Annotated in this window: 33 protein-coding genes; 7 read left to right on the top strand and 26 right to left on the bottom strand. The window is 40.5% G+C overall.

Annotation, left to right across the window (positions count from 1 at the left end):
• A partial coding sequence (locus tag MMU07_RS06190) for a hypothetical protein (protein ID WP_241124974.1) occupies window positions 1–290 on the top strand: 290 nt, incomplete at its 5' end.
• Window positions 291–442: 152 nt separating this feature from the next.
• On the opposite strand, the gene MMU07_RS06185 is transcribed toward MMU07_RS06190, so the two are convergent.
• The 16 genes from MMU07_RS06185 to MMU07_RS06110 all read right to left on the bottom strand — a co-directional run bounded on the left by MMU07_RS06185 (window position 443) and on the right by MMU07_RS06110 (window position 17,993).
• Window positions 443–1,324 carry a bestrophin family protein gene (locus MMU07_RS06185; RefSeq protein WP_241124973.1) on the bottom strand — a complete coding sequence of 294 codons (882 nt, stop codon included), beginning with the start codon at window positions 1,322–1,324 and terminating at the stop codon, window positions 443–445.
• Window positions 1,325–1,730: 406 nt separating this feature from the next.
• On the bottom strand, window positions 1,731–3,530 hold the full coding sequence (locus tag MMU07_RS06180) for an acyl-CoA dehydrogenase family protein (protein WP_241124972.1): 1,800 nt from the start codon (window positions 3,528–3,530) through the stop codon (window positions 1,731–1,733).
• Window positions 3,531–3,580: 50 nt separating this feature from the next.
• On the bottom strand, window positions 3,581–3,934 hold the full coding sequence (locus tag MMU07_RS06175) for a four helix bundle protein (protein WP_241124971.1): 354 nt from the start codon (window positions 3,932–3,934) through the stop codon (window positions 3,581–3,583).
• A gap of 119 nt (window positions 3,935–4,053) precedes the next feature.
• Window positions 4,054–5,229 (bottom strand): acetyl-CoA C-acyltransferase, encoded by a 1,176-nt coding sequence (locus MMU07_RS06170; RefSeq protein ID WP_241124970.1) that lies wholly within the window; start codon window positions 5,227–5,229, stop codon window positions 4,054–4,056.
• 26 nt (window positions 5,230–5,255) lie between these two features.
• Window positions 5,256–5,711: a four helix bundle protein gene (locus tag MMU07_RS06165; protein ID WP_336246175.1), complete on the bottom strand. Its 456-nt coding sequence runs from the start codon at window positions 5,709–5,711 to the stop codon at window positions 5,256–5,258.
• A 54-nt stretch (window positions 5,712–5,765) separates the two neighbouring features.
• Window positions 5,766–8,171: a 3-hydroxyacyl-CoA dehydrogenase/enoyl-CoA hydratase family protein gene (locus MMU07_RS06160; protein WP_241124969.1), complete on the bottom strand. Its 2,406-nt coding sequence runs from the start codon at window positions 8,169–8,171 to the stop codon at window positions 5,766–5,768.
• Window positions 8,172–8,185: 14 nt separating this feature from the next.
• A complete protein-coding gene (locus MMU07_RS06155) occupies window positions 8,186–8,662 on the bottom strand; it encodes a MarR family winged helix-turn-helix transcriptional regulator (protein WP_241124968.1) in 477 nt (158 codons plus the stop codon).
• Between the two features lie 211 nt (window positions 8,663–8,873).
• Window positions 8,874–10,631 (bottom strand): AMP-dependent synthetase/ligase, encoded by a 1,758-nt coding sequence (locus MMU07_RS06150; protein WP_241124967.1) that lies wholly within the window; start codon window positions 10,629–10,631, stop codon window positions 8,874–8,876.
• 474 nt (window positions 10,632–11,105) lie between these two features.
• Window positions 11,106–12,788 carry an Ig-like domain-containing domain gene (locus tag MMU07_RS06145; protein WP_241124966.1) on the bottom strand — a complete coding sequence of 561 codons (1,683 nt, stop codon included), beginning with the start codon at window positions 12,786–12,788 and terminating at the stop codon, window positions 11,106–11,108.
• The gene (locus tag MMU07_RS06140) at window positions 12,785–13,684 is read right to left on the bottom strand and encodes a class I SAM-dependent methyltransferase (protein ID WP_241124965.1); all 900 of its coding nucleotides are present in this window, start codon (window positions 13,682–13,684) and stop codon (window positions 12,785–12,787) included. Before MMU07_RS06140 ends, MMU07_RS06145 begins: the two co-directional genes overlap by 4 nt.
• Window positions 13,684–15,549 (bottom strand): tRNA uridine-5-carboxymethylaminomethyl(34) synthesis enzyme MnmG, encoded by a 1,866-nt coding sequence (gene mnmG, locus MMU07_RS06135; RefSeq protein WP_241124964.1) that lies wholly within the window; start codon window positions 15,547–15,549, stop codon window positions 13,684–13,686. The genes MMU07_RS06140 and mnmG overlap by 1 nt, the downstream gene beginning before the upstream one ends.
• An 81-nt stretch (window positions 15,550–15,630) precedes the next feature.
• Complete coding sequence (gene ybeY, locus MMU07_RS06130) at window positions 15,631–16,053, bottom strand: rRNA maturation RNase YbeY (protein ID WP_241124963.1); 423 nt, start codon at window positions 16,051–16,053, stop codon at window positions 15,631–15,633.
• Window position 16,054: 1 nt separating this feature from the next.
• Window positions 16,055–16,453: an ATP-binding protein gene (locus MMU07_RS06125; RefSeq protein ID WP_241124962.1), complete on the bottom strand. Its 399-nt coding sequence runs from the start codon at window positions 16,451–16,453 to the stop codon at window positions 16,055–16,057.
• A 31-nt stretch (window positions 16,454–16,484) separates the two neighbouring features.
• Window positions 16,485–17,249 (bottom strand): exodeoxyribonuclease III, encoded by a 765-nt coding sequence (locus MMU07_RS06120; protein WP_241124961.1) that lies wholly within the window; start codon window positions 17,247–17,249, stop codon window positions 16,485–16,487.
• 32 nt (window positions 17,250–17,281) lie between these two features.
• A complete protein-coding gene (locus tag MMU07_RS06115; protein ID WP_241124960.1) occupies window positions 17,282–17,644 on the bottom strand; it encodes a hypothetical protein in 363 nt (120 codons plus the stop codon).
• On the bottom strand, window positions 17,637–17,993 hold the full coding sequence (locus MMU07_RS06110) for a carboxymuconolactone decarboxylase family protein (protein WP_241124959.1): 357 nt from the start codon (window positions 17,991–17,993) through the stop codon (window positions 17,637–17,639). The genes MMU07_RS06115 and MMU07_RS06110 overlap by 8 nt, the downstream gene beginning before the upstream one ends.
• Before the next feature lie 253 nt (window positions 17,994–18,246).
• Between MMU07_RS06110 and MMU07_RS06105 the strand changes: the two genes are divergently transcribed.
• Complete coding sequence (locus MMU07_RS06105) at window positions 18,247–18,771, top strand: ComF family protein (protein ID WP_336246174.1); 525 nt, start codon at window positions 18,247–18,249, stop codon at window positions 18,769–18,771.
• A 182-nt stretch (window positions 18,772–18,953) separates the two neighbouring features.
• Here the strand turns inward: MMU07_RS06105 and MMU07_RS06100 are convergent, their stop codons facing one another.
• The 5 genes from MMU07_RS06100 to MMU07_RS06080 form a co-directional block, all read right to left on the bottom strand.
• Complete coding sequence (locus MMU07_RS06100) at window positions 18,954–19,751, bottom strand: TPM domain-containing protein (protein ID WP_241124957.1); 798 nt, start codon at window positions 19,749–19,751, stop codon at window positions 18,954–18,956.
• A 7-nt stretch (window positions 19,752–19,758) separates the two neighbouring features.
• Window positions 19,759–20,193 (bottom strand): TPM domain-containing protein, encoded by a 435-nt coding sequence (locus MMU07_RS06095; protein ID WP_241124956.1) that lies wholly within the window; start codon window positions 20,191–20,193, stop codon window positions 19,759–19,761.
• 5 nt (window positions 20,194–20,198) lie between these two features.
• Window positions 20,199–20,789 carry a LemA family protein gene (locus MMU07_RS06090; protein WP_241124955.1) on the bottom strand — a complete coding sequence of 197 codons (591 nt, stop codon included), beginning with the start codon at window positions 20,787–20,789 and terminating at the stop codon, window positions 20,199–20,201.
• A gap of 75 nt (window positions 20,790–20,864) precedes the next feature.
• Entirely contained in the window at window positions 20,865–24,164 is a 3,300-nt protein-coding gene (locus MMU07_RS06085) for a PAS domain S-box protein (RefSeq protein ID WP_241124954.1), read from the bottom strand.
• Window positions 24,165–24,296: 132 nt separating this feature from the next.
• Window positions 24,297–25,547: an aspartyl protease family protein gene (locus MMU07_RS06080; RefSeq protein ID WP_241124953.1), complete on the bottom strand. Its 1,251-nt coding sequence runs from the start codon at window positions 25,545–25,547 to the stop codon at window positions 24,297–24,299.
• 216 nt (window positions 25,548–25,763) lie between these two features.
• On the opposite strand from MMU07_RS06080, the gene MMU07_RS06075 reads away from it, so the two are divergent.
• On the top strand, window positions 25,764–26,234 hold the full coding sequence (locus MMU07_RS06075; protein WP_241124952.1) for a Fur family transcriptional regulator: 471 nt from the start codon (window positions 25,764–25,766) through the stop codon (window positions 26,232–26,234).
• On the opposite strand, the gene MMU07_RS06070 is transcribed toward MMU07_RS06075, so the two are convergent.
• The 4 genes from MMU07_RS06070 to MMU07_RS06055 are packed head-to-tail and all read right to left on the bottom strand — an operon-like array spanning window position 26,231 to window position 29,296.
• Window positions 26,231–26,674, bottom strand: coding sequence for an SRPBCC family protein (locus MMU07_RS06070; RefSeq protein WP_241124951.1), 444 nt, complete (start codon window positions 26,672–26,674; stop codon window positions 26,231–26,233). The genes MMU07_RS06075 and MMU07_RS06070 overlap by 4 nt on opposite strands.
• Before the next feature lie 56 nt (window positions 26,675–26,730).
• Window positions 26,731–27,669 carry a protease modulator HflC gene (gene hflC, locus MMU07_RS06065; RefSeq protein ID WP_241124950.1) on the bottom strand — a complete coding sequence of 313 codons (939 nt, stop codon included), beginning with the start codon at window positions 27,667–27,669 and terminating at the stop codon, window positions 26,731–26,733.
• Complete coding sequence (gene hflK, locus MMU07_RS06060; protein WP_241124949.1) at window positions 27,666–28,643, bottom strand: FtsH protease activity modulator HflK; 978 nt, start codon at window positions 28,641–28,643, stop codon at window positions 27,666–27,668. The genes hflC and hflK overlap by 4 nt, the downstream gene beginning before the upstream one ends.
• A 44-nt stretch (window positions 28,644–28,687) precedes the next feature.
• Window positions 28,688–29,296, bottom strand: coding sequence for a cytochrome c oxidase subunit 3 (locus MMU07_RS06055; protein ID WP_241124948.1), 609 nt, complete (start codon window positions 29,294–29,296; stop codon window positions 28,688–28,690).
• A gap of 140 nt (window positions 29,297–29,436) precedes the next feature.
• Here MMU07_RS06055 and mfd point away from each other — a divergent pair, with 140 nt between their 5' ends.
• From mfd to MMU07_RS06040, 3 genes are all read left to right on the top strand, one after another.
• Window positions 29,437–32,790 (top strand): transcription-repair coupling factor, encoded by a 3,354-nt coding sequence (gene mfd / locus MMU07_RS06050; protein ID WP_241124947.1) that lies wholly within the window; start codon window positions 29,437–29,439, stop codon window positions 32,788–32,790.
• A gap of 180 nt (window positions 32,791–32,970) precedes the next feature.
• Window positions 32,971–34,194, top strand: a complete 1,224-nt coding sequence (gene gldJ / locus MMU07_RS06045; RefSeq protein ID WP_241124946.1) for a gliding motility lipoprotein GldJ — start codon at window positions 32,971–32,973, stop codon at window positions 34,192–34,194.
• A gap of 228 nt (window positions 34,195–34,422) precedes the next feature.
• On the top strand, window positions 34,423–36,837 hold the full coding sequence (locus MMU07_RS06040; protein WP_241124945.1) for an alpha/beta hydrolase family protein: 2,415 nt from the start codon (window positions 34,423–34,425) through the stop codon (window positions 36,835–36,837).
• 1,699 nt (window positions 36,838–38,536) lie between these two features.
• Here MMU07_RS06040 and MMU07_RS06035 read toward each other — a convergent pair.
• On the bottom strand, window positions 38,537–39,541 hold the full coding sequence (locus MMU07_RS06035; protein WP_241124944.1) for an SMP-30/gluconolactonase/LRE family protein: 1,005 nt from the start codon (window positions 39,539–39,541) through the stop codon (window positions 38,537–38,539).
• A gap of 195 nt (window positions 39,542–39,736) precedes the next feature.
• Between MMU07_RS06035 and MMU07_RS06030 the strand changes: the two genes are divergently transcribed.
• The gene (locus MMU07_RS06030) at window positions 39,737–40,747 is read left to right on the top strand and encodes a PDDEXK nuclease domain-containing protein (protein WP_241124943.1); all 1,011 of its coding nucleotides are present in this window, start codon (window positions 39,737–39,739) and stop codon (window positions 40,745–40,747) included.
• Window positions 40,748–40,978 lie beyond the last annotated feature (231 nt).

Genomic DNA, 40,978 nt, shown 5'->3' with positions numbered 1-40,978 from the left:
TGCCTCCTGCAAAGATTTCCATTGACTTTTCTTTTCCTGACCCCGCACCGCGCGTTTTCTTACAATTCAATTCAACGATTCTCTCCACGCCACAATGGCGTGAAGCATTCCAAATTAGAAGGAAAGACGCCACAGTGGCGTCTATTTTCCAATTATCTAAACATATAACTAATATTCTATATATCCAATTTCAGGTTTTAGCTTTTATAGTGACTGATCTGACTTTTCTTTATCCCAAAGTATACCTTCCGTATACCCTCCGCCCACCTCTCCTTACCGATACTCCGTGACTGAGGTATAGATACTCCGTGTCTTAGCTACAGATAATCCGCCTCTAAGCTATTCCATTCCTATATTCGGGATATCATAAAGGGATGCCTTTTGCACAGGATCCTTATTGGTTTTGTCTCGGTTCTCGCCTCTCGGTTCTCGCTTCTTCTGCTTACCCCAAAATCTCCTGCACATTTCCCTTGATGTTTTCTGCAATCTTGGCCATCGGAAGGTCGTTGCTGTCGGTACCAAAGGGATCTTCGATTTCCTCGGCGATGAGCTCGAGACTCGCCAAGACGTAGAATATAAAAGTCGTCACCGGAATGGTAAAGTATCCCATGGACAGTGCCAAGCCAAAGGGTAGCGTCGCCACATAGATAAAGATAAATTTCTTGATAAAAGCACTATAGCTAAATGGAATCGGGGTATTCTTGATCCGCTCACAGGCACCGCAGATGTCGGTGAAGGAACTGATCTCTCCATTGAGGACAATGAGTTGGTCACCGCTGATGATTCTGTTCTTGTATAAGTGATGGACTTTGAAAATCATGCTTTCAGCCACTTTATTGGGAACGTGGGTTTTGTTGCCAAAGTCAGGAAGCTCGGGATGGGGTTTTTCGTCAAGCTGCAGCATGGTACTTTCCTTTTGAAGGTGTCTACGAAGTGCCAAAGCATACAGCGGAATCACTTGCTTAAAAAATGTCCTAGACCCGTGGTCTTCTACCGGCAAAAAAACCTGAAGCTTGATGGCGAGATTACGGCTGTTGTTGACAAGGTTTCCCCAATGTTTTCGCCCTTCCCACCACCTATCATACGCTGTGTTGGTCCTGAAAACGAGCAGCATCGATATCGCAAAACCCAAAAGCGTATGCATGATGGTGATGTTTCGGGCATCGCTGTTTTCAGACAACTTCAGGTAATTGACCTCCAGATACACAATCCCCCATGAATACAAAGCAATAAAAATCAAGGTCGGGATCAGCGGCCTGATGGTATCGGCTTTGGTGATTTTGAAAATGGCAAGAAACCAATCTTTGGAATTGTAGTAAAACATTTTGCGGAGAAAGAATAAATCCTGCGAATATAGAGGAAAAGGTACAGAAAGGATGAAGGTTGAGGGATGAAGGATGAGGTAAAAAGTGAGAGGTGAGAGGTGTGGGAAGTTGGAAGTTTGAAATCGGGGTCATTAGTAGATTAAGTAGCTGACTTTCTGGAAACTGGGGCTTTGTGGCTCTGCTTGAGATTAAAAGTATTTTCCCTTTGCGCTTTAGCGTCTTTGCGAGATATCAATAATCCAGGTTCTGGAGAAGCAGGATAGCAGAAAGCAACAAAGCCCCCATTGCTGAAGGCTTTGTTTTTTTTCTCTGCGTCTTCGCGTGAGATTGAAGTTGTAGATCCTGCTTCCGGAGAAGCAGGAAAACTTTTTCTGTGTCTTAGTGCCTTTTTGGGCCTCTAAATTTTTAAGAAAAAGGATACTTCCCTTTCTCAATCATATAGTCCGCAACCTGCCTTCTCAACTCTTTGGTATTGACGAGGTCGGCTTTGGTATACCGCTTCAATCCCATCAACATCACTTTCTGCTCATCACCTTTGGTAAATGCCGCGATAGCTTCTTTGGCTGCTGTCTGGATTTTTTCCACAGCCTCAAAAAGATATACCTGCGTCATCGCAATCTGCGGATGACAGGCTTCTTCACCTCTCATGCCCACGAGTTTTTCTGTTCTCAGGATGACAGACTCCGCCGCATAGATTTCAATCATCAGGTCTGCAAGGTTCATCATAACTTCCTGCTCGGACTCGATTTTATCTGCCAAAGCCATCGCTGCTTTTCCGCCCACCATCAGAAATACTTTTTTGAGTTTCTTGATGGTTTCTTTTTCTGCTGCAAAAAGCTCTGAGGTATCCACCGTCTCGAAGCTCGGCACAGAAGTCAATTCCGCCGAAACAGCCATCGCCGGTTCGAACAAGTTGATTTCACCTTTCATCGCCCTCTTGAGCAGCATGCCCACCATCAGCATGCGGTTGATTTCGTTGGTTCCTTCGTAAATCCTGGAGATACGGGCGTCCCTATAAGCGCGCTCCATCGGTGCATCTGCGGAATATCCCATGCCGCCATAGACCTGCACACCCTGATCGACCACATAGTCGAGTACTTCCGAACCATGTACTTTCGCTATTGCCGCTTCAATGGCAAATTCCTCCAATGCTTTTAATTTAGCCTGTGCATCCGGCATACCTTCGGCAGCAAGTGCATCCATCCTGTCTTCAATATCCTGACCGGCACGGTAGCAAAGTGATTCGCAGGCATAAGTCCTAACGGCCATTTCTGCCAATTTTTGCTTGATCGCACCAAAGGAATTGATCGAAACTCCAAACTGCTTGCGCTCACCGGCATACTTCACTGCCAAAGAGGCCACCGACCTACAGCCACCCAAAACGCCTGCACCGAGTTTGATCCTTCCGATATTGAGGATGTTCACTGCGATTTTGAAACCGTTCTGTCTGTCGGAAAGCATATTTTCCACAGGAACTTTGCAGTCGTTGAAGAATACCTGACGGGTGGAAGAACCTTTGATACCCATCTTCTTCTCTTCTTCGTTCATGGTAATCCCGCCAAATCCTTTTTCCACAATAAATGCGGTTAGGTTCTTGTCGTTTTCGATTTTGGCAAAGACGATGAATAGGTCTGCAAATCCCGCATTGGAGATCCACATTTTTTGTCCGTTGATGAGGTAGTGTTTGCCATCTTCGGTCAAAGTAGCTTTGGTCTTGCCGCTGTTGGCATCCGAACCGGCGTCCGGCTCGGTGAGACAATAGCAAGCCGCCCATTCACCGGTGGCCAACTTGGGTAGGTATTTGGATTTTTGAGCCTCGTCGCCATAATACAAAATCGGAAGTGTACCGATGCCTGTATGTGCGCCGTAAGTGGTGGAAAAAGATCCCGCTCCGCCGATGATGTCAGCGATGAGCATAGAGGAGTTGAAACTCATCCCCATGCCGCCGAATTCCTCAGGAACAGCGATTCCCAAGAGACCGAGGTCTCCGGCTTTTTTGAAGATGGAGGGAACGAGTTCAGGATGCTTCATGCTGTCGATTTCCTCACTGCGTGGATGGATTTCGGTATCGATAAAATCCTGACAGGCCTGCGCCATCATTTTTTGTTCTTCAGTAAATTCTTCAAAAATGAAGATGTCCTTTGCTTCGGTTTCCTTAACAAGGAATTCGCCGCCGTTGATTGAATTTTTGGTTATTGTTGCCATTGTTTTATAAGATTTTAGACTTGAGATATGAGACTTGAGATAGATTAGTTTTAAGAAGAGAATTTGTTGATAAGAGCATAAGTCATCTTTTGGATTTCGTCGATTTCTAGGATAATTTGGTCTACTTCTGAGCTTATTAAAAACTCCAGTTCGTTGGAAATGATTACTTGGGTTTCCAATTCACATAATGAACCATATGAAATACTCAAAAATTGGGAAAATTCTTTGTTGGATTTTCTTCCAGCTCCTTCAGCGATATTAGAAGGAATTGAAACCGCAGACCTTCTCATTTGAGAAACAAGGCCAAATTTCTCCTCGGACGGAAAAGAACCTGTTATCTTATAAATCGAGGTGGCCAATTTGATAGACCTTTTCCAAATCGCCAATTCTTTGTAATTATTCATATAGTTATTTTTTGGGATTTTAAATATTTCTGCATTTGTTAAATACACTTTCTTTAATGAAACCAATACCTACCCAGATTCTAAGTCTCTTGTCTCATATCTCATGTCTCACATCTATTTTATTTAAGAAGCTCGAAAACTCCTGCAACTCCCTGACCGCCTCCGACGCAGGCAGTAACTAGACCGTACTTTTTGTTTTGTCTGCGGAGTTCGTGGAAGAGTTGGATGGAAAGTTTGGCTCCGGTACAACCGAGCGGATGGCCGAGTGCGACGGCACCACCGTTGACATTGACTTTGCTGATGTCCATATCAAGGGACTTAATTACCGCCAAACCCTGTGCAGCAAAAGCCTCATTCAATTCGATCAGGTCAATTTTATCCAAGGATAATCCGGCTTGTTTCAGCGCTTTGGGTACAGCTTCTTTTGGACCGATGCCCATGATGCGAGGATCTACGCCAGCTACGGAATAGGACATCATCCTGGCGATCGGTTCTAGGTTAAGTTCTTTGACCATTCGCTCTGACATGACGACCACGAATGCAGCCCCGTCAGAGGTTTGGGAGGAATTTCCCGCTGTTACCTGTCCTTTCATTTTGAAGGCCGGCTTGAGGTTAGCAAGGACTTCAGGAGTCGTACCTGCCCTTGGACCTTCGTCCGTATCCACAATTGTCTTTCTGGTTTTCCTTTTTCCTTTTTCATCGAGATAAGTTTCTTCTACTTCGATAGGAACGATCTGCTCTTTGAATTTTCCTGCTGAGATGGCTGCCAAAGCTTTGGTATGGGAATTTGCAGAAAACTCATCCGCCTGCTCACGGGTGATTTCGTAATCCTTGGCGAGTTCTTCAGCGGTCAAACCCATGCTGAGGTAATATTCCGGAGTCTGGGAGGCAATTTTCCAGTTGAGGACTGTTTTGTAACCCATCATCGGGAGCATGGACATGGACTCTGTCCCTCCTGCGATGATGCAATCGGCCATTCCTGCTTTGATTTTGCCTACTGCAAGGGCGATGGCTTCCAATCCCGAACCGCAGTATCTGTTGATGATAAAACCCGGGTTGTCGATACCGAGTGCCAAAAGGGAAATCATCCTTCCCATCTGCATGCCCTGTTCGGCTTCCGGGATGGCATTGCCCACAATCAGGTCATCGACCATTTTGTTTTCCAATCCGGGCGTGTTGGCCACAAGGTGCTTGATCACATCTGAGGCCAGGTCATCTGGTCGGTAGAATCTGAAGCCGCCTTTTTTGGCTTTTCCTACCGCCGATCTATATCCGTTTACTATATATGCTTCCATGTTTCTTTCTAGATTGAGGTTTATTATTAATTTGATGTTTGTTCAGGTATTTGAGTTAAGATGCGAGAACCGAGATGCGAGAGATTAGACTCCAGGCAAATGATGATTGGAGGTCTATAATAAGGATTAGATTCTACCGTTGATTTGAAACCAATTATCATTTTTTGAATCTCATCGATATCGGAATCTAAATCTTTGAAAGCATCATTATTTAAAATCCCAACTCTGTTGGCAATAATCGCTTGCATCTCCAGTTCGAAACTTTCACCAAGGCTGATATCTAAGGAATTTGAAAAGGACTTAGAAGTGTTTTTTGCTGTACCCTCGACAATATTTGAAGGGACAGAAACACTCGATCTTCTCATTTGCGAAGTGATTCCGAACCTTTCTTCAGAGGGAAATGATTGGCTTATTTCATAAACCTTAACAGCCAAATCCACTGATTTTTGCCAAACTTTCAGATTTTTAAAATTGTGCTTCAACTTTATCTTTTCTTAAATTAGGTTTTTGTTTTCTCGCTTCTCGTCTCTCGCTTCTCAATTTCTCAGTGGTTTACCTTTAAACAAGATGCTGTGTATCCTTTCCAGGGTTTTTTTCTCCCCTGTCAAGCTCAAGAATGCTTCGCGCTCAAGATCGAGTAAATACTGTTCGCTGACTTCGGTCGCGGATGACAGGTCGCCTCCTGACATGACCCAACCCAATTTCCTTGCGATTTTGGCATCGTGTTGGGAAATGTAATTGCCATAGACCATACCGGTGATGCCTGCTTCGAAAAGTGCCAAGGAGGTTTTTCCTAGGACTTTGATGTTGGTCTGCTGCACAGGTTGGATGTATCCCGCATCATACAAGGCCAAGACTTTTGCTTTGGCATCGGCAAGCTGACGTTTTCGGTTGATGGTGATGGCATCCTTGACCTGCAGGTATCCCAATCCTCTTGCCTCAGCAGCCGAAGTGGATACTTTGGCAGTGGCTATATTCATGAAATATTCCTGAAGCCTATTTAGCTCCACATCACCTGCTTTGGATTCATTGGAAAAGCGCAAAGTCATTTCTTTCGTACCACCTCCGGCAGGAATCAATCCCACCCCAAATTCCACCAAACCCATATACAATTCTGCATGAGCTTGTATCGCATCTGCATGAAGCGAAAGTTCACAACCTCCTCCAAGGGCCATATTATGGGGTGCTACCACTACCGGAACGGAAGAATAACGCGCTCGCATCATGGTGTTTTGGAATCCGGCAATCATGAGGTTGATTTCGTCAAACTCCTGATCTCCGGCAAACATGAACAACATGGCAAGGTTGGCTCCGGCGGAGAAGTTTCCTCCTTCATTACCGATGACAAGACCTTTATAGGATTTTTCTGCCATATTGATCGCGGTATTGATTCCTTCGATCACTTCTTGACCGATAGAGTTCATCTTGGTTTGGAATTCCAAACCGATGACATCATCACCCAAATCGTACACGGTAGTTCCGGCATTGCCCCAAAGTTTTTTGTTGGCTGCCTTGAGGGTATCTAGAATGATAAAATCTTCCACCCCAGGTATTGGCAAATAAGATTTAGAAGGAATATCATAATATCTACGCTGTCCGCCTTCGACTTTATAGAAAGATGTATGTCCTGCATCTAGCATTTCATGAACCCATGCAGCGGCTTTTTCTCCCGCAGCCTCCATCTTCTCTACCGTATCTTTGACGCCAAGGATGTCCCATGTTTCAAAGGGACCCAGTTCCCAACCAAAACCTGCCGAAACAGCTTGGTCAATTCTGTATAATTCGTCGGAGATTTCCGGGATCCTGTGGGAGCAATATTTGAAAAGGTCATAAAAGGACGCCCTGTAGAATTCACCCGCACGGTCATCGAAGTTCACCAAGAATTTGATTCTCTTCTTTAGGTCATCAATTTCTTTGGAAGCTTCCAAGGCTTTGAATTTTGGTTTTTCAGTGTCTTTGTATTCAAAAGTCTTCAGATCAAGTTCTTTCAGTTCTTTGGTACCGTCCTTGTGGCGGATCATTTTGAAATATCCCTGACCGGTTTTGTCCCCCAACCATTTGTTGTCATAGAGTACCTTGACAATATTTGGAAGAAGAAATTTGTCTCTTGATTCATCGTGGGTCAATGTCTTGTAAAGGTTATTGGAGACATTGACAGTGGTATCCAAACCGACGACATCCATGGTTCGGAAAGTAGCCGACTTTGCCCTACCGATAATAGGACCGGTAAGTTTGTCTACCTCAGATACGCTCAGACCCATTTTTTCTATGGCATGCATCCCGGAAATGATCGCATAAACCCCGATCCTATTAGCAATGAATGCGGGAGTGTCTTTACACAAAACAGTTTCTTTTCCTAAAAACCTATCCCCAAAATCCATGAGGAAGTCGATGACTTCGGGATTTGTCTTTGGGCCAGGAATAATTTCGAGTAACCTGAGGTATCTTGGCGGATTGAAAAAGTGAGTTCCTGCAAAGTTGACCTGAAAGTCTTCTGACCTGCCTTCGCTCATCATGTGCATAGGTATGCCCGAAGTATTGGAAGTGATCAAAGTCCCAGGTTTCCTATATTTCTCTACTTTCTCAAAAAGTGATTGCTTGATATCCAACCTTTCGACGACGACTTCCATAACCCAATCATAATCTTTGATTTTTGGCAAATCATCATCAAAATTTCCTGTAGTAATCCTCGCTATCGAAGTAGCATCATAAAGTGACGCCGGCTTTGCCTTTAAGGTATTGTCAAGCGCAGTATTCACAATCCGGTTCCTGACTATTTTATCGATGACGGTCAGGCCCTTTTTCTTTTCGTCGTCATTGGGTTCGTTGGGGACAATATCAAGGAGCAAAACCTGCACGCCGATATTGGCAAAATGGCAGGCAATCCTTGAGCCCATCACTCCCGAACCTAAAATGGCTACTTTTTTAATGGTTCTTTTCATAAAATATGTTGGTTTTAAATTTCATACAACTGATTGTTGTACTCATTGGGGTTTATAGTTTCTGTTTGTAAATTATCTATCACATGGTTGATCTTTTGGAAAACAGTAAAAAAGGTCTCCAATTCCTCGCTACTGACCACTTCTCTTACCTGCTCGTTGAATTCCATGATCGTCTGCACAGAGATTTCCTTTTTCCTTTTTCCTTCCGGGGTGAGAAAAATCCTCACAGATCTCTTGTCAATGGGATCAGGTTTTTTGTAAATCAGCCCTTTCTCTTCCATACTCTTCAGCATGCGGGTAAGGCTACGGGCCTCCAGCCCCATTAGGGGGGCGATTTTGGTAGCAGGTGTTCCTTCCTTTGAGTTGATATTGATCAATACAAATCCGATGGCTGTGGTAAAATCTTCCTGTGCTGCTTTTTGATTGTACATCCTGGAAATCGCATGCCAGGCACTCTTGATATGATAGTCAACTGTCTCTTCGCGCTTCATAGGTGTATTTTAGTACGCCTAATGTAACAAATATATTGTATGCATGCATACTAAATTGAAAAAAAGTTATGCATGCATAAGAAATTAAGTTTAGGCTTTGGGTAAATAAAAAAAACTATATTCTGAAGATTTACAGAATATAGTTTTAAATGCAAGTTTAAAAGATAAAAATACGATTAATCCAAAATAAGATTCTTATTTGATTGTAATCTTAGGAATACAATGATTCGATTTCCTGTGCAAATTTTTGATGGATAACTTTCCTCTTTAGTTTCATTGTTGGAGTTAGCTCACCTGATTCCACTGTCCACTGCTTGCTGAGAATCTTGAACTTCTTGATTTGTTCCCATTTACCAAAATACTTATTGAGATTGTCGATTTCCTTTTGAAATTTCTCAATTATCTCCGGTTTTTGAAGCATTTCCTGATCTGTAGTATAAGGAATATCCTTATGTCTACACCAATCTTGAAGTCCCAAAATACTTGGCACAATAAGGGCAGATGGATAATTTTTATTTTCCCCTACCACCAGAATCTGTTCTATCAAGGAAGACTCTTTGAACTTATTTTCCATCGGCTGTGGGGCAATATATTTTCCTCCTGAAGTTTTAAACATTTCCTTTTTACGGTCAGTAATTTTGAGATAATTACCAGGGTGGAGCTCGCCTATGTCACCCGTATGAAACCATCCATCTTTGTCCAAAACTTCATCTGTAAGGTCAGGTTGCTTATAGTAACCCTGCATAACATTGGGACCTTTAACCAATATTTCGCCATCAGGAGCTATTTTTACTTCTACATCCTTTACAATTTTGCCAACCATACCGATGCGTATATCCCTCAGATTACTGATGGAAGCAGAAACTACAGGAGAAGTCTCCGTCAGTCCATATCCTTCACATACTGGTATTCCTGCACTCCAAAATACCCTGGCTAATCTAGGCTGTAAAGCTGATGCGCCGGAATTGATCTGCATGATATTTCCGCCTAAAGCCTCTCTCCATTTACTGAAAATTATTTTATTGGCAAGTTTCAACTGCATATTGTAAAATGATCCCTGATCTTTATTGGGTTCAAATTTCAATCCAAGATTCAAAGCCCAAAAGAAGAGTGATTTTTTCACACCTGTCAATTCATAGCCTTTGGATACAATTTTGTCGTAGACTTTTTCTAATAATCGTGGGACAGTGTTAAAAATTTGTGGCTGAATTTCTTTAAGATTTTCTCCGATGGTCTCCATACTTTCGGCATAATAGATAGAAACCCCCATATAGATAAAGCAAAATGAACCTGCTCTTTCGTAAATATGGCAAAGCGGAAGAAAGCTAAGTGCTTTGGCTTCTCCTTTAGGTATGATTAATCTATCTTCAATCGCATAAATATTCGAAATTACGTTTGAATGGGTCAACATTACACCCTTTGGTCTACCGGTTGTTCCTGAAGTGTAGATAATGGTAAATAGGTCTTCATATTTAACGGCGTCTTTGATGGATTCCAACTCTGCTAGGTCTCCATCTTCACCTAAAGCCATAAAATATTCCCAATAATCACAACCTTGTATTTTATCGAAAGAGATTATCTGTGCTTCCATATCCGCGGATCCTTCAACAGCTTTTTGGTAGATTTCTTCATCTCCCACAAAGATCTTTTTTACTTCAGCGTGATGAAAAATGTAATGGTAATCGTCAGCCGAAATAGTTGGATACATAGGCACTGAAATAGCTCCAATCTGTTGTAAGGCGAGGTCTATAAAATTCCATTCAGGCCTATTGTTGGAAATAATCGCTACTTTATCATTTTTTTTAATGCCTGTTTTAAGAAATGCCAAGCTGATGCTATCAACTATTTTCTTTAAATCCCTGCTGGAATAGGTTTTCCAATCACCGCTGATTTTTTGGGCTAAGGCAATTGGTTTGTCGTAAGTTGTAATTTGATAATTGATTAAGTCGAAGAGTCTGTTGATTTGCATGATTATATTGGGTTAGGAAGGTTGTTGAAATTAGATAAAACCTTTCAGTAATCCAAAAAACGTACATTCAGTAATTTTCCACAGCTCTATATATTTAATATATTATTTATTTAAATAAAACTACTGTTGTTATTAAGGTGTGGATCTGTTGATAAATTTCTTCATTAAAGTAATCAACATTTTATATTATAATTTGTGTATTGTTCTCCACTTTTAATCCACAGTTTATTTTTATTTAAATCTTTGTATATCAGTGATATTGTTTCATCTTCTTGATTATTGTTTAAAAATAATCTTTGATAGTTGTGGGTTACTGTATGTGTTTTTATTTGTGAATAACTGTGGATGTATGGGTACTTATTCTGTGCTGTTTTTAAGTTATTCGGGAATTTGATTTTAATTATGGATAAGTCTTATCTTATGCTCAAGTATTGAGTACTTATTAACATCATTTCTTCTTGTTATCTACAATTTTTATGGTTTTTTTTCCTCTTTTTTAGGTATTCCTATCGCCTGATTTGGTTGAATAGTTAGATCCAAAGACCAACCTCCTCTGATTATAGTATCTCTTGGTTCTGGATTTTCGGAGTTTTCAAGATAGTAGATAGGTTCTGCCTGTCTGTTTTCTAACATATTTGATGTATCCCATCTTCGGTTTTCGTTGATGTCTAAGATTGCTCTTATATTATATGTGGCTGCTTCAAGATTTTTGAATATTGCTATGTTTGTATTGGTAAGATATTGTTCTTCTATAATTTCTTCTTTCTTGTCCATTATTTGGATAATAATAGGAAATAGATCTGTGTTAACAGTTACCTTGATCTCTTCCGCTAGTGTTTCTATATCCAGTTTTCTAAAAGCGTTTTCTATTTTTTTTTCATTGTATTCACCTTCTATATCCATAAAGGTAGAATCCATAGCATATAAAGTATATGTTTCCTGTTTTAAAGAGTCTGGTATATTTATCCTAATGTTTATTAATGTTCTATCCGAACTATCTTTAAATGACAGCATTTCGGGCTTTACATAAAGGTAGCTTGCACTGTCATATTTAATAAATAGAGAATAATAGTTAATCTTTTGGATTGGTTTGTTAAATTGTATACTTGCTTCTATATTTTTCAAAAAGTTTCTTTTTGATTTTATAGTTGGTTCTAATTTTTCATTCTTTCTATCACTGTTTTCAAATTTGGCATATATGGTTGTGTCTATTTTAAATCCTACCGAATCTGTAAATGATATTTTTACAGCTGTGCTGTCATTGATCAATGTTGTGTGGTATAATCTTATTGTTTTCTCGCTTTGCCTGTAGAATAGGTTTTTGTTTAACTCTTGGTGTTCTATATTTATCTCAATAGGATATTTACTGAGTACCAGGTCGTAGCTTTTGCCTGTTGCTGCTGCTCTATTGATTTTGAAATCTGATAGATCTGACTTTGTTAGATAGAACTTTGCTTCTTCTATATTTTTTGTAATGTTGATTGTATCTGTAATAAAGCTGTATGATTCTAGTTTTTCCTCAGCTTTCAGAGAGTTATTTTGATCGTGCCATGCGTAGGCTTTATATTTTCCCTCCTTGATATTGGTCAACGTGAAATTGCCTATTGAATCTGTTTGTCCGATATAATATGGGGCTGCCGTCAACACATTTGTAGTATCTTCAAGCGTATATAATCCTATTAGTACATCTGTTATATTTTTTTGTTTTTGTGGAAATATAAAAGATACGTTTCCGGAAAAAGTTAAACTGTCAATAGTTGGGCCTGTTGAAAAGACTAATTTTAAGTTTTCAGGAACATTGTTTTCAGTGATGTCTTTGATGGATTTTTGAAAGTTGAATACATAAGTAGTACTATCCTCAAGTTCCTGATTTAGGTTTATTATGACTCTATTTTTATTTGTGATTACCTCCATTTCATCTTTGTTGATTCTTGGTGTAATGATAATTTGTTTGTTTGGGGTTTCTGCTTTGACATATTCATCAAATTCAAGTTCGATAATATCTGGCTTAATGTTAACTGTCTCATTAGCGGGCGTTATCGTTAAAAGTTTAGGAGGGTCTTCATCTCTTGGTCCTCCCATAGGTGTTCCTTGCTTTGCACAAGATGATATCGTCAAAAAAATGATATATATAACTAAGTGTTTTAAATATTTCATATTTTCTTTAAAATGAACAATAAGCTAGAATAATTATTGTTGTTATGTTTTGCCCAACTATTTGATTTATAACCATTTATAATTGAATTTATCATTTTTGGTATAAATCCTTTATTTGGATTAATGTATTTTTCTGATAATAGTGATACGTAATAACTGTCAAATTTTAAAGGTTCGACTGCAATGATCTTAAGACCAATTTGATTTGCAAAAGTCTGCATTGTGGATTGGTTGAAATGGTACAAGTGTCGCGGTAGATCGTATGCTGCCCAAAATGAACCATATTTCTTGGCGTCATATGAGTTGATATTGGGTACTGCAATGAAGACAGTGCCATTTTCTTTTAATAGTGTTGTGATTTTTTTACCTGTTCTCTTTAAGGTATGAACATGTTCGATGACATGATATAGGCTGATGGCATCAAATTTTTCATCTTCTTTAAGTTGATCAAGATGACTTTTGACTTTTAGGTTTTTGTCCTTTGTAATGTTCCTTGCGGTTTTGTTTGGTTCTATTCCTAATGTTTTCCAACCTGATTTTTTTGCTGCCGAAAGGAAGTATCCTGTACCACATCCTATATCCAAAAGTGATCCTTTTTCATGTGTATACTGATTGAGCCATGATACTTTTTTCTTAATAGTTATATTTCTAACAAATTTGTATAACAAATTTATGAAATTCGTTGCTTTGTTTTGGTGTGAAATATAGTCCTCTGATAGGTAGTATTTGCTAATGTTGTCCTTGTCTGGTCTTGGATTAGTAAACACCAAATCACAAGAAGTGCATTTACAGAGGATGAATTTTTCTTGGCTAACAGAAAAATCCTTGATTTCTGTATGATTAAGAAAAATCCCACTTTTACATAGCGGGCATTTGTTTAACCTTTCTTGTGACATTATCTTCCCAAGTAAACTGTTAGAATAGATAAGTCTGCAGGTGTGACCCCACTTATTCTAGATGCTTGTCCCAATGTTTCTGGTCTTACCTTGTTAAGCTTTTGTTTTCCTTCAGCTGATAGTGCTGTGATCGTTAAATAATCAAATTGAACAGGTATTTTATAATTTTCCATATTGTTCAATTTTTCTACCATTTGCTGTTCTTTGTCTATATAGCTGTCGTACTTAATTTGGATTTCTGCTTGTTCCAGTACTTCTTTTTTATATTTGGATAGATAATGGTTAAGATCTTGATCAAGATTCATCAGTTCTGCCAATCCCAATTGTGGTCTCTTTAGTAGTTTTTCTACTGTTATTTTTTCTTTTATGATAGCAGTGTCAAATTCTTCCAGTCCTTCATTTACGCTGTCAGGAGCTAATTTTTTTTGCTTTAGGTCATTGATGAGTTTTGCGGTATCGGTTTTTTTGTCTAGCATTTTTTCATATCTATGGTTATCTGCCAAACCTATTTCATGTCCCATCTGTGTCAGCCTCAAGTCTGCATTATCTTGGCGGAGGAGTAGCCTGAATTCTGCTCTTGAAGTAAACATCCTGTATGGTTCTTCGGTCCCTTTATTGATCAAGTCATCTATAAGTACCCCAATGTATGCGTCAGATCTTCTGAGTACAAATGGGTCTTTTTTTTGCACTTTTCTTGTTGCATTGATCCCGGCCATAAGTCCTTGGGATGCCGCTTCTTCGTACCCAGTGGTTCCGTTTATTTGTCCTGCAAAGAAAAGGTTCTCTATTATATGTGTCTCTAAGCTTAATCTTAATTGAGTTGGAGGAAAGTAATCGTATTCTATGGCGTATCCTGGTCTAAACATCTTTGCGTTTTCGAAGCCGGCTATTTTTCTCATGGCTTTATATTGTACATCCTCTGGTAGAGACGTCGAAAAACCATTGATATACATTTCTACTGTTTTCCAACCTTCAGGTTCAACAAAAATCTGATGTCTATCTCTTTCAGCAAATCTGTTTATTTTATCCTCTATGGATGGGCAATATCTAGGGCCAAGACCTTGTATTCTACCATTGAACATTGGAGATCTATCAAAGCCAGTTTCTAGAGTTTCGTGAACATCCTTATTGGTGTGAGTAATCCAACATGTTCTTTGTTTTGTCAATGTATTTGTTTCATCAGAGAAAGAGAATTTTTCTGGGTTTTCATCTCCGTATTGGACTTCCATTTTGCTGTAATCCAAGGACCTGCCATCCACTCTTGGTGGCGTTCCTGTTTTCATTCTTCCTGCTTCAAATCCGAGTTGGACGAGTTGTTCGGTGATTCCTTTTGCTGCCGCTTCACCTGTTCTACCTCCGCCAAACTGTTTTTCGCCTATGTGTATTATGCCATTTAAGAATGTGCCGTTTGTAAGAACGACTGATTTCGACCTTATTTCTATGCCAATTCCTGTTCTTACACCAATTGCCCTATTGTCCTTAATTAATAACCCACTGATCATTTCCTGCCAAAAATCCACATTTGGGGTTTGCTCAAGAGCCATTCTCCATTCTTCAGCGAATAGCATTCTGTCATTTTGAGATCTTGGTGACCACATAGCCGGACCTTTTGACCTATTCAGCATCCGGAATTGGATCATTGATTTGTCTGATATTATTCCTGACATTCCGCCGAGAGCATCTATCTCCCTTACAATTTGTCCTTTTGCTACTCCACCCATGGCTGGGTTGCATGACATTTGCGCTATTGTGTTCATGTTCATTGTACACAAAAGGACTTTAGCACCCATCTTTGCTGCTGCATGTGCTGCTTCACAGCCTGCATGTCCTGCGCCTACTACAATGACATCATATATTGGAAACATAATTTTCTTTTTTTGTTCTGTTTCACTTGGAACATTCTGAACAGAGAATTTATCCTAATATTTTGTTTCACGTGGAACATTTCATTTATTCAATAAGGAGATGGCTTGATCCTCCATTTTTCTCATGTTGATTTTATCCTCTTCTTTTTTGTCTTTATATCCCATGAGGTGTAATAAGCCATGACTCAATACTCTTGAAAGCTCTTTTTCAAAAGGAACATTTTCTTTGAGTGCGTTTTCTCTGATTCGCTCGATACTTACAAAGATATCTCCATCAATCATTTTGTTTTTCTCTGAGTTGTCAAAAGTAATTATATCTGTATAAGTCTTATGTCCAAGGTATTCTACGTTGATTCTATAAAGATATTCGTCCGAACAAAAAATGTAATTTAATTCCCCTATTTTGAACTTATCTAAGTTTGCTACTTCTTTCAACCATTTTTTGACTTTGATTTTTTCCTGTAAAGGAAATTTAATGTCTTCCTCAAAAAAAAGAATTGCCATATTACATATAAAAAGTTAAAATGGTTTTTCGGCCGTTTTCTTCAAACTTGATACTGTCGGCGAGATGTTTCATAATAAATATACCTCTTCCACCGGTTTTTTCGAGGTTTTCAGGTGCTGTGGGGTCTACTAAATGCTCGAAATCAAAACCTTTGCCCTCATCAAATACAACGAACTCAACTTGATTTTCATCAAGATGTAACTCAAGGTTTACTTTTTTATTACCATCCATTCCATTTCCGTGAATGATGGCGTTTGTAACGCATTCGGTCACTGAGATCATAATGTTCCCATAAATGTCCTCATTGATCGGATACTTCTCCCTTGCATTATCTATAAAGCTTTCTACAATCTTTATATTCTCTATTAGAGAGGGAATTGAAATTTTGATGGAATTCATGGAAATAATATTGATATAAATGTTAATTTTATTATTTTTCTATTTCGATCATTATTGGGCAATGGTCTGAATGAAATGCTTCCGGAAGGATGATAGATCGCCTCACTCTTTCTTTCATAGGTTCTGTTGCCATATGATAATCTATCCGCCATCCAAGATTTTTGGACCTTGAACCGGCCCTATAACTCCACCATGTGTAATGATGTGGGTTTTGGTTAAACATCCTGAAGGTATCTACAAATCCCGATTCCGTGAACTTATCCATCCATGCCCTCTCATCCGGTAGAAAACCTGATGAATTCTTATTTGATATGGGATTGTGTATGTCTATCGGTTTGTGACAAATATTGTAATCTCCACTCAAAATTAAATTTGGGTGTACCTTAATCAAGTCCTGTGAATACCCAAAAATGTCATCCAAGAACTTATACTTGAAATCTTGCCTCACATCACCGGTAGTTCCTGACGGAAAATACGCAGAAACGAAAGAAAACCCATCGAAGTCTGCCCTAATTATCCTTCCTTCATCATCATAGAAAGGCATAGCAACTCCGTATTCTACATGATGCGGTTTTATTTTGCTCAAAATGGCAACGCCGCTATATCCTTTTTTTGCAGCAGGATACCAGTAAATACCATATCCCAAGTCCTCGAATATGGCCCTGTCAATCTGATTCTCTTCCGCTTTGATCTCTTGTAAACCAATAATATCCGGATCTGTCGCTTTCAACCAATCAGCAAAGCCTTTGGTAAGTGCTGCACGGATACCGTTTACGTTATAGGATACGATTTTCATGTTGCTTTGATTGTTCTATTTTGGGTTAATTTTTATTTGATTTCAATTTGAAATTCAGTTTCAAAATATTCCAAAACTTGTATTTTCAATAATTTCTCCTGCTCTAACACGTCAAAATGAGGAAGTTTGTTCACAAGTTTCCAATGTGGCCATCCATCTTGATCAATATAATCCAATTCGTAAAAACCCGCTTGGCTTAATACCCTGCAAATCCCTATATGCATTAAGTCCTGCTTTTGTTCCTTTGAAAAATTTCTGTTTCCCTGTCCAAGTTCCTGAACGCCTATCAAAAATAGAACCCCATTTAGGTCATTGGGTTTCTTTCCAATAAGCTCTTCCATGCCTTTTAGCAGTTTGCTCCAGCGTTTTTCAAGATCAAGGTCTTTTTTAAACATCTGTTTTTCCTTCTTGTTCCAACAATTCCCAATATTCAACCGCCCTTCTCAAATGGGGAATAACAATCGAACCTCCAATAATGGTTGCAATCGAAAAAACCTCAAATATCTGCTCTTTATTAAGTCCTGCCTCATGTGATTTTCCCAAATGGTACTTGATACAATCATCACAACGCAATACCATCGAACATGCCAGCCCGATCATTTCCTTTGTTTTGACATCCAAGGCGCCTTCCGCATAGGTATTGGTATCAAGGTTGAAAAAACGCTTGATTACCTTATTTTCCGAAGCCATGATTTTTTCATTCATTTCGCTCCTGTAGGCATTGAATTCTTCTATTAAATTCATTAAATTTTAAGGTGGTTTTAGTCAATTGCAAATATAACAGGTATTTACAGTCATTCAGTTCGATCTCCTCATTTTGAAAATGTATTCTAAGATTTTTGAAGATTTTTTAGCTCTGGTTTTTCCAAAAACCTGTTGTTTATGCAGAAGAAGTCTTTTCGACTTCGAAGATCAACTCTGTAAAATTTGTATAGCAGCCCTTCCTGTTACCAATTACCACCTCCGACCGCAAAATAATGAATTGGTTACCAAAATCATGGGGCTAACAAAACCCAATTTGGCAATGTCATTTTTGAGGTTTTCTAAAAAAGGTGCAAGCCAAAGCCTTTTACACCAACTCAAATACAAAAACAAACCTGAAATCGGGATAGAGTTGGGACGGCTATATGGAAATATTCTCCGACAAAGTGGTTTCTCCCAAAATTGGGATCATATTGTTCCTGTTCCCCTTCACCCTTTGAAGAAGAAAAAAAGAGGCTATAACCAAAGTGAACAATTCGCAAAAGGACTATCTGAAGCTTTAAACATCCCGGTTGCATTATCCTTGATCAGGGTACAATTCACAGAAACCCAAACTAGGAAAAGCAGAATGGAGCGGATCGAAAATGTGGCAGAAGTATTTGACGTAGATTCGCTGGATGAGATCAAAGGAAAAAGACTGCTTCTCGTCGATGATGTAATGACTACAGGAGCCACATTGATCACCTGCGCCAATGTCTTGTTGGAAAAAGGAAGCAAAGCCGTAGACTTGGCTGTCATTGCCGCTGGTAAAAATCAATAAATTGTAAACTATTTAATTTTTTACAATTTAAAATATGGCTCAAATTAATGAATGAGAGCTGTTTTTAAATTTTTATGTCTTTTATTTATTGCATAGAGAAAAAAGAATTGAAGGTGTCTTTGCGGGTAGATTAAGACCCGGATAAGAAGAATTTTTATAAGGCCATTCTGCTTCTTGATAACTTACCAGCTTCCTCCTGCCCCTCCACCTCCAAAAGAACCACCGCCAAAGCCTCCAAAGCCACCGCCACCTCCAAAGCCACCACGACCGGATGAGAAATCCCCAAATTTACCTCTGCCACCACCTTTGAGCATATTGGCTAGCATAATGGTGGTAAAGAGGTCTATTCCTCCTCCTTTGCCTCCCATGTGGTTGTCATTGTCCTTCCTGTTTTTGAGCATTGGAAGAATGACGAAAATAAAAATGAATATTAAAAAGAAAACTATTGCCCCTCCATGTTCTCCTGTTGAGGTTACTTTTTCAGCTTCATATTCTCCTGAAGCCAATTTGAATATCATGTCTGTGGCTTTGTCCAAACCTTTATAGTAAGCCTCCATTTTGAAATTCGGCACAATCAACTGATCGACAATTCTTTTGGCCAATACATCCGGCAATACACCCTCCATCCCATACCCGGTAGCGATGAAAACCTTTCTATCCTCCATGGCTGCTAAGATCAAAACGCCATTGTCAAGTTTTGATTGACCTATTCCCCATTTTTCACCCAACTGAAAAGCATAATCGCTGATATCATATTGGCCTACTGAGCGGATCATGACAATCGTGACCTGGGTAGAGGTACTGTCATTATAGGCTACGAGCTTGTTTTCTAGACTAAAAATCTCACCTGAGGAAAGTGAATTGGTATAATCATTGACCAGTTTTGGCGGATTGGGTACAGAAGGAAAATCTTCTTGGGCCAAAAGAGTTCCGACAAACAAAAGGACAATTAAAACTGAAAGGGAATATCTATTAATCATGATTTTTTTATCCAAAGGAGATTTCATCCGGCAATTCGTTGATATCACCTTTATTGTCATAGGGGAAGTGGGCTTTGAGCTGCTGTCCGCAGGCCTCAATTGCATTTGACAGACCTTCCGTAAAAGCCTGTTTTTTAAAAGATGTTGCCATATCCTCTTTGATCTTTTCCCAGAAATTGTGGGGAACGACCTTATTGATACCTGAATCTCCTAAGATGGCAAATTTGTGGTCTGCCACAGCCAAATAGAAAAGAACGGCATTCCTTTCTTTGGTTTTGTGCATTTTGAGGGTTTCAAAAACCTCTGCAGCCCTGTCCAAAACATCAGAGCCGCAGTGATTTTCGATATGTACCTGTATTTCCCCGGAAGTGGCCAATTCAGCCGCTGCGATCGCAGCAACAATCCTGTTTTTGTCTTCTTGAGAAAAGAGATTTTCTGCCATGATCCTTAAAATTGAACTGTCGGTGCATTTTCTGCCCCTGCAGCTGCTTCAAAATATCCCTTGGTTTCAAATCCATACCACCCGGCAAAAAGGTTGTTTGGGAACTTTCTCAAGTCTGAATTGTAGGCCTGTACGGACTGGTTAAAGTTTCTTCTTGCCACGGCAATCCTGTTTTCTGTGCCTTCTAGTTGGGCTTGTAAGTCGAGAAAGTTTTGATTGGCTTTCAGATCTGGATATTTTTCTACCGTCACCAATAGTCGGCTCAATGCACCGCTCAACTGATCTTGAGCCTGCTGAAATTGGGCGATTTTGTCAGGACTCAGATCATTCGCATCGATGTTGATGGAAGTTGCTTTTGCTCTTGCCTCGATCACGCCAGTCAATGTTTCCTGCTCAAAATCTGCATAACCCTTGACAGTACTGACTAGATTGGGAATCAGGTCTGCCCTTCTTTGGTATTGGGTTTGGACTTCGGCCCACTGACCATTGATAGTTTCTTCATTTTGGACAAACATATTATAGACCCCTACCGCTTTGGTATACATAAATATGCCCACTACGGCAATGATCAAAATAGGAATGAGTGCTTTTTTCATTTTTGAATTTGTTTAAATATTCACAAAATTAAAGTATTGAGTGGAATTTCTTTTGTGTTTGACTTTTATACGTCGTTATTTTTCTTCCGGATAATTGGCCTTCATATTTTTGAGATATATGTAGAAGGTAGTGCCGACACCCACAGTGCTTTCAACTCTGAGGTTGCCGTCATGAGCCCGGATTTGTTCCCGGATCAGGTAAAGTCCCAATCCTTTGCCATCCACGTGGGAGTGGAATCTTTGGTATAATCCAAATAGCCTATCCCTATACCTCTCAAGATCAATTCCGATACCATTGTCCCTGAATTCAATTACTGTAAATCCCTCCTCAAGGTAAGATTTGATCTGAATGACCGGGTTTCGCTCCGGGTGTTTGTATTTGATGGAATTTGTCGTGAGGTTGATGATAAAATTTTCTAAGTGGGAATAGATATAATTGATATAAGGTGCTGTATTATAATCGCTTACAATTACTGCTCCTGATTCTTTAAACTGTTTGGAAAGACTTCTTTCAATGTTTTTTAGCAACTTCCTGAAACTTACTCTTTCAATTTTTGGAAGCTTGTTCTTTTTGATCGAAACCACTTCAATAAGATCTTCAAGGGTACCATTCAATATTTGTGTCGAAATTTTGAGATTGTCAATGATCTCGACATTCTCGATGTCTGCCGGATAGTGGTAGTTGTATAGGTCCAAAAGTGAAGTAATGTTCACAATCGGAGCCCTGAGATTATGTGAAATGATGTAAGCAAACCGCTGAAGTTCCTCATTTTGGGATTTGAGATCTTTTATGAGTCTTTCCCGCTCAGTTTCTGCAATCTTGGATTCTGTAATATTTTGGGTTACCAATAGAATCCTGTCTACGTTATTTGTGCTGTTGGTCAAAGGAACTCCGTTTTTCAGGTAATATTGGTTGTTTACCATTACTTCAAAAATCACGGATTCTCCGGCCAATACTTTTTCCAAAAACTCCTTTACATTTTTTGATGTGTCATCATCATATATTGAAAGGTGTGGTGTCCCTATCAGCTTCTTTTGGTCGATCTGAAGAGATTGGTATCCTTTTCCATCGGTAAATACGTAATTGAATTCTTTGTCTAAAATCTCAATGGTACCATTTGGGAAGTTTTCTGCAATACTTCTAAAAAGTAATTCTGAAGAAATGAGTTTTTTTTCAAAATAAAGCCTGTTTAATTCTGCTCCCACCCGGTCAGATAATACGGTCAATAGTCCGGAAAGTCCCAAACTATACGGATGGTCTTGCTGATCCATTAAAACAAGTATCCCAAGACGGTTTTTGTCAATATCTATAATCGGTACGCCCAAATAGGTAGATATTCCCATTTTTACCAAACCTTTGTCTTTTGGATATTTTAGAGAAGCACCGGAAGCAAGGATAAAGGGATTATTGGAACTCAGGCAATCATGGCAAGGCGCATCCTTCAAGTCATACTGAAAATTCTTGGCTCTTTTTCCATTTTTAAAATAGGAAAGTGTGCTTGCCACCTGATTCTTTTCATCCACCTCCGCGATAAAACAGTTTGACATAAAGAGTTTCTCAGAAAGGAAAGAAGTCAAAACATCAAAAAATTCTTGTCCTGAGTACCTCGATGTCCTTTCGGTTAGTTCGGAAAGAATGTTGGATACATACTGCTGTTCACTGATATCTTCCAAAATCGCCTGAAAAACCTTTCCCTTCTCCACAGATTTGGCATTGACCCTGACATGGAACATCTTCTTATTAAAATGACTGACGTAAGGGCCTTCATAAAAACCATAACCCTTCTCGATGCTGTCACGGTAAGCAATTTCAATAGGATGTCCCTTGGTCAGTTCAAACATGTTTTTTCCTATCATCTCTGCCGGATCAAGTACATTCACCTTGTCCATAAATTGTTTGTTCACATCAAGGATAATTCCTTGGCTGTCATATTGAAATATGGGTAGAGGGTTCTCATCAAACAAAATTTTGTACCTGTTCAATAGGGAAAATGATTCTGTTTCTTTTTGTTTGGTGTAGGTAATATCAATAAAAAACCCCGCCCAGATAGATTCTTTGGGAAATTGCTTTAGCCTGTTGGAAGCACCATAAATCCATTTGGTTTTTCCTGAAGGGGTAATTATCCTAAAAGTACTTTCAAACTTTAGGTTCTTTTGGAATGATGTTTTATCAGCTTCATTTACCTGCTTAATATCCTCCTTATGGACCAATTGACGGATACTTGCGTCGTCCTCCAAAATTTCGGAAGGGTCTAGTTCCCACAGGCTTTTACTCCCCTCACTGACAAAAATAAATTTTCTTGTGCCGTCAGGGAAAGCTTTTAACATATAGACCATTCCCGGAACTACTCCTGTGAGTTGGTCTAAGATGGTTTTATGCTCCAAAAGATCTTTCTCTATTTCTTTGAGGGCGGTGATGTCTGTGATTACTCCAAGGGAAAGCCCCGAGCTGTTTGGGTCATCCAATAACTTATTCACCTCATCTTGGACATAAACATAGCTGCCGTCTGCGTGGCTGACCCTGTAGATCATCTTCGAGCCATGATCAAAACCCTTATTGAAGTAATGACGGTCAAGCGGATGGACAAGGTGTATCCAATCTTTGGAAGAATGATTTTCAAAAAAAGCTGCTGAATAACCAAGGATTCCTTCAAGGTTTCCTGAAAAATTGATCAAGTCGGTTTTTAGGTTGTATTCATAATATATAGGCGCCTGTTTTGAAGCAGCGGGTAAATCATCTTCGATGGAATCGCTCTTGTCGCCCAATGGATTTGCTCCATAAACAAGGGCTACAAGTGAATGGTTTTCCCCTAACATTTTCTTTGACAAATAAATATGTCCAGGGAAAATTGTCAGAATTTGGTCGTTTTCATCTTCAAGAAAACCATCAAAATCAGATTCTGAGATGAAATCAAATTTTGAATAGAAGTGGGTTTTCCATTCCGATACACTGTGCAGTAGAGGACCTGATTGTATTCCTGAAAAAACCCTATCATGGGAGTTGTCCAATATCCAAGAAAATTTGACATGATTTTCAAATGGCAACTGCGATATCAGCACATTTACCAAGTAAGATTTATCTTCTTGTGAAATCACATAACCTTCCACCTGCACAAACCTGAAAAATCTCCCTTTCCAAGTAAGAGGACAGATTATTTTGTCTCCATTTCCCAAAATCTCAAACAGGTATTCAAAAAAAGGTTTTGGTAAGGTGGGAAAAGATTTTTCAAAAAAGGCCTCCTCATAAAATTTTTCTCCTTCTGTCAGGATGTTCCTTATTTCGGAAGATATATATAGCAGCTCATACCTGCCGTCATCATACTTTTTAAAAGTAAGAAGGATATTTTGAAAAGAAATTTTTGCGCTTTCGGACATATAATAATCAAAGAATTCATTGAGCCGGCATCCTCAATTGGGATCCCAACTTAAAAAACATTCATCTAAATATACGATTCTTCACAAACAACTGTAAAAATGAATCTATATGAAGAATGCGAAAGATACTTCCTAAATCTGTCTTTTGAGTTTAAATTTAAACTCTTTTAACTCAAAATTTGCAGGGTTATCGTCTAAATACCGCTTCATGGTGATTTTTATTTCCTTGCCTTCTTCCGATCTAAATAATTTGATCAGATCCGGAAGCTCCCAAAAATCAATGGGGATGTTATTGATACTCCGGAACTCATCCTTCATCCTGATGCCGGACTCATAGGCGGGAGAACCTTCCCTGACTTGGGTCACAAAAATCACCTTCTCATCAGAAGATTCAAGTCTAGGGGTAATGCCACTCATGTCAAATTCAAAAGGTATGGCAAATGTATCTCCTCTTTTGAAATACATCTTTTCCCTATTGTAGTCCATGATCACTGTCATCCTCCCCAAAATCTCCGAACCAATACTTCCCTGCCTTCCACTTTCGCGGATGACATAGCTGAATTCAGTTTCTTCAGGAAATGAGGTGATCACATCCTTAAATTTCATCCCATTGATATTCAAAAGAAAAGTACGGCCAACAAAACCAAACAAATCACCCCCGAGAGACCTCCCCAAATCACTTTCTATGTTTTCTTTCGGCAAAATTATTTTGTCACTCGTTTCCCTGTTTAACAACAATCCATGGTTGGCCCCAATATCTATCAATAGCTTGCTTTCCAGTTCTGAGTTTGCCTCTTGCTTCACTTTTGCCAAGATATATGGTTTGCTGTTGTCAAGTTTGATATCAACTTTCTTGTAGCCCAGGGGTTTCCTTTTTATCATCTCTCCTGCATAGAAGGTGATTTTTTGCTTATCATAATCGATCTTGACAGGATTGTATTTGAAAAATTCATACCCGATTACACCATAAACAGGTATGCCAATTACCTGTTCGAGCTCCATAAAATCTTCATCTAAGACGAGTATAGTTTGGAAAATCCCCTCCAAAGGACCCATATCGACATAATTATTTGGCGAAACCGAGGCTGTCAAAATAGTTTGCCCATCAGCACCGACAAGATCAAGCTTTCGAGTATAGGTAAGCCCAATATAATTTCCAAAGGTTTTACTGAATAGGATATTGGTCTTGACTCCGGTATCCAAAAGAAAATTTACAGGAGGACCGCTATTGATGGAAAGGGGTATTACAACAAGGTTATTGGATACAATAATGGGCAATTCTATCTTTTTCGATTTTTCTCTCATATAGAATCCCGGTACCTGCGCAAAAGCCGTAGTTACGTTGCAGGAAAAAAACAGAATAATGAGAAATAAGGGGCGCACAGTATTTTATCGTTTTCTTGGGTCTATATGTTGTTTAATATAAGCATAAATACATTTCATTTATGTTTTGTTTATTTCTTATTTTTTGAGGGAACCTACTTTTTTCAAATTTTAACCGGATTGATATCAAATTAACCCTTGGTAAATCAATGAAGGGTTTGTATTATTGATAAAATCTAAAAAATACCCCATCTTTATTTTTTGGTACAATTCATTATGGCAGAATTATCAGTTGTAGAAAAAGCAAAGAAAATTTTTGAAAACTTCCTGTTGAGACAGGGAAGCAGAAAAACTCCTGAAAGATATTCTGTTTTGGATGAGCTTTATGCTTTGCCCCAAGACGAACATATTGACGTAGAAGGTCTTTTTCTTTTGATGAGAAACAAAGGCTATACAATCAGCCGTGCGACTATTTATAATACGCTGGATCTTTTGGTAGAATGTGGACTAGCAGTGAAGCATCAGTTCAAAGACAAAGTCGCACTTTATGAACAGGCCCTGACATACAAGCACCACGACCATCACGTCTGCAATCAATGCCGCAAAATCAGAGAATTTTCTGATGAAAGAATCAATTCCATCAAAGATGCTATGGGCAAAGAATTTCAATCAGCCATTACCAGCCATTCTTTGGTATTGTATGGAGATTGTCAGATTGAAAATTGTGACAACCTCTCTTTGGCTTAATTCTTGGTTCTGAAATACTTTTTGTAGATAGGTTTCCTGTATAAAAACTGCAGGTACATCGCAGGATAAAGAAATATTCCCAAAAAGCCCGGTTTTGCCTTAAAGGTTATTTCATCTCTGATGATAGATCCTAATCCGTTTTTTATTATCCTGTGTTTATGTTTCCACTCTCTTAAAAAAAATGGCAAATCAATGCCCTGATCGACAAAGAAAAATTCTTTCCCATCAGTATGGTCCTCGGTGATCAAACTTGTCCATTTTTGCTTGAACAATAAGAAATCCAGTTCTAATGTAACTAGGTCTCCTTTTTCCGATCCATCAAACCGCAGCAGCCTGACAGGAGGAAAAGGAGGGCTGAGTTTGGTAAACAAGCTTTCATTGAAGCCTTCTTTGACCTGAAGGAAATCCTGTTCAACGGTAGTTTCAATATTGATTTTCATGTATAGACCTAAGCCCGAAAAGGATCTATTTGTTTTACCCTTTCCTCATAAATTCTTTAGTCGACTTTTTTCAGGTACCTGAAAAACTCAGAATCTGAAGATAGGATGATGGTGGTATTTTCATCTAGGGATTTTTCAAAACTCTCCATGGATCTGATAAACTTATAGAAATCTACCGATTGGCGGCTTCTGTTGTATGCGGCTGCATAGATCTTGGTAGCCTCGGCATCTGCCCTTCCTTTTATTTCCTCTGCTTTTTTGAAAGCCTCGGACTGAATTTCCGCAAGGTCTTTTTCCTTGTTTCCCTCGATTTTCCTTGCTTCACCCTGACCTTCTGACCGAAATTGATCGGCGATTCGATTTCTTTCACTGATCATCCTGTCATATACCCGGTCCCTTACCTCATCCACATAATTCATTCTTTTGAACCTGAAGTCCAATACCCGTACACCAAGGTCTGCAGTTCTTTCGTTCGCTTTCTCGAGTACTATCTTTTCAATTTGTGCACGTCCCACACTGATGTCCTCCAAAATTTCTATCTGCTCCATAAATTCCTCCGTGATTTCAGGATCTCTGTTTGAGGACCTTACCAAATCCAACAGGTCATGGCTTGCCACTGCATTTCGGGTCTCGCCATCAAGGATATCATCAAGTCTCGATTGGGCAGAGCGCTCGTCTCTCAGCCTTATAAAAAACTGAAGGGGATTTGTGATTTGCCAACGGGCATAGGTATCCACAAAAATAAATTTCTTGTCTTTGGTAGGAACCTGATTCCGAGAACCATCCCATTCCAGGTAGCGCTTGTCAAAATACTGCACTTTGTGGAAATAAGGGATTTTAAAATTCAGGCCAGCTTCTGTCCGTGGTTCACCGACAGGCTTACCAAATAGCGTGACGATCGCCTGCTTGGTTTCGTCCAAGATGAAAATACTGCTGTAAATGGTATAAAGGAGGATCGCCAAAAATACCAGAATGAGTGTCTGTTTGCTTCTCATGGGTTGATTTTTTTAGCTTTGTCTATATTTAGAAGAGGAAGAATATTGTTTCCCTTGTCATCTACTATTATTTTGTTGCCGATTTTTGGCAGGACTTTTTCCATTGTTTCCAGGTAGATCCGCTGCTTGGTCACCTCGGGAGCCTTCACATAAGCATCAAAAAGGCTATTGAACCTGTCTGCCTCACCTTTGGCGCGGTTGACCCGGTTTAGCGCATAGGCTTCGGCAAGCTGAATGGTTTCCTCGGCTTCACCTTTGGCACGGGGAACTACCCTGTTATATTCAGCTTCGGCTTGGTTAGTAAGTGTTTCTCTTTCCTGTTGTGCTTCATTGACTGCATTGAACGATGGCTTTACAGTCTCAGGCGGATTGACATCCTGAAGGACCACTTGGTCAATTCGGATTCCGTTTTCGTACTCGTTACACATTTCCTGAAGCAATACTTCTACACTTGTGGCGACTTCCTGTCTGCCTACAGTCAAAACTTCATTGACAGTTCGGTCACCGACGATTTTTCTCATCGCTGCCTCGGACATGTCGCCAAGGGTCTTTTCTGCATTTCTTACTTTAAACAGGTAATTATAGGAATCCACTATCCTGTATTGCACGACCCATTCCACATCGGTAAGGTTGAGGTCACCTGTTAGCATCATGCTTTCCTCTCCAAAATTGCCCTTTGTATATTCCGACCTTTGGTCTGCCTTGATAGTCCTGAATCCAAACTCCTGCTTGAGTTGCCTTTGAACAGGGATTTTATACATACTTTCTAGGCCATATGGAAGAATGAAATTCAAGCCAGGCTGCACAGTTCTGTTATATTGTCCCAACAGTACCACAACACCTTCCTCTTCAGGTCCGACCGTTTTGGTGCTGGTAAAAATGGCAACAACCAATAAAAACCCACCGATTACCTTGCCGGCGTATTTTTTAATCCAGTCCGGATCTATATTTATTTCGTATTTGTTTTCATTCATGCTGCGTTCTTTAATGTCGATTTAGCCGAAAATACCACAAATTTTTAGAAAATTAGTACAAATACCAAGAAGAGTACCAGCCAGATCAAATCCATGAAATGCCAATACGTGGTAAAAAGTCTGATCCGCATCTTTTCAAATGGATTGGTCATCATCAAGATTTGTTGTATCTCACTTTTGCCATTTTGGATGTACTGGACTAGCATGATTATCGAAAAAACCATCACCCCCAAAAGGTGGAAAATATGAATTCCGCTCAGAATATAAAGAAAACTCCCGCTTGGCAAACCCCTGAAATCCACACCCATCATTGTCAGTTCCCGCCATCCAAAAAACTGCAAGATGGTAAACACCAGACCCAAAATCGATGTCAAAATCAGGGTTGATTTGAGTTTTTCGAGGTTTTCTTCAGTGAAATAACCCAACAGTTTGGAAACAGTGTAGCCGCTGTAAAGAATAACAAAGGTGCTCAGAATAAATGCTTTCGGAATCTTGTGATCGTACTGCTCAAAATATCCTGTACCTGAAGCTAAGAATGCCACTGTCAAAAAAAGGAAAATCAAACCACTGCCAAACATTCCCAAATACATCATGGTTTGATAGGGATGCATTTTTTCTACCCTTTGTAGCCAGCTTTCCTTTGTTTTTTCCATGTGTATCTAAGTTATATTTCAGTAAACATTTTAATTGGCCATAGGTTCAGCCAATTAGATTACAATTTCATAAATCGGGGAAGGAACAGGTTTTTAAATCAATTTCCTACATTTGTCCTTCATTAGTCAAAACCACACAATTGGAAAAAAGCGCATTTGTTTCTCTTTACGAAAAGGATCCTTTTGTACAGACCATTGCCCAAAACATTCTCCAAGACAAATCCGGCAACCATCAGGTCAAAGGCCTGTCAGGAAGTTTGGACAGTCTGGTTTTTTCAGTCCTATTCAGATCTTTGGGTGGCTGTCACCTCATCATTGCACACGACAAGGAAGAAGCTGCATATATCAATAATGACCTGCAGGAGCTTTTGGGAGAAGGAGAGATTTTCTTTTTTCCTTCCAGTTACAAAAGACCCTACCAATTTGATGAGGTCGAAAATGCCAATGTCCTGCAAAGGGCGGAAATCCTGAATAAACTCCTAACTCAGGAGCAAAAAAATCCCGTCATCGTCACCTACGCAGAGGCATTATACGAGAAAGTCATCAATAAAAGATCTTTGACAGAAAACACTTTCAAAGCTGCCGTTGGCGAAAAGGTGGACCTTGCATTTATTTCAGAACTTCTCAGTACCTATGATTTTGAGAAAACTGACTTTGTGTTTGAGCCCGGTCAGTTTGCCATCCGTGGAGGTATCTTGGATGTGTTTTCTTACGCCCACGACCTTCCCTATCGCCTTGAGCTCTTTGGTAAGGAAATAGAAAGCATCAGGACCTTTGATCCCGAAACTCAGCTTTCCCTAGATAACATTGACCACATCAGCCTGATTCCTAATGTGCAGACCAAGTTGCTGCAGGAACAGAGACAGTCTTTTCTGGAATTTTTACCTCAAGGGGCCTTGCTTTGGTTTAAGGATTACAGGTATACCCTCGATATCATCGAGGATAATTTCCAAAAAGCCAAAAATCAATTTGAACAGATTGTAAGTCGCAGCTCAAACCAGAAGCTGCTTTTGAAGCCCGAGGACTTGTTTGATGGGGAAATGGTATTTGTCCAAAATTTATCCCGTTTTGGGAAAGTAGAATTTGGAAACAAGTTTCACCTTAAAAGCGCTGCTACCGCCAAGTTTGACTCCCAACCTCAGCCGTCCTTCAACAAGAACTTTGACCTCTTGGTCCAGAATTTTGTTGAAAATGAAAAAACCGGAATGCTCAACATTGTCTGTTCCGAAAGTGACAAGCAGATCCAGAGATTGGAGAATATCTTTCATGAGCTCGACCCCACCCTTAAGGTTCAATATTTGAAAATAGGGCTGAGGGAGGGATTTGTCGACAGATCCCTTTCCATTGCCTGCTACACGGACCATCAGATTTTTGAAAGATTCCATAGATACAAGACAAAAGCAAAATCCAGTAAATCCAAAGCCCTTACCCTAAGAGAATTGAGGACTTTGCATCCCGGGGATTTTATTGTTCACATAGATTATGGGGTCGGGAGGTTTGCGGGATTAGAAAAAGTCGATGTCCACGGCAAAGCACAGGAGGCAGTCCGTTTGGTTTTCAGGGATGACGACCTACTGTTTGTCAATATCCATTCGCTCCACAAGATCTCCAAATATTCGGGTCAGGAAGGAACTATGCCCGCCATGTCCAAACTAGGCAGTCCGGAATGGGAAAACAAAAAGCGTAAAGTCAAAGGTAAAGTCAAAGACATCGCAAAGGATTTGATAGCCCTATATGCCAAAAGGAAAGGGGCCAACGGTTTCCGGTTTTCTCCCGATTCGGTCATGCAGGTCGAACTCGAAAGCTCCTTCGTATTTGAAGATACCCCGGATCAGGCATCGGCGACCATCGATGTCAAATCCGATATGGAAAAACCCTATCCGATGGACAGACTCGTCTGTGGCGATGTGGGTTTTGGCAAAACAGAAGTTGCCATCCGTGCAGCATTCAAAGCCTTGAACGACAGAAAGCAGGTAGCCGTGCTCGTTCCTACCACCATTTTGGCCATGCAGCATTTCCACACTTTCAAGGAAAGGTTGGCCAATTTTCCTGTAAAAGTAGAATATATCAACCGATTCAGGTCAGCCAAAGAGATCAAGGACATCATTGCCCAAGTGGCCACGGGTGAAATAGATATCCTGATCGGCACACACAGGATTGTAAACAAAGACATCAAATTCAAGAATCTTGGACTGTTAGTCATAGATGAGGAGCAAAAATTTGGTGTCAAAGTCAAGGACCAACTCAAGGAAATGAAAGTCAACGTCGATGTGTTGACCCTAACGGCCACACCGATTCCAAGGACGCTCCACTTCTCCTTGATGGGTGCGAGGGATTTGTCCGTCATCGCCACGCCACCACCAAACAGACAGCCCGTCACCACCGAAATCCATACTTTCAGGGAAGAAGTTATCCGCGATGCCATTGCATTTGAACTGAAAAGAGGGGGGCAGGTATTTTTTGTCCACAACCGTGTCGGAGAGATTGATTCCATCGCCAACCTGATTTTGAGGTTAGTGCCGGATGCGCGGGTAGCTGCTGCACACGGTCAAATGGACGGCAAAAAGCTCGAGGACATCATGGTGAAATTTATTGAGGGTGAATATGATGTGCTCGTATCGACCAACATCATCGAATCAGGATTGGATATCCCCAATGCCAACACCATCATCATCAACCGTGCCCACATGTTTGGCTTGAGTGACTTGCATCAGATGCGCGGTCGTGTTGGAAGGAGCAATAAAAAAGCGTTTTGTTACCTGTTGACAACACCGACTTCAGGATTGACAGCCGAAGCTAGGAAGAGATTGCAGACTTTAGAGGAATTCTCAGATTTGGGTGACGGCTTCAAAGTCGCGATGCGGGACCTCGATATCCGTGGTGCAGGTAACCTCCTTGGCGCCGAACAAAGCGGCTTCATTACCGATTTGGGATTTGAGATGTACCACAAAATCCTCGATGAGGCGGTACAGGAATTAAAGGAAAATGAATTTGCCTACCTTTTTGAAGTTGACCTGAAGGAAAAGGTCGAGGTCTTGGTGCAGGATTGTGTCATAGAGACGGATTTGGAATTGTTGATTCCGGAATCCTATGTCAGCAATATTTCCGAAAGGCTAAGCCTTTATGCCAAGCTTGATAATATCAAAAAGGAGGAGGAATTACAGACATTTATCCATTCCGTCAGGGACAGGTTTGGGCCGGTTCCTTCTACGGTGGAAGATTTGTTTGAAACAGTCCGCTTAAGGTGGATTGCCGAAAACTTGGGATTTGAAAAACTCGTACTCAAAGCAGAGATTATGAAATGCTACTTCCTTCCCTCCGAAAGAGAAAAGTATTTTAAGTCAGATATATTTGGTAAGATCCTTGCTTACATCCAAAAGCATGGAAAACACTGCAAGATTAGAGAGGCGAAAAACAGGCTTATACTGATCATAAGTGAGGTAAAAAGTATTGAAAAAGCAAAAAAATGGCTTGAAGAGTTGAAAAATGCATAAATTTTGAAAATTTTTAACAAGATGATTTTTGCTTTTCCTGAAAAATAATTTGCATTATTTCTAACAATCTTGCATAAAACCTATTTTACTATCAGGCACTTGTCAAAAAAATTATTGTGATAAAGATATTATTGATTATATATTAGCGTTCTATTTGAGGGTTAAAAACAGTTAAAAATTATGGTTTTTGCGAAAAATAAAGCAGGTTTAATTTTGGCTTCAGCGTTGCTTGTGGCAGGAGCGCTGCTATCATCTTGTAACAAAACACCGGGATACGGTAGAAGAACGGCTGCCAAGCCAGGAAAAGTCAGTCCCACCACAGGTGCGGAATATAGTTTCGATGCCAATGACAGTTCTAATTTTGTCGTCACTAGACTTGCAAAGCAAGAAATAGGTCCCAACTTGAAATTTATCCAAGGCGGTCGGGCTGTTTTGGGTTCTCAAGAGCAGGATGTAATGGCTTTCAGGGATAACGCCGAAAGGACCGTGACCATCGCTTCCTTCTTTATGGACGAAACAGAAATCTCCAATAACGATTACAGAGAGTTTCTTTTTAATATGAAAAAGAAAGTGTCTGCGGACTCCATCAAAAAATTGGAACCTGCTGAAGGTGTTTGGGGTGGTGTTTTGTCCTATAATGACGTTTATGATACCTACTATTTCCGATTTCCTGGTTTCAACTTCTACCCTGTAGCAGGTGTATCTTGGGTTCAGGCCACTACGTATGCCAAGTGGAGGACAGAATTTGTATCCAACTTGGTGAGAGAAAGAAATGAATTGGATAGCTCATTGACAAAAAATCAACTGATTGAAAGAGGAGTGGCTTTTGCAGAGTACAGGTTGCCAAGTGAGGCAGAATGGGAATATGCAGCCAAAGCCATGATCGGTGTTCAGTATATGGACGAAAATCAGGAATTTGGTAGAATCTATCCTTGGGATGGTAGGGGTGTCAGAAACCCATACAATGTCAAAAGACAAGGCAAGCAAGGTGACTTCCTAGCCAACTTCAAGCGTGGAAGAGGTGACTATGCAGGTATTGCAGGTAGCCGAACCAACGACGGAGAAATCATTCCAACCAACGTGTATGATTTCCCACCAAATGATTTTGGATTGTACAACATGGCAGGAAATGTCAATGAGTGGGTTCAGGATGTCTACAGACCGCTTTCTTATCAGGATTTTGATGACCTTAACCCTTTGAGAAAAGACGGTATCTTCGACGAATCTGATACATACAGTACTACTTTGATCGACGACAATTACAGAGTTTATAAAGGAGGTTCTTGGAGAGACATGGCTTATTGGCTTGCACCTGGTACCAGAAGATTTATCCATCAGGACTCTGCTACCAACCATATTGGATTTAGATGCGCCATGATTTCGATAGGTGCAGATGGAAAATAATTTATAGTTTATGTTTCAAAAAACAAAAGAGGTGTCCACAAAGACACCTTTTTTTATGTCCTTTTTTTCCAATATATCTATTTTATTACAAAGACTTATTTCGTAATTCGTAAATCAAAAAGCTTAATTCATTTCCCCCATTCACCCCAATTTCAAACCAATAAGCCCAAAAGCTGTTTTTGATATAATGATTTGCAGTATTTTCAAACCAAAATCTACTTTGATACTATGAAAAGAATATACCGATTTATCCTGGTTTTGACCCTCTGTGGTTTTGGAGAGGTCATTTCCTCCCAAGCACAGAATGCACTTACTTATCAGACTCCACCCAAAGCCATAGCGGACTTGGTCAATGCACCGATTACTCCTCAGGCGAGCTTTAGCAGGTCGGGAGAATTTATGTTGCTCCTCGAACGGGCCGGAAATCCATCCATCGAAGAACTTGCACAATCCGAACTGAGAATCGCAGGCATCCGTATCAATCCCGCCACCAATGGCCCAAGCCGTGGAGGATTTGTGGAAAATGTAAAGTTAAAAAATACCCGGACCGGCGTGGAACAAGATATCAAAGGCCTTCCTGCCAATCCAAAGTTGGGTAATTTCTCCCTTTCCAAGGATGAGAAATTTGTGGCCATGACCCACACCTCCAACACCGGCATCAGCCTTTGGGTAGTGGATTTGACTACTATGGAAGCAAAAAAACTCACAGATGAAATTGTCAACGGTGCCTATGGAAATGCCATCACCTGGACGCCGGATAATAAAATTCTCCTCAAGGCCGTCAATCCAAGCCGAGGAACTATGCCCAAAGCACCTCTTGCCCCTGCCGGACCGATTGTTCAGGAGACTTCCGGCAATGCCGCACCATCCCGAACGTATCAGGATCTTTTGACCAATTCTTATGATGAAGCTTTGTTTGCTTACTTCATGGATTCGCAGTTGATGTTCGTGGACCTAAGCGGAAGCAAACAAGCAGTCGGTGCTGCAGGATTGATTTCTTCCGTGGACCTTTCTCCCGATGGGAGTTTTATCTTGGTAGAGGTTATCAAAAAACCCTTTTCTTACCTCGTTCCTGCTTCCCGTTTTCCCTATGATGTAGAGATTTGGGACAGCAAAGGAAATAAAGTCAAAACCCTGGCCCAAATTCCTTTGGATGAAGTCAGGCCAACAGGCTTTGACGCCACAGTTACCGGACCAAGATCCATCAGTTGGAGAGCGGACAAAGGCGCCTCACTTTATTGGACCGAGGCACAGGACGGCGGTGATCCGAAAGTCAAAATGGAAGAAAGGGAAATCATCTATACTTTGGAAGCTCCCTTTACCGCCACACCGACCAAGTTGGCCGCCATTGGATACAGATTTGGAGGTATTTCATGGTCAGATGACAATTTTGCCCTTTTGAACGAAAGATGGTTTGCCACGAGACAAGAAAGGGTATCTGTCATCAATCCTTCCAAGCCGGGTGAAAAAGGCGCTGTTATCATCGAGCGCAATTCGGATGATATCTACAACGATCCCGGAAACCCTGTTTTGACGACCAATGCCTTTGGAAGAAATGTGATTCTGAGAAAAGGAGACGATGTATTTATGACCTCCGAAGGGGGAAGTCCTGAAGGCAGCATGCCTTACCTGTCGGCATTCAATGTCAAAACCAAAGCAGAAAAAATCCTTTGGAGGAGCCAAGCCCCTTATTATGAAAGAGTAGCCAAAGTCCTGAATGCTGACGCCACAGAATTTATCACCATCAAGGAAAGCACCGATATCCAACCCAATTATTGGTTGGTGAATACAAAGAAGCGCATCGCTCCGATGCAGATTACCGACTTTGCCCATCCTTATGAATCCATCAAGGGCATCAATAAGCAGCTCGTCACCTACAAAAGAAACGACGGACTCAACTTGTCTGCCGTGGTCTATACCCCTGAAGGCTACGACCCTGCCAAAGACGGTAGATTGCCGGTACTGATGTGGGCATATCCAAGGGAATACAAATCTGCAGCCACCGCTGCGCAGGTACGTGGTTCAAAATACCAGTTTACCCGATTGTCTTGGGGTTCGCCGATCTATTGGGTGACGCAGGGATATGCCATTATGGACCAAACAGAAATGCCGATTGTCGGGGAAGGGGACGATGAACCAAATGATACTTTTGTGGTGCAGCTTGTGGCCAATGCGGAAGCGGCGATAGATTACATCGTAGGTCAGGGAATCGGAGACCGCGAAAAAATCGCCGTAGGAGGGCATTCTTATGGGGCTTTCATGACGGCCAACTTACTTTCCCACTCCAACTTATTTGCAGCAGGTATCGCACGAAGCGGAGCATATAACAGGACATTGACTCCTTTTGGATTCCAATATGAGCAACGCAGCTATTGGGAAGCGCCCGATGTGTACAATGTGATGTCGCCATTTATGAATGCGGATAAGGTAAAAACTCCGATTCTCTTAATCCACGGAGAAGCGGACAACAATTCCGGTACTTTCCCAATCCAGTCCGAACGGTATTACAATGCGCTCAAAGGTCACGGTGCGACGACTAGGTTGGTACTACTTCCACATGAAAGCCATGGCTATGCGGGCAAAGAATCTGTTTTGCATACCCTTTGGGAAATGAACACTTGGCTCGAAAAGTATGTCAAATAACCACCTTTGAGGTCTCTTTTTGACCTCGAAGGTTTCCTTCCTAAATGAAGCAAGAGACGAGAGGCAAGAGCCAACAAGCGAGAAACGAGAAGCAAGAAACGAAAATCAGCCTCCGAAAGGAGGCTTTTTTTATCTCTGTGAATTCATCTTTACCACAGATTGACACAGATTTTCACAGATGGTATTCTATAAACGTCATTCTGAACCGGAGCTTGCGGAGGTGAAGAATCTCATTTATTATTGGTATTTTTCTTTGCGTCTTCGCGCCTTCTTGGGAGACATTCTCTTTTTTTCTGCGTCAATCTTCGATATCAGCAGGAAAAACTCCTTACCACAGATGCACACAGATTTTCACAGATGGTATTCTATAAACGTCATTCTGAACCGGAGCTTGCGGAGGTGAAGAATCTCATATTTTAATGGTATTTTTCTTTGCGCCTTCGCGGGAGATTATTTACCGCAATGATCACAATGGTTTCGCTAAGAACGCAAGGTGTCTCTCTAAAGGCTTTTACTTTTTCTTTGTGTTTTTGTGCCTTTGTGTGACACATCATTATTGTTTTTCTCCGTGCCCTCCGCGTCCTCCGAGTTAAAATTTTTTCTTTGTGTCTTCGCACCTTCGCGGGAGACATTCTCTTTTTTTCTGCGTCAATCTTCGATATCAGCAGGAAAAACTCCTTACCACAGATGCACACAGATTTTCACAGATGGTATTCTATAAACGTCATTCTGAACCGGAGCTTGCGGAGGTGAAGAATCTCATATTTTAATGGTATTTTTCTTTGCGCCTTCGCGGGAGATTATTTACCGCAATGATCACAATGGTTTCGCTAAGAACGCAAGGTGTCTCTCTAAAGGCTTTTACTTTTTCTTTGTGTTTTTGTGCCTTTGTGTGACACATCATTATTGTTTTTCTCCGTGCCCTCCGCGTCCTCCGAGTTAAAATTTTTTCTTTGTGTCTTCGCACCTTCGCGGGAGACATTCTCTTTTTTTCTGCGTCAATCTGCGATATCTGCAGGAAAACATCCTTACCACAGATGCACACAGATTTTCACAGATGGTTTTCTAAATACGTCATTCTGAACCGGAGCTTGCGGAGGTGAAGAATCTCATTTATTATTGGTATTTTTCTTTGTGTCTTCGCGCCTTCGCGGGACGCATTCTCTTTTTTTCTGCGTCAATCTGCGATATCTGCGGGAAAAACTCCTTACCACAGATTCACACAGATTTTCACAGATGGTATTCTATAAACGTCATTCTGAACCGGAGCTTGCGGAGGTGAAGAATCTCATTTATTATTGGTATTTTTCTTTGTGTCTTCGCGCCTTCGCGGGACGCATTCTCTTTTTTTCTGCGTCAATCTGCGATATCTGCGGGAAAAACTCCTTACCACAGATTCACACAGATTTTCACAGATGGTATTCTATAAACGTCATTCTGAACCGGAGCTTGCGGAGGTGAAGAATCTCATTTATTATTGGTATTTTTCTTTGTGTCTTCGCGCCTTCGCGGGAGATTATTTACCACAATGATTACAATGGTTTCGCTAAGAACGCAAGGTGTCTCTCTAAAGGCTTTTACTTTTTCTTTGTGCTTTTGTGCCTTTGCGGGAAATTTTTTCTTCTCTCTTTTTTTACGTCCCTGTGTCTTTGCGTGAAAATAAATTCCTCCGTGCCTTAGTGTCTTTGTGGGAAAAGAATCACTTCAACCCCATCTTCAACACATAGTAATCCGCCGTGATATACAATGTCCTTTCATCCGTCGAAAAAGCACAATTAGACGTGGCCTCCCCGGTATAGATACGTGCCACAACCTTTCCGCTAGGATTGAATACCCAAATTCCTCCCAGTCCGGTCGCAAACAAATACCCCGAACTATGCATCTTCATCCCATCAGGAAGTCCCTGCTGCCCTTCCTTTCCGACCAAGTCTGTGCTGTCAAAAAACAACTGCCTGTTTTCCACCACACCCGGGGACACAATGTCATATTGAAACCAAACCGCCTGTTTTGGATCAGAATTGGCCACAATTAGTTTTGTTTGGTCAGGGCTGAAGGTGATGCCATTTGGACGGGAAATCATATCCACAAGCAGGAGTTCTCCATCTGTCTTCAGGCATAAGATTCCCTGAAAATCAAGTTCCTTAGCCGGATCGTCCACATTGAACTCCAAGCCATAAGGTGGGTCAGTGAAGTATAAATTTCCTGCGTTGTCATAAATCGCATCATTCGGGCTGTTGAGCCGCTTGCCCTGATAGTTATCCACAATGCTTACAAAATCTGCCTTGGGCTGATCCAAAGGCGCATTCATCTTTGCCATCCTTCGGTCTCCATGTTGGCAAAGCACCAAATTCCCCTGAGGATCCAAGATCAAGGCATTGGAACCTGTTTCTCCGCCACGGGCAGCATCACCGGTATAACCTGAAGGTTTGAGGTAAAGGCTTGTTTCACCTTTTGCATCAATCTGAAAAATCGAGTTGTTTGGAATATCTGAAAATAATAGCTTCTGCTCTTTTTCAAGCCATAAGGGTCCCTCCGTCCACTCAAAACCCTCGGCGATCACCTCCAACATGGCCTCAGGGTCTATCAGACTCAATGCTGCGTCATCCAGGATTTCTATCGAACTGTTTGCTTTCATGGTGTTTTTGGATTGGGTACAGGAAATGGCTATCAGGAGAAATAACGAAAATACGATGGAATCCTTCATGGTCTTAGGGATGGATATATATACAAACTTCAATTTCGGATTTTTCCCTTGGAATCTGACTATCAAAGCCTCAAATTTTGATTTGGATCAATAAGAAAAATAGTTTGGGAAAGAAGTTATTTTAATTATCTTAATAGTCGTTACATACCTAATCTGAAAAAGCTGCTGAAGCCTTTTCACTACCCAAATAGAATAATGGAACTGAAAAAAGAACTGATACATCAAATTCAAAGTATCATTGCCTCAGCAAGGGAACGGGCCATTCGCTCAGTGGACAGCGAACGTGTACTGATGTATTGGCAAATCGGGAAGGTTATTTTTGAAGAGGAGCAAGAAGGAAAAGATAGAGCTGGCTATGGCAATTTTCTGATTAAATCATTGTCTGAAACATTACAGCCCCAATTTGGTACTGGCTTTTCATATCGTCAGTTAAATTGGTACCGTCAGTTTTATCGCACATTTCCAATTGTGTCCGCACTGCGGACACAATTGAGCTGGACACATTACAAGACATTAATAAGTTTTGAAAATCACGACAAAAGGGAATTCTACATTGCGGAGGCAACAAAAAACAATTGGACTGCAAGACAACTGGAAAGGCAGATCAACAGCCAATTGTTTGAAAGATTGCTACTCAGCAATGATGTACAAGCTGTCTTGGCCGTGGCAAGAGAGGAAAAACTACCAAGCGATGCTAGAGAGATCATCAAAGACCCGATGGTGTTGGAATTTTTGGGTTTAAGACGGGAAGCTGCCTATTACGAAAAAGATTTAGAAGGCGCTATCATTACCCATTTGCAGGATTTTCTGTTGGAAATAGGCAATGGCTTTTCGTTTGTGGCAAGGCAGAAACGCATTCACATTGAAGGAGATGAATTTTCTATCGACTTGGTATTTTACAATAGGCTCTTGCAATGTTTCGTACTGTTTGAAATAAAAACCGCCAAACTTACCCATCAGGATATCGGTCAGTTGCAGATGTATGTTAACTTCTATGACCGTTTCGAAAAACAGGACTTTGAAAATCCCACAATCGGCATCTTGCTTTGCGCCGATAAAAATGATGCAGTGGTCAAAATCACCCTACCCGAAACCAACAAATCCATCGTCGCCAGCAAATACCAATTGTACCTTCCTACAGAGCAGCAGCTCATCGCCGAAGTTCAGAAAGAGATTGACCGGATGGATCAAAAAGTAATGGAATAATTCCATGCAAAGCTTTCAAAAGAAGCCGTTTAGCTATTTTCCATAGAGTTAATTTTAGGGCAAATAGGAGCTTTTGAGCCGGAATTGATTAATACTTATTTTCTAGAGTTTCTTTAATTGTTTATACTGTGAACTTCAACATTTACCTTTTGTACTTGGTACAATAGGTTTAGCTCAATTAATGGAAAACAGGGAGAATTTAATTTACTATCTTTCTAACTGAAACTGTAT

The sequence above is a fragment of the Cognataquiflexum nitidum genome, assembly GCF_022538055.1.
In the GTDB taxonomy this organism is placed as follows: domain Bacteria; phylum Bacteroidota; class Bacteroidia; order Cytophagales; family Cyclobacteriaceae; genus Cognataquiflexum; species Cognataquiflexum nitidum.
This window is presented reverse-complemented; position numbering and strand designations above follow the sequence as displayed.

Coding starts and splice junctions, on each gene's coding strand:
- MMU07_RS06185 (WP_241124973.1), bottom strand. CDS start 1,324: ATGTTTTACTACAATTCCAAAGATTGGTTTCTTGCCATTTTCAAAATC.
- MMU07_RS06180 (WP_241124972.1), bottom strand. CDS start 3,530: ATGGCAACAATAACCAAAAATTCAATCAACGGCGGCGAATTCCTTGTT.
- MMU07_RS06175 (WP_241124971.1), bottom strand. CDS start 3,934: ATGAATAATTACAAAGAATTGGCGATTTGGAAAAGGTCTATCAAATTG.
- MMU07_RS06170 (WP_241124970.1), bottom strand. CDS start 5,229: ATGGAAGCATATATAGTAAACGGATATAGATCGGCGGTAGGAAAAGCC.
- MMU07_RS06160 (WP_241124969.1), bottom strand. CDS start 8,171: ATGAAAAGAACCATTAAAAAAGTAGCCATTTTAGGTTCGGGAGTGATG.
- MMU07_RS06155 (WP_241124968.1), bottom strand. CDS start 8,662: ATGAAGCGCGAAGAGACAGTTGACTATCATATCAAGAGTGCCTGGCAT.
- MMU07_RS06150 (WP_241124967.1), bottom strand. CDS start 10,631: ATGCAAATCAACAGACTCTTCGACTTAATCAATTATCAAATTACAACT.
- MMU07_RS06145 (WP_241124966.1), bottom strand. CDS start 12,788: ATGAAATATTTAAAACACTTAGTTATATATATCATTTTTTTGACGATA.
- MMU07_RS06140 (WP_241124965.1), bottom strand. CDS start 13,684: ATGTCACAAGAAAGGTTAAACAAATGCCCGCTATGTAAAAGTGGGATT.
- mnmG (WP_241124964.1), bottom strand. CDS start 15,549: ATGTTTCCAATATATGATGTCATTGTAGTAGGCGCAGGACATGCAGGC.
- ybeY (WP_241124963.1), bottom strand. CDS start 16,053: ATGGCAATTCTTTTTTTTGAGGAAGACATTAAATTTCCTTTACAGGAA.
- MMU07_RS06125 (WP_241124962.1), bottom strand. CDS start 16,453: ATGAATTCCATCAAAATTTCAATTCCCTCTCTAATAGAGAATATAAAG.
- MMU07_RS06120 (WP_241124961.1), bottom strand. CDS start 17,249: ATGAAAATCGTATCCTATAACGTAAACGGTATCCGTGCAGCACTTACC.
- MMU07_RS06115 (WP_241124960.1), bottom strand. CDS start 17,644: ATGTTTAAAAAAGACCTTGATCTTGAAAAACGCTGGAGCAAACTGCTA.
- MMU07_RS06110 (WP_241124959.1), bottom strand. CDS start 17,993: ATGAATTTAATAGAAGAATTCAATGCCTACAGGAGCGAAATGAATGAA.
- MMU07_RS06105 (WP_336246174.1), top strand. CDS start 18,247: ATGGGGCTAACAAAACCCAATTTGGCAATGTCATTTTTGAGGTTTTCT.
- MMU07_RS06100 (WP_241124957.1), bottom strand. CDS start 19,751: ATGATTAATAGATATTCCCTTTCAGTTTTAATTGTCCTTTTGTTTGTC.
- MMU07_RS06095 (WP_241124956.1), bottom strand. CDS start 20,193: ATGGCAGAAAATCTCTTTTCTCAAGAAGACAAAAACAGGATTGTTGCT.
- MMU07_RS06090 (WP_241124955.1), bottom strand. CDS start 20,789: ATGAAAAAAGCACTCATTCCTATTTTGATCATTGCCGTAGTGGGCATA.
- MMU07_RS06085 (WP_241124954.1), bottom strand. CDS start 24,164: ATGTCCGAAAGCGCAAAAATTTCTTTTCAAAATATCCTTCTTACTTTT.
- MMU07_RS06075 (WP_241124952.1), top strand. CDS start 25,764: ATGGCAGAATTATCAGTTGTAGAAAAAGCAAAGAAAATTTTTGAAAAC.
- MMU07_RS06070 (WP_241124951.1), bottom strand. CDS start 26,674: ATGAAAATCAATATTGAAACTACCGTTGAACAGGATTTCCTTCAGGTC.
- hflC (WP_241124950.1), bottom strand. CDS start 27,669: ATGAGAAGCAAACAGACACTCATTCTGGTATTTTTGGCGATCCTCCTT.
- hflK (WP_241124949.1), bottom strand. CDS start 28,643: ATGAATGAAAACAAATACGAAATAAATATAGATCCGGACTGGATTAAA.
- MMU07_RS06055 (WP_241124948.1), bottom strand. CDS start 29,296: ATGGAAAAAACAAAGGAAAGCTGGCTACAAAGGGTAGAAAAAATGCAT.
- gldJ (WP_241124946.1), top strand. CDS start 32,971: ATGGTTTTTGCGAAAAATAAAGCAGGTTTAATTTTGGCTTCAGCGTTG.
- MMU07_RS06040 (WP_241124945.1), top strand. CDS start 34,423: ATGAAAAGAATATACCGATTTATCCTGGTTTTGACCCTCTGTGGTTTT.
- MMU07_RS06035 (WP_241124944.1), bottom strand. CDS start 39,541: ATGAAGGATTCCATCGTATTTTCGTTATTTCTCCTGATAGCCATTTCC.
- MMU07_RS06030 (WP_241124943.1), top strand. CDS start 39,737: ATGGAACTGAAAAAAGAACTGATACATCAAATTCAAAGTATCATTGCC.